This is a genomic window from Paenarthrobacter sp. TE3676 (genome assembly GCF_056279165.1).
Map to the genome: position 1 here is coordinate 57,672 of NZ_JBWBQU010000010.1, position 57,671 is coordinate 115,342.

At 62.1% G+C, this 57,671-nt stretch carries 51 protein-coding genes (2 of these 51 cut by a window edge); 16 read left to right on the forward strand and 35 right to left on the reverse strand.

What is annotated here, in order from left to right; translation table 11 throughout:
* A protein-coding gene (locus ACZ881_RS20610; RefSeq protein ID WP_476117804.1) for a DNA gyrase/topoisomerase IV subunit B crosses the window boundary here: on the reverse strand, positions 1 to 454 show its 5' portion. It extends 1,655 nt beyond the left edge of the window; the window shows 454 of its 2,109 coding nt (coding positions 1-454); the start codon lies at positions 452 to 454; its stop codon lies off the left edge, out of view.
* A gap of 255 nt (positions 455 to 709) precedes the next feature.
* On the opposite strand from ACZ881_RS20610, the gene ACZ881_RS20615 reads away from it, so the two are divergent.
* Entirely contained in the window at positions 710 to 931 is a 222-nt protein-coding gene (locus ACZ881_RS20615) for a DUF7455 domain-containing protein (protein ID WP_054809363.1), read from the forward strand.
* A gap of 198 nt (positions 932 to 1,129) precedes the next feature.
* Here the strand turns inward: ACZ881_RS20615 and ACZ881_RS20620 are convergent, their stop codons facing one another.
* The 4 genes from ACZ881_RS20620 to ACZ881_RS20635 all read right to left on the reverse strand — a co-directional run bounded on the left by ACZ881_RS20620 (position 1,130) and on the right by ACZ881_RS20635 (position 6,356).
* Positions 1,130 to 2,443, reverse strand: a complete 1,314-nt coding sequence (locus tag ACZ881_RS20620; RefSeq protein WP_091466703.1) for an RNA polymerase sigma factor — start codon at positions 2,441 to 2,443, stop codon at positions 1,130 to 1,132.
* Positions 2,444 to 2,689: 246 nt separating this feature from the next.
* Complete coding sequence (locus ACZ881_RS20625) at positions 2,690 to 3,943, reverse strand: DUF4192 domain-containing protein (RefSeq protein ID WP_476117805.1); 1,254 nt, start codon at positions 3,941 to 3,943, stop codon at positions 2,690 to 2,692.
* Between the two features lie 83 nt (positions 3,944 to 4,026).
* Entirely contained in the window at positions 4,027 to 5,382 is a 1,356-nt protein-coding gene (locus tag ACZ881_RS20630) for an MFS transporter (RefSeq protein ID WP_476117806.1), read from the reverse strand.
* Positions 5,383 to 5,417: 35 nt separating this feature from the next.
* Entirely contained in the window at positions 5,418 to 6,356 is a 939-nt protein-coding gene (locus tag ACZ881_RS20635; RefSeq protein ID WP_091466697.1) for a proteasome assembly chaperone family protein, read from the reverse strand.
* 362 nt (positions 6,357 to 6,718) lie between these two features.
* Here ACZ881_RS20635 and ACZ881_RS20640 point away from each other — a divergent pair, with 362 nt between their 5' ends.
* The 4 genes from ACZ881_RS20640 (at position 6,719) to ACZ881_RS20655 (ending at position 12,298) form a co-directional block, all read left to right on the forward strand.
* Complete coding sequence (locus ACZ881_RS20640; RefSeq protein WP_091466695.1) at positions 6,719 to 8,242, forward strand: leucyl aminopeptidase; 1,524 nt, start codon at positions 6,719 to 6,721, stop codon at positions 8,240 to 8,242.
* Between the two features lie 296 nt (positions 8,243 to 8,538).
* Positions 8,539 to 9,921: a dihydrolipoyl dehydrogenase gene (gene lpdA, locus ACZ881_RS20645; RefSeq protein WP_026005508.1), complete on the forward strand. Its 1,383-nt coding sequence runs from the start codon at positions 8,539 to 8,541 to the stop codon at positions 9,919 to 9,921.
* Between the two features lie 111 nt (positions 9,922 to 10,032).
* Complete coding sequence (sucB, locus tag ACZ881_RS20650; protein ID WP_476117807.1) at positions 10,033 to 11,784, forward strand: 2-oxoglutarate dehydrogenase, E2 component, dihydrolipoamide succinyltransferase; 1,752 nt, start codon at positions 10,033 to 10,035, stop codon at positions 11,782 to 11,784.
* Positions 11,785 to 11,944: 160 nt separating this feature from the next.
* Complete coding sequence (locus tag ACZ881_RS20655; protein ID WP_476117808.1) at positions 11,945 to 12,298, forward strand: hypothetical protein; 354 nt, start codon at positions 11,945 to 11,947, stop codon at positions 12,296 to 12,298.
* 13 nt (positions 12,299 to 12,311) lie between these two features.
* Here the strand turns inward: ACZ881_RS20655 and ACZ881_RS20660 are convergent, their stop codons facing one another.
* Positions 12,312 to 12,677, reverse strand: a complete 366-nt coding sequence (locus ACZ881_RS20660; protein WP_476117809.1) for a VOC family protein — start codon at positions 12,675 to 12,677, stop codon at positions 12,312 to 12,314.
* A gap of 150 nt (positions 12,678 to 12,827) precedes the next feature.
* Here ACZ881_RS20660 and ACZ881_RS20665 point away from each other — a divergent pair, with 150 nt between their 5' ends.
* Entirely contained in the window at positions 12,828 to 13,256 is a 429-nt protein-coding gene (locus ACZ881_RS20665; protein WP_026005506.1) for an OsmC family protein, read from the forward strand.
* A 78-nt stretch (positions 13,257 to 13,334) separates the two neighbouring features.
* On the opposite strand, the gene ACZ881_RS20670 is transcribed toward ACZ881_RS20665, so the two are convergent.
* Positions 13,335 to 16,856, reverse strand: a complete 3,522-nt coding sequence (locus tag ACZ881_RS20670; RefSeq protein ID WP_476117810.1) for a S41 family peptidase — start codon at positions 16,854 to 16,856, stop codon at positions 13,335 to 13,337.
* 85 nt (positions 16,857 to 16,941) lie between these two features.
* Between ACZ881_RS20670 and ACZ881_RS20675 the strand changes: the two genes are divergently transcribed.
* Positions 16,942 to 17,841 carry a TIGR01777 family oxidoreductase gene (locus ACZ881_RS20675; protein ID WP_476117811.1) on the forward strand — a complete coding sequence of 300 codons (900 nt, stop codon included), beginning with the start codon at positions 16,942 to 16,944 and terminating at the stop codon, positions 17,839 to 17,841.
* Positions 17,842 to 17,867: 26 nt separating this feature from the next.
* On the opposite strand, the gene ACZ881_RS20680 is transcribed toward ACZ881_RS20675, so the two are convergent.
* Positions 17,868 to 19,535 (reverse strand): serine/threonine protein kinase, encoded by a 1,668-nt coding sequence (locus ACZ881_RS20680; RefSeq protein WP_476117812.1) that lies wholly within the window; start codon positions 19,533 to 19,535, stop codon positions 17,868 to 17,870.
* A 148-nt stretch (positions 19,536 to 19,683) separates the two neighbouring features.
* On the opposite strand from ACZ881_RS20680, the gene lipB reads away from it, so the two are divergent.
* The 3 genes from lipB to ACZ881_RS20695 all read left to right on the forward strand — a co-directional run bounded on the left by lipB (position 19,684) and on the right by ACZ881_RS20695 (position 22,230).
* Positions 19,684 to 20,352 (forward strand): lipoyl(octanoyl) transferase LipB, encoded by a 669-nt coding sequence (gene lipB / locus ACZ881_RS20685; protein ID WP_178995561.1) that lies wholly within the window; start codon positions 19,684 to 19,686, stop codon positions 20,350 to 20,352.
* Positions 20,349 to 21,356, forward strand: a complete 1,008-nt coding sequence (lipA, locus tag ACZ881_RS20690; protein WP_476117813.1) for a lipoyl synthase — start codon at positions 20,349 to 20,351, stop codon at positions 21,354 to 21,356. Before lipB ends, lipA begins: the two co-directional genes overlap by 4 nt.
* Positions 21,357 to 21,468: 112 nt before the next feature.
* Positions 21,469 to 22,230, forward strand: coding sequence for a DUF4191 domain-containing protein (locus ACZ881_RS20695; RefSeq protein WP_017200871.1), 762 nt, complete (start codon positions 21,469 to 21,471; stop codon positions 22,228 to 22,230).
* Positions 22,231 to 22,327: 97 nt separating this feature from the next.
* Here ACZ881_RS20695 and ACZ881_RS20700 read toward each other — a convergent pair whose 3' ends face one another.
* Positions 22,328 to 22,765, reverse strand: coding sequence for an RDD family protein (locus tag ACZ881_RS20700; RefSeq protein ID WP_091466684.1), 438 nt, complete (start codon positions 22,763 to 22,765; stop codon positions 22,328 to 22,330).
* Positions 22,766 to 23,088: 323 nt separating this feature from the next.
* Between ACZ881_RS20700 and glnA (ACZ881_RS20705) the strand changes: the two genes are divergently transcribed.
* Positions 23,089 to 24,513, forward strand: a complete 1,425-nt coding sequence (gene glnA / locus ACZ881_RS20705) for a type I glutamate--ammonia ligase (RefSeq protein ID WP_091466683.1) — start codon at positions 23,089 to 23,091, stop codon at positions 24,511 to 24,513.
* 72 nt (positions 24,514 to 24,585) lie between these two features.
* Here the strand turns inward: glnA (ACZ881_RS20705) and ACZ881_RS20710 are convergent, their stop codons facing one another.
* The 5 genes from ACZ881_RS20710 to glnA (ACZ881_RS20730) form a co-directional block, all read right to left on the reverse strand.
* Positions 24,586 to 24,936, reverse strand: a complete 351-nt coding sequence (locus ACZ881_RS20710) for a hypothetical protein (protein WP_476117814.1) — start codon at positions 24,934 to 24,936, stop codon at positions 24,586 to 24,588.
* 104 nt (positions 24,937 to 25,040) lie between these two features.
* The gene (locus ACZ881_RS20715; protein ID WP_476117815.1) at positions 25,041 to 25,256 is read right to left on the reverse strand and encodes an AsnC family protein; all 216 of its coding nucleotides are present in this window, start codon (positions 25,254 to 25,256) and stop codon (positions 25,041 to 25,043) included.
* A 48-nt stretch (positions 25,257 to 25,304) separates the two neighbouring features.
* Complete coding sequence (locus ACZ881_RS20720) at positions 25,305 to 25,904, reverse strand: GNAT family N-acetyltransferase (protein WP_476117816.1); 600 nt, start codon at positions 25,902 to 25,904, stop codon at positions 25,305 to 25,307.
* Between the two features lie 19 nt (positions 25,905 to 25,923).
* Positions 25,924 to 28,935 carry a bifunctional [glutamine synthetase] adenylyltransferase/[glutamine synthetase]-adenylyl-L-tyrosine phosphorylase gene (locus ACZ881_RS20725; protein ID WP_476117817.1) on the reverse strand — a complete coding sequence of 1,004 codons (3,012 nt, stop codon included), beginning with the start codon at positions 28,933 to 28,935 and terminating at the stop codon, positions 25,924 to 25,926.
* Between the two features lie 9 nt (positions 28,936 to 28,944).
* Positions 28,945 to 30,285: a type I glutamate--ammonia ligase gene (gene glnA / locus ACZ881_RS20730; RefSeq protein ID WP_011774437.1), complete on the reverse strand. Its 1,341-nt coding sequence runs from the start codon at positions 30,283 to 30,285 to the stop codon at positions 28,945 to 28,947.
* Between the two features lie 190 nt (positions 30,286 to 30,475).
* Here glnA (ACZ881_RS20730) and panB point away from each other — a divergent pair, with 190 nt between their 5' ends.
* Positions 30,476 to 31,381 carry a 3-methyl-2-oxobutanoate hydroxymethyltransferase gene (gene panB / locus ACZ881_RS20735; RefSeq protein ID WP_476117818.1) on the forward strand — a complete coding sequence of 302 codons (906 nt, stop codon included), beginning with the start codon at positions 30,476 to 30,478 and terminating at the stop codon, positions 31,379 to 31,381.
* A 12-nt stretch (positions 31,382 to 31,393) separates the two neighbouring features.
* Here the strand turns inward: panB and ACZ881_RS20740 are convergent, their stop codons facing one another.
* Positions 31,394 to 31,558: an SPOR domain-containing protein gene (locus ACZ881_RS20740; protein WP_017200863.1), complete on the reverse strand. Its 165-nt coding sequence runs from the start codon at positions 31,556 to 31,558 to the stop codon at positions 31,394 to 31,396.
* A gap of 109 nt (positions 31,559 to 31,667) precedes the next feature.
* On the opposite strand from ACZ881_RS20740, the gene map reads away from it, so the two are divergent.
* From map to ACZ881_RS20755, 3 genes are all read left to right on the forward strand, one after another.
* Positions 31,668 to 32,546 carry a type I methionyl aminopeptidase gene (gene map, locus ACZ881_RS20745; RefSeq protein WP_476117819.1) on the forward strand — a complete coding sequence of 293 codons (879 nt, stop codon included), beginning with the start codon at positions 31,668 to 31,670 and terminating at the stop codon, positions 32,544 to 32,546.
* A 72-nt stretch (positions 32,547 to 32,618) separates the two neighbouring features.
* On the forward strand, positions 32,619 to 33,422 hold the full coding sequence (gene ppgK / locus ACZ881_RS20750) for a polyphosphate--glucose phosphotransferase (RefSeq protein ID WP_091466671.1): 804 nt from the start codon (positions 32,619 to 32,621) through the stop codon (positions 33,420 to 33,422).
* Positions 33,423 to 33,429: 7 nt separating this feature from the next.
* Positions 33,430 to 34,209: an SDR family oxidoreductase gene (locus ACZ881_RS20755; RefSeq protein WP_091466670.1), complete on the forward strand. Its 780-nt coding sequence runs from the start codon at positions 33,430 to 33,432 to the stop codon at positions 34,207 to 34,209.
* Positions 34,210 to 34,269: 60 nt separating this feature from the next.
* Here the strand turns inward: ACZ881_RS20755 and nrdR are convergent, their stop codons facing one another.
* The 3 genes from nrdR to ACZ881_RS20770 form a co-directional block, all read right to left on the reverse strand.
* Positions 34,270 to 34,770, reverse strand: coding sequence for a transcriptional regulator NrdR (gene nrdR / locus ACZ881_RS20760; RefSeq protein WP_091466668.1), 501 nt, complete (start codon positions 34,768 to 34,770; stop codon positions 34,270 to 34,272).
* Between the two features lie 173 nt (positions 34,771 to 34,943).
* Complete coding sequence (gene hisD / locus ACZ881_RS20765; RefSeq protein WP_476117820.1) at positions 34,944 to 36,308, reverse strand: histidinol dehydrogenase; 1,365 nt, start codon at positions 36,306 to 36,308, stop codon at positions 34,944 to 34,946.
* A 4-nt stretch (positions 36,309 to 36,312) separates the two neighbouring features.
* Positions 36,313 to 36,846, reverse strand: coding sequence for a hypothetical protein (locus tag ACZ881_RS20770; RefSeq protein ID WP_091466665.1), 534 nt, complete (start codon positions 36,844 to 36,846; stop codon positions 36,313 to 36,315).
* 114 nt (positions 36,847 to 36,960) lie between these two features.
* Here ACZ881_RS20770 and ACZ881_RS20775 point away from each other — a divergent pair, with 114 nt between their 5' ends.
* Positions 36,961 to 37,461, forward strand: coding sequence for a flavin reductase family protein (locus ACZ881_RS20775; protein ID WP_476117821.1), 501 nt, complete (start codon positions 36,961 to 36,963; stop codon positions 37,459 to 37,461).
* A gap of 19 nt (positions 37,462 to 37,480) precedes the next feature.
* On the opposite strand, the gene dnaE is transcribed toward ACZ881_RS20775, so the two are convergent.
* The 17 genes from dnaE to ACZ881_RS20860 all read right to left on the reverse strand — a co-directional run.
* Positions 37,481 to 41,038: a DNA polymerase III subunit alpha gene (dnaE, locus tag ACZ881_RS20780; RefSeq protein WP_476117822.1), complete on the reverse strand. Its 3,558-nt coding sequence runs from the start codon at positions 41,036 to 41,038 to the stop codon at positions 37,481 to 37,483.
* Between the two features lie 57 nt (positions 41,039 to 41,095).
* A complete protein-coding gene (locus ACZ881_RS20785) occupies positions 41,096 to 42,022 on the reverse strand; it encodes an RluA family pseudouridine synthase (protein ID WP_091466661.1) in 927 nt (308 codons plus the stop codon).
* Positions 42,015 to 42,623 (reverse strand): signal peptidase II, encoded by a 609-nt coding sequence (gene lspA, locus ACZ881_RS20790; RefSeq protein ID WP_178994916.1) that lies wholly within the window; start codon positions 42,621 to 42,623, stop codon positions 42,015 to 42,017. The genes ACZ881_RS20785 and lspA overlap by 8 nt, the downstream gene beginning before the upstream one ends.
* Positions 42,624 to 42,738: 115 nt before the next feature.
* Entirely contained in the window at positions 42,739 to 43,437 is a 699-nt protein-coding gene (locus tag ACZ881_RS20795; RefSeq protein ID WP_091466657.1) for a DivIVA domain-containing protein, read from the reverse strand.
* Positions 43,438 to 43,593: 156 nt separating this feature from the next.
* Entirely contained in the window at positions 43,594 to 43,881 is a 288-nt protein-coding gene (locus tag ACZ881_RS20800; protein WP_091466654.1) for a YggT family protein, read from the reverse strand.
* A gap of 106 nt (positions 43,882 to 43,987) precedes the next feature.
* On the reverse strand, positions 43,988 to 44,524 hold the full coding sequence (locus ACZ881_RS20805; RefSeq protein WP_011774422.1) for a cell division protein SepF: 537 nt from the start codon (positions 44,522 to 44,524) through the stop codon (positions 43,988 to 43,990).
* Positions 44,525 to 44,609: 85 nt separating this feature from the next.
* On the reverse strand, positions 44,610 to 45,368 hold the full coding sequence (locus tag ACZ881_RS20810; RefSeq protein ID WP_476117823.1) for a YggS family pyridoxal phosphate-dependent enzyme: 759 nt from the start codon (positions 45,366 to 45,368) through the stop codon (positions 44,610 to 44,612).
* Complete coding sequence (locus tag ACZ881_RS20815) at positions 45,361 to 46,116, reverse strand: purine nucleoside phosphorylase YfiH/LACC1 family protein (RefSeq protein WP_476117824.1); 756 nt, start codon at positions 46,114 to 46,116, stop codon at positions 45,361 to 45,363. Before ACZ881_RS20815 ends, ACZ881_RS20810 begins: the two co-directional genes overlap by 8 nt.
* A 25-nt stretch (positions 46,117 to 46,141) precedes the next feature.
* Positions 46,142 to 47,362, reverse strand: a complete 1,221-nt coding sequence (gene ftsZ / locus ACZ881_RS20820) for a cell division protein FtsZ (RefSeq protein ID WP_011774419.1) — start codon at positions 47,360 to 47,362, stop codon at positions 46,142 to 46,144.
* Between the two features lie 217 nt (positions 47,363 to 47,579).
* Positions 47,580 to 48,521, reverse strand: a complete 942-nt coding sequence (locus tag ACZ881_RS20825) for a cell division protein FtsQ/DivIB (protein WP_476117825.1) — start codon at positions 48,519 to 48,521, stop codon at positions 47,580 to 47,582.
* Positions 48,514 to 49,884, reverse strand: a complete 1,371-nt coding sequence (gene murC / locus ACZ881_RS20830; protein ID WP_476117826.1) for a UDP-N-acetylmuramate--L-alanine ligase — start codon at positions 49,882 to 49,884, stop codon at positions 48,514 to 48,516. Before murC ends, ACZ881_RS20825 begins: the two co-directional genes overlap by 8 nt.
* On the reverse strand, positions 49,881 to 50,999 hold the full coding sequence (murG, locus tag ACZ881_RS20835; RefSeq protein WP_476117827.1) for an undecaprenyldiphospho-muramoylpentapeptide beta-N-acetylglucosaminyltransferase: 1,119 nt from the start codon (positions 50,997 to 50,999) through the stop codon (positions 49,881 to 49,883). Before murG ends, murC begins: the two co-directional genes overlap by 4 nt.
* A gap of 6 nt (positions 51,000 to 51,005) precedes the next feature.
* On the reverse strand, positions 51,006 to 52,307 hold the full coding sequence (ftsW, locus tag ACZ881_RS20840) for a putative lipid II flippase FtsW (protein ID WP_091466639.1): 1,302 nt from the start codon (positions 52,305 to 52,307) through the stop codon (positions 51,006 to 51,008).
* A gap of 2 nt (positions 52,308 to 52,309) precedes the next feature.
* On the reverse strand, positions 52,310 to 53,899 hold the full coding sequence (gene murD / locus ACZ881_RS20845) for a UDP-N-acetylmuramoyl-L-alanine--D-glutamate ligase (RefSeq protein WP_476117828.1): 1,590 nt from the start codon (positions 53,897 to 53,899) through the stop codon (positions 52,310 to 52,312).
* A complete protein-coding gene (gene mraY / locus ACZ881_RS20850) occupies positions 53,881 to 54,990 on the reverse strand; it encodes a phospho-N-acetylmuramoyl-pentapeptide-transferase (RefSeq protein ID WP_011774413.1) in 1,110 nt (369 codons plus the stop codon). Before mraY ends, murD begins: the two co-directional genes overlap by 19 nt.
* Complete coding sequence (locus tag ACZ881_RS20855; protein WP_476117829.1) at positions 54,987 to 56,477, reverse strand: UDP-N-acetylmuramoyl-tripeptide--D-alanyl-D-alanine ligase; 1,491 nt, start codon at positions 56,475 to 56,477, stop codon at positions 54,987 to 54,989. The genes mraY and ACZ881_RS20855 overlap by 4 nt, the downstream gene beginning before the upstream one ends.
* Before the next feature lie 6 nt (positions 56,478 to 56,483).
* On the reverse strand, positions 56,484 to 57,671 hold the 3' portion of the coding sequence (locus ACZ881_RS20860) for a UDP-N-acetylmuramoyl-L-alanyl-D-glutamate--2,6-diaminopimelate ligase (RefSeq protein WP_476117830.1). The gene runs 459 nt beyond the window's last position; 1,188 of the gene's 1,647 nt are visible here — the last part of the coding sequence; its start codon lies off the right edge, out of view; its stop codon occupies positions 56,484 to 56,486.

Genomic DNA, 57,671 nt, shown 5'->3' on the forward strand with positions numbered 1-57,671 from the left:
CCGGCTCGCCGCGGCGGAACGACATCTGGTAGGTCTTGCTGCCCCGGTCCACCTGGACATCAAGGCGGCTGGACAAAGCGTTCACCACCGAAGCTCCGACGCCATGCAAACCGCCCGAGGCTGTGTAGGAACCGCCGCCGAACTTGCCGCCCGCGTGCAGTTTGGTGAACACGACTTCGACGCCGGAGAGGCCTGTCTTGGGCTCTACGTCCACAGGGATACCGCGGCCGTCGTCGTGGATTTCCACGGAGTTGTCGGCATGCAGGATGACTTTAATGTCATGTCCAAAGCCTGCAAGAGCCTCATCCACGGCGTTGTCGATGATTTCCCATAGGCAGTGCATGAGGCCGCGAGAGTCAGTGGAGCCGATGTACATGCCCGGGCGCTTGCGAACGGCTTCCAGGCCCTCAAGGACAGACAGATGCCGGGCGTTGTATTCAGAACTCGGTGCCACTCGCGGTGTGCTCCTTCGGGGTATATCTCCGGGTGCTTCCCAGCCGTGTGTTGACTGGTAATTCAAGGCAAACACTGCCCGTACAAGCGTAGCCGGGGAAGTCATCAGGCGCCGTTTGCCACTCCAGCGCGGGCGCTGCCTGCCTGGTTACGTTACGCACATGTGATACGCGGACAGCGAAAGTGACCCATCCTTGCCATGGATCTGCCTCGAACGCTGGTTATATGGATGTACAGAACTACTAAGGAGGCCGACATGACAACAGCAGTTGCAGACCGCACGCTGAACGCAGCTGACCGCTGTGACCGTTGCGGAGCCCAGGCGTACGTCCGCGTTGTACTCGAGTCCTCCGGTGGTGAGCTGCTCTTCTGCGGCCACCACGCACGTGCAGTTGAAGCTACGCTTCGGCCAATGACTTCCGGCTGGCACGATGAGACCGAGCGCCTCAACGAGAAGGCTCCCGTCCCCGTCGACTAGGCAGTCCGGTTATCCGGAAACCCTTTTTGATTACATGACAAGGCTCCTCCCACACGGGAGGGGCCTTGTTGCGTTGAACTTGTTGCGTTGAGCTTGTTGCGTTGAGCTTGTTGCGTCCAGCTTGTTGTGGCCAACAAGAAAAGGCGGCCCAGCCGGAATTCCGACTGGGCCGCTCTCAACACCGGTTCTGGGATGTTATTAGTCCAGGTAGTCCCGCAGGACCTGCGAGCGGGACGGGTGCCGCAGCTTGGACATGGTCTTGGATTCGATCTGGCGGATACGCTCGCGTGTGACGCCGTAGACCTTGCCGATTTCGTCTAAAGTCTTCGGCTGGCCGTCGGTCAGGCCGAAACGCATTGCCACAACTCCGGCTTCGCGCTCGGACAGGGTGTCCAAAACCGAGTGCAGCTGCTCCTGCAGGAGCGTGAAGCTCACGGCGTCGGCAGGGACCACAGCCTCGGAGTCCTCAATCAGGTCACCGAACTCCGAGTCACCGTCCTCACCCAGCGGGGTGTGGAGCGAAATCGGCTCGCGGCCGTACTTCTGGACCTCGACAACCTTCTCAGGCGTCATGTCCAGCTCGAGTGCCAGCTCTTCAGGCGTCGGTTCGCGGCCGAGGTCCTGAAGCATTTGGCGCTGTACGCGGGCCAGCTTGTTGATGACTTCCACCATGTGCACCGGAATGCGGATGGTGCGGGCCTGGTCTGCCATGGCGCGGGTAATCGCCTGACGGATCCACCAGGTTGCGTAGGTGGAGAACTTGAAGCCCTTGGTGTAGTCGAACTTCTCAACTGCACGGATAAGGCCCAGGTTGCCTTCCTGGATCAGGTCCAGGAAGAGCATGCCGCGGCCGGTGTAGCGCTTGGCCAAGGAAACGACCAGGCGAAGGTTGGCTTCGAGCAGGTGGTTCTTGGCACGCTTGCCATCGTGAATGACGAATTCAAGCTCACGCTTGAGCTTGGGATCCATGGATCCGTCGTCAGCGTTGATCTTTTCCTCGGCAAAGAGGCCGGCCTCGATCCGAAGGGCGAGGTCAACTTCCTGCTCTGCGTTCAGCAGTGCGACCTTGCCGATCTGCTTCAGGTAATCCTTGACGGGGTCGGCAGTAGCACCGGCCGACATGACCTGCTGGACAGGAGCGTCGTCGTCGTCGGCATCGGAGTAGACGAATCCCGTACCTGAGGGAGCAGCCTTGTCCTTGGTAGCCGTGGCGCCGTCCTCGACGTCATCTTCTCCGACTTCGACTTCCTCGGCAGCTGCGGGATCAAAGTCTTCATCCTCGCCGCTGGAATCCTCAGCGTCGGATCCTGAGGACTTGTTCGCGGCCTCAGCGGCGGCCTTCGCGCCGGGCTTGGGTCCACGCTTCTTGGGTGCCGGCTTGTCAGAGTCGCCCTCTGAGGCCTTGTTGGCAGCACGTGTCGCTGCGCGCTTTGCCGATGTTGCCGCCTTCTTTTCCTCAGCGGACAATTCGGCCTGGGCGGCGGGTTCCTTCTCGACGGAAGACGGGGTCACAGAAAACCTTTCTAGCGGCGGTCTGTGGAATCACCATACGGGCAACACCACTATGACCCTGTCAAGTCCGCGATCAATTTCAAATGCGATCGCCGCCTGCAGAGTCTCTATAGAGAACTCCCGACGACACTGTTTTGTTCCCGATGAAGGGGCCAATTCAGGCATTCGAACGCGGACCCAACCGGGTCTCGGAGTCCATTGTCTCACGGTTTTGCGAAACGCATGCCTAGGGAATTTTCAAGCCCCTTAGGCCACCGTGTCCTTGAACCCGCGCCATGCGGTCTCGGAGCTCCGCGCCCAGGTGCAGATGGTCCCCTGTCCCAGAAGGTCCATGAGCAGTTCGGCCAGTCGGTATCCCGGTTGCGCAGCCTCCGCCCGGCTAAGGCAGGCGTGCGCAACGGATCCACGCCCCTTGCACCAGGAAATCCAGCCCTGAAGGGTCAATGCCGCTGCAGGCACTACGCCGGATTCGTCGTCGATACATAGCCCGGCAAGAACCTGTTGCAATGCGTCAAGGGTGTTCCAACAAGGCATGTGCGGTTGCATGCCCAGTAGGACATCTCCGTAGGTGAAGACGTCCCCGGACGTATCGGGCTCATGATGAACTTTGGCAGCCGGAACGGGCGGGGCCGGTACGCCGAGTTCTTGTGGGTCGAAAGGCGTGCCTGCGTCGTCTTCGATGAAAAGTCCGAACGCCGCAGCACCCGACTTTGCGGGCTCCATGCCTGCTGCCGCCATGACAGCCACAGCGTCCCGCCACGCAGGCACTCTCAGGGTGGTTCTGAGGAAGCCCAGGATTTCCGCGTCAACCCCGGGCTGAAGTGGGTCATCCGCTTCACATCTCCTAAGCACGTGGTGCCACACGGCAAGGACGGCGTCCAGACACCGCTCGCTCCGCCACCCACCGAGAATCTGCTTTCCGTAGCGTGTCTCTGCTGCCAGCACCAGAGGGTCCAACGTCCCCGGACTTGAAAGCCGGGGCTGTCCGGGCCCTCTCCTCGGCGACGGCCCGATGGAGCTCCCCCGGTACACGAGTTCTGCACTAAGCCTGCTGTTCTTGATGCGATCAACAGGCAATCCCGGCACCGGGCAACATTGAAGATCTGTGCAGTAGGCGCTGCGCCAGTACTCGGAGCCAACCAGCCACGCGTCCCGGACCGATAAATCAACCTCGTCCAGACTCCGCTGGAGGGCTTCGAGCAGTGGAATTGCCTGCCGGACCACATCGCCGTCCTCCCATCCGGAGTCGGTGTAGACGGCAAGCACCACCCCGTTAGCGTCCTCATCGGCGATCAGGAAATTGCGGATCTGGTCCGCGAAACCCGAGCGGGCTCGTGGTGAATCAAGGTTCGGCAGGTCCACCCGCAGTGTGGCGCCAAGGACCTTCCCTTGCATGGTGATGGCCACAAGGCTGTCCTCGGGCCAGTAACCCAGCATGTGGGGAATGTAGCCAAGAATGTCTTCGGGTTGGTGGATGCTAAGCGTTCTGTTGGAAGTCATGGTTCCACCCTGCTCAAGTCCTGCCGGAGGAGACAGTAGCCATCACGCCTATGTGGAAAAGCTGCCGCAGCAGCGCGGACCGCCTAGTGCTCGTCCGGAGAAACGGTTCGTGCGGCACGTCGCCGCTCGATCCGTTCCCGACGCTGCCTGGCAAGGGCGGCCAGCAGCGGCTGCACGTGAATCCCCTGGGATGCCATCTGGCGTCGCACCTTCCGCCGTGTTACCAGGATGAGCACCGTACCAAGGCCAAGAAGAACGAACTGAACACTGAGGGCAATACGGAACGGCGCAAGCCCGTACAAATCACCGCCGGAGAAGCCACTGGCGTACAGGAGGTCGAGTACCAGACCGATGAGGTAAATGGCGACGAGCGCCGCTATAAAACCGCCAACGTTGACGATGCCGGTTGCCGTGCCTATTCGATGCGAAGGATTGAATGTCCTGGCGAAGTCGAATCCGATCATGGAGCCGGGCCCACCCACAGCCAGTACCACCACCAAGACGGCCAGGAGCCACAGCGGGGCGCGCTCAGGAAGAACCAGCACGGCGGCCCAAGCCAAGGCTGTAGCCAACGCAATCAGCAGGACCATGGCGGATCTTCGCATGGGATGTTTAGAGACGAACCGGCCAAAACCAGGGCCGGCAACGATCGCCGTCGCAACAAATAGTGCCATGAGCCCGGAGACGGTCCCGGCATCGAGTCCCTGCGCCGATAACAGGAAGGGATATCCCCATGTCATGGCAAACAGGTTCCCGCTGAACTGCACTGTGAAGTGGCTCCAGAGGCCCAGCCGGGTGCCGGGCTGTTTCCACGCGCGGGACAGCGAGATACCGGTGGCACGGAGGCCCTGGCCGGTGTCCCGGGCCGGGTGCCCGGGTGGTGCGTCCCGAAGCACTGCGAGCACGAGGACTACTGCCAGTACGGACATGGCTGCCAGGGTGAGGAACGCGGGCGTCCATCCGGCCGAGTGAAGAAGCAGCGCGAACGGAACCACACTGAAGAGTTGGCCGAGCTGGCCGCACATGCCAGTCAGTTGAGTGACCAGCGGGACCTTGGCAGGAGCGAACCACAACGGGACCAGGCGGATCACCGAAATGAAGGTCATCGCATCGCCGGCTCCCACCAGGACGCGGCCCAGGACGCCACCGGGAACACTGTCCGCAAAGGCCAACTGCAACTGCCCCAGTCCCATGAGCACGGCACCACCTGCCACCATGGCCCGCGAACCGAACCTGTCCACCAGAACACCGACGGGGATCTGCAGCCCTGCATAAACCAGGAGTTGAAGCACCGTGAAGAAGGAGATGGCAGCGGCGCTGGCATGGAACCGCTCAGTAGCTTCCAGCCCTGCGACGCCAAACGAGGTTCTCTGCGCCACCGCCACCAGGTAGGCGAACACGCCGATCGTCCAGATGAGCCAGGCGCGGGGAGCATTCACCCAACAATTATGCCTGCCGGCAACTCAAAGCTGATTTATTGAGGCGAGTCTTTACGCGCCAAATAGGCCTCTACGGCAGCTCCAATATCCTCGGCGTTAGGCAGCTCATCATTCTCATCTGCCAGCAGCGAGCGGCGGACGATGCCCTCGGATTTCTCGTCGTAGCGCGTCTCGAGATTTGTGACTACTGCCTGGACTTCTTCAGAAGCCTCGATCTGCTCCGCGATCTGGCGGCCCACTTCACGCCCCGCTTCCCGGAGCCTGTCCGTTGGCAGCATGAGGGAGGTTGCCGCCCCCAGGTATTCCAATCCGGCGACGGCGGCCGGCGGGTACTCCGCTTCAGACAGGTAATGCGGGACATGGATGACGTAGCCGGCCACATTGCGTTCCGCTTCGGTGAGCCGGAGTTCCAGGATGTGTCCAATGGCAGCAGGAACATCTACCGTGGGTTTCCAACTTGAAATTCCCTCAATGAGTTCAGGCATGTTGCCATGAACCGTCACTCCAACGGGCCGCGTGTGCGGGACGGGCATAGGGATGGAATGGATCCAGGTCACCAGGTTGACGTCCAGCTCTTCAACGATTCCGACGACGGCCCTCGAGAAGCGCTCCCACTGCAGGTCTGGTTCGAAGCCGGCAAGCAGCAGGAACGGCTGGCCAAGGCCGTCATTCAGCTTGTAAAGGCCGAGCTTTGGCGCTTGGTAGTCCTGCAGGTGGTCTTCCACGAAGCTGATGTGGGGCCGCCTCGAACGGTAGTCGATGAGTTGGTCGGCATCGAACATGGCCACCACCTCCGCACCCAGTTCGTCCAACAGTTCCGCGTTGATCTGCCGGACCACGTGACCGGCATCGGCAAAGCCCGTGAACCCCATGACCATGTTCAGGCCGCGAAGCTCGGGGCTGTGGAAGGTCTCAATGTTTCGCGCGTACAGCGATTCGGGGTCCAGGAGGGAGCCGGATATCCGTTCAAACACGGCGTGTTCCTTTCGCAATGACAAAGTTAGGGGAAGTCCCGGGCGCCAACCACATGGCACCTGGCCCATGACACCCAGCGATATGGGCACGCCGGGCACCATTGTTAGGCTGCGGGACTCTATTAATCCATACAACGCTCCACGCCATGACGGCATTCCTGCCCCCGATGTGCCGCAGCTCTCATTTAATTGCCGTCCGCAGCGTTCAAGAGACTACGATCGAAGCGGGCCGACGTCCTTTTGCGACGCTGGACCTGAAGACCAAGGCCGCCGTAGCAGAAAGACGTCGGGCGCGTACCGGGGCAGGCCGCCAAACATGCGGGCCCGCCATGCAATGCAGAGAGAAGTGAGGACACATCCTCGTGGTCAAGACTACTGACATCATCCTGGGCATCATCGCCAAGGACCTGAAAAAGTCCCCCAGCGACGCACTTGTGATTGGCGTTGCCCAAGGCGCGGACGGGCCGGTACTGCTGTCCAACCCGTTGAGTGCGAAAGCCGCCGAATCCGTTGCGGGCTCCCTGCAGCTTCTGGGGATCACCGGGGCCGCCGACCAGGTTCACCGGCTTCCGGGCCTGCCGGAAACAGGCTCGGGGATTCTTGTCCTTGCAGGCGTAGGAAAGCTGTCCGATGCGGGCAGCCTCAGCGAAGAAGCGCTCCGGCGTGCTGCAGGATCCGCTGTTCGCCAGCTTGCCGGAGCCTCTTCAGTCACTTTGGCCTTCCCGACGGCGACCCTCACCGACGTCGCCGCGGTCGCCGAAGGAGCCGCCCTGGGCGCTTACTCCTACACGGAGCACCGATCCAGCAAGGATGGGCTGAAGGCCCCAGTGGCCAAGGCCTTCATTTTCTCGGATGTCGATGCCAAGTCCGCCCAGCCCGCACTGGACCGGGCAATTGTGCTCGCCCGCGCGGTCAACGCGACCCGCACCTTGGTCAACCAGCCCCCGAGCCACCTGTACCCCGAGTCGTTCGCCGAGTCCGCCAAGGAACTCGCCAAGGGCCTTCCGGTCAAGATCACGGTCTGGGATGAAAAGCGTCTGGAAAAGGAAGGCTTCGGAGGCATCCTCGGCGTCGGCAAGGGCTCTACCCGCCAGCCCCGCCTCGTCAAGGTGGAATACGCTCCCGCGAAAGCCACGCAGAAGATCGCCCTCGTCGGCAAAGGCATTACGTTCGACACCGGAGGCATCTCCATTAAGCCGGCCCTCGGCATGGGTGACATGAAGAGCGACATGGCGGGCGCCGCCGTCGTGCTTAATACCGTCCTGGCCATCGCCTCACTCGGCCTGCCGCTCAAGGCCACCGCCTGGCTCTGCATCGCGGAGAACATGCCCTCGGGCGCCGCAGCGCGGCCCGCGGACGTCTTCACTATCTACGGGGGCAAGACTGTTGAGGTTCTGAACACGGACGCTGAAGGGCGTTTGGTGATGGCCGATGGCATCGTCGCTGCGAGCATGGAGAAGCCCGACGCCATCATTGACGTGGCAACACTGACCGGCGCACAGCTGATCGCCCTGGGCCTGCGTACTGCCGGCGTCATGGGATCGGATTCAGTCACGGCAGCGCTGAAATCCGCGGCCGACAGGGCCGGCGAGCTGGTCTGGCCGATGCCGCTGCCGGAGGAACTCCGGCCGAGCCTGGACTCGCAGGTGGCAGACCTCGCCAACATCGGTGAACGCAACGGTGGCATGATGACCGCAGCAGTCTTCCTTCGTGAGTTCGTGGGCAAGAACGGCGACGGCCAGCAGATCCCGTGGGCACACGTGGACATCGCCGGTCCCTCGTTCAACAACGGCGCCCCGTATGGTTACACGCCCAAGCAGGGAACCGGATGCACCGTCCGCACCCTGGTTGCCTACGCCGAGGATCTCTTGGCGGTCTCCGCCTAGCACCACTCCCCCACGCCCTTCCGGGTTGCGCAGGTCCCTGACGAACGTCGTCCAGGGCCTGCGCAACCCCGGAATTATGCGGGGTGTAGCGCTGTGTCACAAGTGAACGTGAGTCTCGACACAAGCGCTCCACAAACGCCCGCAGAGGGTGGAGCATGGGTAGGTGGTTCGCTAAGGTGAACTCGATAGTCACAAATGCAAGAGAACTTAGGTGCTGGCATAATCACGGCAGAACAAGTTCCAAAGACCAGATGGCACGCAGTCCCGTGTCATCATTCACGCGAGGGAGCGTTTTAGTGGCCGATCAGGCAACTGCGCAAGAATTCGACATCCTGGTACTCGGTGGCGGCAGCGGCGGCTACGCCACTGCCCTGCGGGCGGTACAGCTTGGGTTCACCGTTGGCCTTGTGGAAAAGGCAAAGCTCGGCGGAACCTGCCTGCACAACGGCTGTATCCCCACCAAGGCACTCCTGCACTCCGCCGAACTGGCCGACCATGCACGCGATTCCGCCAAGTATGGCGTGAACGTCACGCTCGACAGCATCGACATGTCTGCCGTGAACGCGTACAAGGACGGCATCATCGCCGGTAAGTTCAAGGGCCTCCAGGGACTCATCAAGTCCAAGGGCATCACCGTCATCGAGGGTGAAGGCAAGCTCCAGGGCAACAACACCGTCGTCGTGAACGGCACCTCTTACACGGGCAAGAACATTGTCCTGGCCACGGGTTCCTACTCCCGTTCACTCCCCGGCCTGGAAATCGGCGGCAAGGTCATCACCTCGGACCAGGCCCTCACCATGGACTACATCCCCAAGAGCGCCATCGTCTTGGGCGGGGGCGTCATCGGTGTCGAGTTTGCGTCCGTCTGGAAGTCCTTCGGCGTGGATGTCACCATCATCGAAGGCCTCCCCTCCCTGGTTCCGAACGAGGACGCCTCGATCGTCAAGAACCTTGAGCGCGCCTTCAAGAAGCGCGGCATCAAGTTCACCACCGGCATCTTCTTCCAGGGCGTTGAGCAGAACGACGACGGCGTCAAGGTCACCTTGGTTGATGGCCAGACGTTCGAAGCCGACCTCCTGCTCGTAGCCGTTGGCCGCGGTCCGGTGACCGCCAACCTTGGCTACGAAGAAGCAGGCATCACCATCGACCGTGGCTTCGTCATCACCAACGAACGCCTCCACACCGGCGTTGGCAACATCTACGCCGTCGGCGACATCGTCCCCGGCGTCCAGCTCGCGCACCGCGGCTACCAGCAGGGCATCTTCGTCGCCGAGGAAATCGCCGGCCTGAACCCGGCAATCGTCGAGGACATCAACATCCCCAAGGTCACCTACTGCGAACCTGAAATCGCCACGGTGGGCTACACAGAAAAAGCCGCCAAGGAAAAGTTCGGCGACGACCAGGTGCAGACCCAGGAATACAACCTTGCCGGCAACGGCAAGAGCTCAATCCTCGGCACCGGTGGCATCGTCAAGCTTGTTCGCCAAAAGGATGGCCCCGTGGTGGGCATCCACATGATCGGCTCCCGCATGGGCGAGCAGATCGGTGAGGCCCAGCTGATCGTGAACTGGGAAGCCTACCCTGAGGACGTGGCCCAGCTGGTCCATGCCCACCCCACCCAGAACGAAAGCCTGGGCGAAGCCCACCTTGCCCTCGCGGGCAAGGCCCTCCACGGCTAAGTCTTACCAAGACCCACGGATCGGGTGCATGCAGCGGAATATGCCGTGTGCACCCGATCCGAACCAGCAGAATTCATCCGCACAAAGATCAATAAGGAGAACGGGGACGACATGTCTGAATCCGTTAACTTGCCCGCCCTCGGTGAGAGTGTCACCGAAGGAACCGTCACCCGCTGGCTCAAGCAGGTTGGTGACCGGGTGGAGATCGACGAGCCGTTGCTCGAGGTTTCAACCGACAAAGTAGACACCGAAATCCCTTCTCCGATCTCAGGCGTCATCGAAGAAATCCTCGTCGCTGAAGACGAGACGGCCGAAGTAGGCGCCCCCTTGGTCCGAATCGGCGACGGTTCCGGCTCCGCCGCTCCGGCGGCTGAGTCCGCACCGGCTGAGGAAGCTCCTGCCGCGCCCGCAGAGCAGGCAGCACCGGCCGAAGAGGCTCCTGCCGCACCCGCCGCTGAAGAAGCACCGGCGGCTGAAGCACCCGCTGCTTCAGGCGAGGGCCATGAAGTAACCCTCCCCGCATTGGGCGAGAGCGTCACCGAGGGTACTGTCACCCGCTGGCTCAAGGCTGTTGGCGATACCGTTGAGGTGGACGAACCCCTCCTCGAGGTTTCCACCGACAAAGTAGACACCGAAATTCCTTCCCCGGTTGCCGGCACCCTGCAGGAAATCCGCGTCAGCGAGGACGAAACAGCAGAGGTAGGCTCCGTGCTTGCCATCATCGGTTCCGGCGCAGCTGCTCCTGCATCGGCTCCCGCTCCGGCTGCAGCGCCTGCCGCCGAGGCTCCGGCTGCTCCCGCTGCTGCACCGGCACCCGCCGCCGCACCCGCGGCTCCTGCAGCTGCACCCGCCGCCGCACCCGCGGCTCCGGCAGCTGCACCCGCACCCGCCGAGGCTCCAGCTGCGCCTGCGGCTGAAGGGTCCTCGGAGTCCGGATACGTCACTCCCCTGGTCCGTAAGCTTGCCAACCAGCACGGTGTAGACATCTCATCGGTCTCCGGCACCGGTGTCGGTGGCCGCATCCGCAAGCAGGATGTTCTGGCTGCTGCGGAAGCAAAGCAGGCAGCCGCAGCCCCCGCTGCAGCTGCTCCGGCCGCAGCTCCCGCAGCCAAGGCCGCCGCCCCCGTGGTCGCATCCTCCCTGCGGGGAACCACCGAGAAGGCCCCTCGCATCCGGCAGGTCATTGCACGCCGCATGCGCGAGTCCCTGGAGGTCTCCACTCAGCTGACCCAGGTGCACGAGGTCGACATGACCAAGATCGCCAAGCTCCGCCTCAAGGCCAAGAACTCGTTCCAGGCCCAGAACGGCGTCAAGCTGACCTTCCTCCCGTTCATCGCCAAGGCTGTAGCCGAAGCCTTGAAGCAGCACCCCAAGCTGAATGCTGCTTACGACGAAGCCAAGCAGGAAATCACGTACCACAACGCCGAGCACCTGGCGATCGCAGTGGATACTGACAAGGGCCTTCTGGTACCTGTCATTTCCGACGCCGGCAACCTGAACCTCGCCGGCTTGGCCAGCAAAATCGCCGATGTCGCAGGCCGTACCCGCGACGGCAAGATCGGCCCGGACGAGCTTTCCGGCGGCACGTTCAGCATCACCAACATCGGTTCCGTTGGTGCACTGTTTGATACCCCGATCATCAACCAGCCCCAGGTGGGCATCCTCGGAACCGGTGCCATCGTCAAGCGCGCCGTCGTGGTTGCCGACGAAAACGGCGACGACTCGATCGCTATCCGCTCCATGATGTACCTGTCCCTCACGTACGACCACCGCCTGGTGGACGGCGCGGATGCCGGCCGCTTCCTGCAGACCCTCAAGGCTCGCCTTGAAGAAGGCGCTTTCGAAGCAGACCTCGGTCTCTAAGAGCCTGCGTCTCTAAGCACGCCTTCAAAAGCAGAAGGGCAGGTTACCGGGAAACCGGTAACCTGCCCTTCTGCTTTGCCTGCCCGCTGGCATCCACGCACGTCATGGTGTCAGCGTGGCTTTGCTACGAGACGTAGAACCAACTGGATAAGCTTGGGCCATGAGTATCCTCTTCAACATTTTGGTGTTGTTGCACATCGTCGGCGCAGCCATGATCGCGGGCTACTGGATCGCCACCCTCAAGGAGCCAACCGTCCACCCGCGCCAGCGTGACGGCGCCTTCCTCCAGCTCCTCACGGGCATTGCCATGATGGGTGTGTTCCCCTTGCTGCCCAACGCCGATCCCAACTATTTCAAGCTCGGCGTGAAGTTCGCCATCGGTATGGCAGTAGCCGTTCTGGCAGTTATCGGCACACGTAAGGTGAAGAAAGGCGAGCCGGTCTCTACCGGCCTGGCCCACGGCGTTGGTGGCCTGGCTTTGATCAACATCGCCATCGCGACCCTCTGGAACTAATCCGGGCAGGCGATCACTCCTGGGCTATGCAAAACTCGTTCCCCTCGGGATCCTGCATGACGTCCCAATGGAAGTCGCCGACATCTTGCCCCTCGACGAAAGTAGCCCCCAGCGTCTCAGCCTTGCGCCGCAGCGCTGAGGGGTCGGCGTCGTGAAGGTCCAAATGCAGGCGGCGCCTCCCTTCAGTGGGTCCGGCGACCTGTTGAAAGGCCAACTGGGGAAGGCCCGCCTCAGCTGGCCGAAGCCAGATGAAACCTTCATGTTCCGCTGCAACGGGCATGTCCAGCAGCTCGGACCAGAAAGCTGACAGGCGGGCGGCGTCAGTGGCGTTTACCATGATGGACGCGATTCTGGGTCCCTGGTTGCGCTTGGCAGGCACAAGTTCTTCAGTATCAATTTCGCCAGTCTAGGGTCACAATCCACTGTCAGCGGAATGGCCGTGCGGTCCGGCAGGCAAATCCATAGGATTGATCCCGATGGCACCTGCCGACGGCTGGTTGCCGACTCACAACGACCCCAAGGAGTGGACATGGCAGCAACACGCACCGCACACACGGTTTGGAACGGCAACCTGATTGAAGGCGCCGGCAACACTACGCTGGACAGTTCGGGACTGGGCACGTTCGATGTCACCTGGAAGGCCCGCACGGAGCAGTCCGGCGGCAAAACCAGCCCCGAAGAGCTGATTGCCGCTGCCCACTCCGCTTGCTTCTCCATGGCTTTCAGCCACGCTCTTGCCGGCGAAGGATTCACGGCTGAAGAAGTTCAGACCAAAGCTGACGTTACCTTCGTTCCCGGCACAGGCATCACTGGCAGCCACCTGACCATGACCGCGAAGGTTCCGGGCCTGTCCGAAGAGGACTTCCGCCGTATCTCGGAAGATGCAAAAACGGGCTGCCCCGTTTCCGGCGCTCTGGCCAGCATCGAGATCACCCTGGATGCCACCCTCGCGCAGTAATACCAGCTTCAAAGCGCAGAAGAGCCCCGCCACTCCTCCTAAGGAAGTGGCGGGGCTCTTCTGTACTTTCCTGCGTATTTAGCCTTTTTGGGGACGCGAGGGTAATGGGGCCGGCCGGACCTTGCGGTAGCCCTCGCGCATTGGAGGCCGATCGGTGGGCAGCTCCTGGATCATTTCCTTGAGCGCACCAATTCCGTACTCCAGCTGCGGGTCAGTCCCGGCTGCGTAGGCGTGCGGCGGGAACAGCACCTCGATGTCCGGCTCCACGCCACGGTTTTCCACGTCCCAGCCGATCCCGCCACTGAACCATGTGGCGTATCGCGGCTGGGTGACCCCGGTGCCGTCAGCAAGCGAAAAGCGATTGTCGATGCCCACCACACCACCCCAGGTGCGCGTCCCGATGACGGGGCCAATGCCCCTCAGCTTGGACACTTGGGTAATGATGTCGCCATCGGATCCCGCGAATTCATCCGCGAGGATGATCACGGGTCCACGTGGTGCGTGGTGCGGGTATGTCCTCGGCTTTTCACCGCGCGGCATGCTCCAACCTGTGACCTTGCGCCCGATCAGTTCGGCAACCAACTGGGATGTGTGTCCGCCGCGGTTGCGCCGCACATCCACAATAAGGCCGTCCAAAGCAGTCTCTGTATCCAAGTCGCGGTGAAGCTGCGCCCAGCCGTTGGCCATCATGTCCGGGACGTGCAGGTAACCGAATTTGCCGTCCGAGGCCTCACGGACTGTACGCCGGTTGGCCCGGACCCAGTCTTGGTACCGCAGCCGCTCCTCATCGCGGACAGGAACCACGGCAACGCGCCGCTGGACACCCGCAGCGTCGCCATGACCGTCACCGTTCAAGAGGGTGAGCTCCACGGTCCTGCCTGCAGAACCCACCAGGTGCATTGCCGGCGTCAAGACCGCGGAAAGCTCGACGCCGTCGATCGCCAGGAGCACGTCACCCACCTTGGCGTCCGCGCCTGGGCGGGTCAAGGGTGAAGTTGCCAGCGGATCGGAAGACTCACCTGCAAGGATCCGGGTAATTTCCCAACCGTTGGTGCGGAGCTGGAACTCAGCTCCAAGCCTGCCCTGGCCGTTTCGTCCGGGCTCCGTTACAGCGGCCGGCTTGACGTAGGCATGCGACGTTCCCAGCTCGCCGTGGATTTCCCACAGCAGGTCAACCAGGTCATCGTGGGAACCAAGCCGGTCCACGATGGGACGGTAGCGCTTGTAGACGGAGTCCCAATCCTGGCCTGCCATGTCGGCGGTCCAGAAGAAGTCCCGCTGCAGCCTCCAGGCCTCGTCGAATGCCTGGCCCCAAGCGGCCACGGGGTCCAAGATGACCCGGACCCTGTTGAGCTCCACCTTCACGAGGTCCGCGGAGTCCTCCTCCACCTTGTTGTCAGCGGGAACGGACGTGATTTGCTTGTCGTGCACGTAGATGATGCGGCTAAGGTCACCCGACAAGCGGTAGCTGTCCACTGCCTTGACGAGCGTGGCCTGCTTGCGCTTGGCAAGGTCATACCGGACCAAGGACGGCGCCGTTTTCTTGTCCTGAAGGGTGCCTCGCCCATCGCCCATGACACCGGAAAGCTCAGTATCGAGCCACAACAGTGCACCGTCACCAACAACCAGGTCTGAGTAGTTCCCCTGAGGTACGGGGACAGCGATAACCCTGTGGGCAAGCCCCTCCGGGTCAACGCGCACGGCTGGCGCTTCGCCGTCGTCGGACTTTGTCGCGGCGGGTGACGCGTCCTCCAGCGCGTCTACGGAAGGGCCAAACGGCGAGGGCGTGTCCGCTGCCAAAGCAACCAGGTACGGCTTGATGGGGCTCGGGAAGGACAGGTCGAACGAGTGACCGTCGTAGACGGGGTCGAAGCTCCTGTTGGACAGGAACGCCAGAAATTTTCCGTCAGGGGTAAACTTCGGGGACTCGTCGCAGAAGCGGCCGTCGGTCACATCGATGATTCCTGACTCAGGCTCTGCCGGGCGGGCGATCCTCAGCTTGCTACGCGAACCGAAGGACGTTACCGGCTCGGACCAGACGAGCCACTGGGAGTCGCTGGACCACGCCAGTTCGTCGATGCTGCCTTCACCGACGCTGACAAGCCGCGTCAGCTTGCCGGCCGTGGTGTCCGCAACGAAGACATCGCCGAAAGACGTGCCGACGGCAAGCCAGCGGCCATCCGGGCTGGCTTCCAAAGCACTCGTCCGGGTAGGGGCGGGAAATTCAAGGCGGAGATCCGCTGATTCTTCCGCCGATGCGGAAACCGCGGTTGTCTTTGTGCCTCCCGCGGTGTCTGCGGATGGCTCACCGTTGACCGGCTCCACCGATGTTGTCCGGGTTTGGTCTTCGGACGCCCGTGTGACACTGGTGCCCGCCTGCGCGGAAGCGGTTCCCTGTCCCAGCACGTTCGACGCCGAGACCGGCTTGGGAAGCGGAGCTGATTCTTCGGTAGCTGCGGCGGGTTGTTCAACAGCGATTTTGGGAATCTCCACCACGGCCGAAAGGCGGGCGGCGATGCGCTTGATATACAGCGCTTCCACTCCCCCATGATCGGCGACGTAAGCTATGCGGCCGTCAGTAAGTGGCCGGGGCAGGCGGGCGCGGACGCCCGGTGTTGCCTCAACCACACGGGAAGGTCCGTCCTTGTGCCGGAGCCAGTGGATGGTGCCATGCGATTCCACTGCACTGGCCGTGCCGGTGACGTTGGGGAAGACATCCCCCAAGTGGGCGGAAGCCTTGAGCGGTGCGGGGCGACGGCCCGGTGATGCCGACCCAAGCGTGATGTTCAATTTGACGGGCTCAGCATCCGCGTCCAGTGACGGGAGCATCCAGATCTCGCCTGCCGATTCAAAGACCACCCGGGTGCCGTCCGTGCTTGCGTGCCGGACGTAGAAGTCCTCGTGGTCCGTATGCCGGCGCAGTCCGGAACCATCAGGAAGCACGGAATAAAGGTTTCCGTAGCCCTCGTGGTCCGACAGGAAGGCAATTCGTCCTTGAATCCACAATGGGTCGGTGAGGTTTCCGTCGATCTCCGCCACCAGCCGCTCGAACTCCCCGTTGCCGTCGGCATCGATCCAGAGCTTCCCGGCGGTGCCTCCGCGGTAGCGCTTCCACCAGGCGGGCTCACGTGAGAGGACGCTTGCCAGGACTACCGGCTTCTCGTCACCGATTTCTGGACCAAAAGCAACAGCCTCAACCGGGCCGAACGGAAGTTCGACGGCGGCGCCGCCGTCCAGCGGGAGGCTGTAAGCGTGCGTGTGACGGCTTTCGGCTTGTTGGAACGCGCTCGTTACCACCACGTTCCCTGATGGCGTGAAGCCTTTGACCTTAGTGGTGCTGTGCCCGAAGTAACTCAGCTGCCTGTACCCGCCGCCGTCGACGTTGGCTGTGACCACCTCCGGTGACGTGCCCACCACAGTAGTCCACACCAGCGCCTTGCCGTCCGGAGTGAACCGTGGGTTCCTTGCCGGCAGTTGCTGGGAGGATACCCGCCAGGCGCGGCCTCCTGAAAGGGGGGCGATCCAGATGTCGTCTTCGGCCACAAAGGTGACCAGATCGCCGTGCACATGCGGGAAACGGAGGTAGCTGGAGGAGGTCATTGTTCGATCATAGTCAAGAGGCACCCTTCAGTTGCGGCATCCGCTGTCGTTTCCACCACAAGCGTTGGCCATGGTGAGATGGGTCATGAGAATCGTGATGTCCGGAGCTTCGGGAATGATCGGGACGGCCCTGTCCGAGCAGCTGGTTGCTGACGGTAATGAGGTCATCCGGCTGGTGCGGCGCCCAGCCGCGTCAGCGCTTGAATGGACGTGGGACCCAGCCAAGGGTGAGCTGGATGAGGCTGTCCTGGACGGTGCAGACGCCGTGGTTAACCTCTCGGGTGCAGGCATAGGCGATCGTCCATGGACAAAACGCCGGATCCAGGTCCTCACGGAATCCCGTCTCCGGACCACTCAAACCCTGACCGCCGCCATGCGACGACTTGGCAAACCGCCCGCAACATTCATCAGCCAATCCGCTTCCGGCTACTACGGCGCCTCACGCGATGGGGCGCTGAGGGAGGATTCCGGGCCCGGCGACGGCGTGTTAGGCCGCCTGTCCATTGAGTGGGAGCGCATGGCACGGACTGCTCCGGCCGGCGTTCGGGTGGTGACGCCCCGGACAGGCGTCGTGCTCAGCACCTCCGGTGGTGCGCTCGGGCCGCTGTTCCCCTTGTTGAAGCTCGGTCTGGGTGGACCTTTTGGGAACGGCCGCCAGTATTGGCCGTGGATCACTTTGGCCGACGAAGCCAGGGCCCTCGCGTACCTCCTTAAAGCACAAATTGACGGTCCGGTGAATGTCTGCGCCCCGGAGAGTGCGGATGTGAACACGATAGTCGCAGGCCTCGCCAAAGCATTCAACCGGCCGGCCTTCTTCCGTGTACCCCGACCCGCCCTGCGACTGGTTCTCGGCGGCCTTGCCGATGAACTCGTGATGGCCAACCAGCGAATGGTGCCCGCGCGGTTACAGGACGCCGGCTTCCATTGGCTGCACCCGTCCCTCCCCGATGCCATGGCATGGCTGCGCCAGGAAAAGGCCCGCTGAAGATGTGCTTGGCTTCAGCGGCCCCCTCACCCGGCCGGACCGGCGTCGAGAATTCCGGAAATCCGCCAGCGCCCGTCCGAACGAACCAGGTCCAGCCGAAGCTGCTGCGGTGTCCCGACGGCCCCGGTCCTGACAACTGCCCCTGACACCAGGCGTTCCTCATAGCCGGAAGTGGTGGCAGTAACCTCCACCAGCACATGATCGGACTGCGCGGGTCCTTCCACGGTCAGGGCTGTCAACGCGGTATGGAGTCCAACAAACGCTGTTCCAGCGTCCCGCAGGTAATCGCTCACCTGTTTGTCGGTCGCTTCGGCCTGCGAACCAGGCGCGTTGACCAAATCCAAAAGGTCAAGGCGCCGATCTCCCAAGGCGATGTCACGCACGGCGGACAGTGCGGACACGGCTACTAAGGGATCCTCTGATTGGAGCCCGGTGGCGAGTGCAGCCGGCAGATCCCGCGCGTCCGTTTGATCCAAACCGTGTGGGGCTTTCGCCGCCTCACCGGGGTCGGCAACGCCGCTTTCCATCGCCGCTTGCTGCACCATCGCCGTCGTCGTGCTGTTCTGCTGCCAAAGAATCCATGATGCAGCGCCAATCAGTACGCCCATCACAGCCAAAGGAACTAACCGGCGGCCAAGCCCACCGCCGGGCCTGCGGCTCCGGCGATGCCCAGGCTCTGCTGTTGGCAGCGCCCGCCCGCGCGTGAACGGCAGCAATCTCCACCAGATCTTCAACCAACGGGTAGACCTGCTTAAGGAACGGGTTGCGCGCCGCGGTGAACGTCCCAATATCTCGCGCCGGGTCAGCAATTCAGGAATAACGGAGGAATGCACGGCACCTGATAAATCCACGGCTTCGGGAGCAGCACTCCTGAAGATCGCAGTGCCTAGCTCCTTGGCCGACGGACGCTTCCGAGGATCTGCGCTGAGAGCAGCTTCCAAGGCTGCGGCCAAGGCTTTGGGAACCTCGGGGACCAGCAGTGACAGGGGCGGACGATCCTGTTCCTGCTCCGGCGTGGTCCCGGTCAGGCAGTACCAGCCGACCGCGCCGAGGGCATAGACGTCCCGCTGCGGTTGGATGGTGTCCCGGGAAATCTCGCCGTTCACTGGCGATTCAGATCCTGGCTCCATGAATCCGGGCGTTCCGACGCCCAGGTCGTGTGGTTTGTCGCCTACCTTGGCGGCGACGCCAAAGTCCGCCAGCAATGGCATCCCGACGGCTGTAAACAAGACGTTTCCGGGTGACACATCTCCGTGTTCCGTGCCGTTGGCGTGCAGATAGTCCAATGCCTGGGCAATGGGAGTCAGGATCGTCACGGCTTCCCCGACCGTGAGCTTCCCCCTCGCGGACATCAGGTTGGCCAGCGAACCTCCCGCTGCATAATCCATGACGATCCCCAGTGTTCCCTTAGCCGCGCCTTCCATGTGGAGGATTTCGTGAACACGTATGAGGTGCTTGTGCTTGAGTTGGGAGAGGATCCTCATCTCACGGTTTGCGTCCGCAAGAACTTCGGCTCGTGACGTTGCCAGGCCGCCAGCGGCACCGGCTTTGGCACATTTGACCGCGAACCGGGCACCGTCCTTATCCCTCGTGGCAAGCCAAACGGTAGAACTACTGCCCTGGCCCAGTGGGCGGGATATTACGTAGCCCGGAAGGTGGGGAGCCACGGCTGCGGGAGTGTCCAGAGTTTCCATAAACAAGGTGTACCCGACTGCCGGATTTTCCGCAGAAGTTATCCACAGGCAGTGTCATGACCATTCCCCGCTTCAACGGGTCGGGATGCGACTGAGAGCTTCACCACAAAACCATGGCCAGTCTCCTGCTGGGTCTAAGCTTGAACCCATGACTCTTGAGTTTTCACAACTGGGTCTTGCCCCGGATTTCGTAGATTACATGCAGGGCTGGGACCTGCAGCGCGAAATCCACAACAAAGTTGTTGCGGGCGAGAAGAACAGCACCGTCTTGGTCCTTGAGCACGCCGCCGTCTACACGGCCGGCAAACTCACGGAGGACCACGAGCGACCCTTTGACGGCACTCCCGTTGTTCCCGTGGACCGCGGCGGGAAACTGACGTGGCATGGCCCAGGGCAGCTCATCGCCTATCCGATCCTCAAACTCAAGAACCGTGCCGGTATCCGCGACTACGTGGAACGGCTTGAGGCCATCATGATCGCCGTCATGCAGGACTACGGCATCAAGGCCGTCACCGTGAAGGGCCGGGCCGGAGTCTGGATCCTTGCCGATGACAAAGGACCCGACCGTAAGATTGCCGCGATCGGCATTCGTGTCCTGGACGGCGTAACCATGCACGGCGTGGCCATCAACTGCAGCAACGACCTCGCGCCCTATGCGCAGATCATCGCCTGTGGCATCACCGACGCCAGCGTCACCACCATGTCGCTGGAAACCGGCCGGACCATCAACCCCGCCGACATCGTTGACCGCTTCGTTGAAGAATTCAGCAAGCACGAAGAAGCACTCGTTTCCACACCCGAAGGAGCACTCCAGTGACCTTGGCACCTGAAGGCCGTAAGTTGCTGCGCGTTGAGCAGCGTAACTCGGCGGTCCCGGTTGAACGTAAGCCTGAGTGGATCAAGGCCAAGGTCCAGATGGGGCCGGAGTTCGTCCAGCTCAAGAACCTGGTGAAGAAGGAAGGGCTGCACACGGTGTGTGAAGAGGCCGGCTGCCCGAACATTTTTGAGTGCTGGGAAGACAAGGAAGCGACGTTCCTGATCGGCGGGTCCGAGTGCACCCGGCGCTGTGATTTCTGCCAGATCGATACCGGCAAACCCTCCCCGGTGGACATGTTCGAACCCACCAAGGTGGCCCGGAGCGTGCAGGCGATGCAGCTGCGCTACGCGACCGTGACCGGGGTGGCCCGTGATGACCTCGCCGATGAGGGTGTGTGGTTGTACGCCGAAACGGTCCGCAAGATCCATGAACTGAACCCGGGCACCGGGGTGGAGTTGCTGATCCCTGATTTCTCCGGCAAGCCCGAGCACATCGCGGCGATCTGTGATTCCAAGCCCGAGGTGTTCGCGCACAACGTCGAGACCGTGCCGAGGATTTTCAAGCGGATCCGTCCGGCGTTCCGGTATGAGCGGTCCCTCGATGTCATCACCCAGGGCCGGGATTTGGGCATGGTGACCAAGTCCAACCTGATTCTGGGCATGGGTGAGACCCGCGAGGAAATTTCCGAAGCGCTGCGTGACCTGCACGAGGCCGGGTGTGACCTGATCACGATTACCCAGTACCTGCGCCCGTCCGAGCGGCACTTGCCGGTGGACCGGTGGGTCAAGCCGCAGGAGTTCGTGGACCTCCAGCACGAGGCCGAAGAGATCGGGTTCCTCGGCGTCATGTCGGGTCCCTTGGTGCGCTCCTCGTACCGGGCAGGGCGTTTGTGGGCCACCGCGATGCGGAAGAAGGGCTGGGAAATCCCGGCCGCCCTGGCCCACATCGAGTCCTCCGGCACCACCCGCCAGGAAGCCTCCACCATCCTCGCCGCCCACGGCTAAGCACCACGCACAGCATCACCAAGAAGCACTACCCATCAGTACTGAAGGACCGGATGCCACCTGCGTAACGGCGTCCGGTCCTTCTGCGTACATCACGTAGAATTAAGGCACTATGGCGAACTCCTCTGATTCCAGCAATTCGACCCCCTCGGCCGACGCACCCAAGCGTGGGCTGTTCCAGCGCAAGCCCAAGGAAGCCAAGGCCAAGAAGCCGAGCCAGCTGAAGCAGATCGCTGAAGTCTTCAAGATGACCCGGCGAAATGATCCACAGGTTGTCTGGATCATGGTGCTGGCATTCCTTGCAGTGGTTGCTGTGGCCTTCCTCATCGGCTTCTTGCTGGAGAACTGGGTTACCGGCCTGATCATTGGTATTCCGCTTGGCCTGCTAGCCGCCGTCTTTATTCTTTCCCGCAGAGCTGAGAAAGCCGCCTTCGCGCAAATCGAGAACCAGCCCGGCGCTTCCGGCGCAGCGCTTGGTACGCTCCGCCGCGGTTGGGTGACCCAGGATCAGCCTGTTGCCGTCAACCCCCGCACCCAGGACGCTGTGTTCATGGCCATTGGCCGCCCCGGCGTCGTTCTGGTCAGTGAAGGTCCCACTCACCGCGTCAAGCCTTTGGTGGACGCCGAGCGCAAGCGCCTCGCGCGCATCCTGCCCAACGTAACCATCCACGTTCTGGAATCCGGTCGCGGCGAGGGTCAGGTGCCCCTGAATAAATTGGCCAAGACCATGGGCAAGCTGAAGAATGAACTCACCAAGGTGGAGGTCAATGCGGTTTCCAAGCGCATCAACTCCCTTGGAAACCGTCTGCCGATCCCCAAGGGCATCGATCCCTACAAGGCCCGCCCGGACCGCAAGGCCGCACGCGGACGCTGATCCCGATAGAGAAAACCGCCCCTGTCGCTTGTTGGAGACAGGGGCGGTTTTTCGTTTGATGGCGCGAAGGCAGAGAAAGTTCTCAGTGTGAAGGCAACTACATCCTGATGAGGATGGTGTTCATCGCCTTGTCGTGCAGGCCTCGCTGGTCGGGATCGAAGACGACCGCAGGGATGACAAGGCACAGTAGGAGGGTCCGCACTACGGCGGCCAACGGACCAGCGGGTCCGCCACCCAGCCGAACCACGTGGATTCCGGCAATCCTGTGACCGATGCTGTAACCCAACGTGCCGATCAGCAGAATCTGTTCCACGGCAAAAATGGCCAACGTTGCCCAAGGGTTGCCACCGAAGGCAAAATTGCTGATCACGAGGGCGATGGTCCAGTCCACCATGATGCCCAGGATGCGCCTTCCGGCGCGTGCCATGGAACCTGGCCCGGATTCGGGCAACCCGAGCCGTTCACCAGGATATTTGGAGATTCCGGATGTGTCCGGCCCGCTCAGCCAAGAGCCAATGTCTTTACGATCTACCACCCTCCAAGCCTAACGGCTGGCATGCCTGGCGACCGACCGCAGGCGGATCGATCTTGCCGCTTAGCGCCCGGATCTTCGCTCCGGTGTTCGCCCACCGGACCGACATGGACCGGACACCGGGAAGCCGACTACCGTTTACACAACAGATGATTCTGTAACTTGCCGGAAACAATACCGACACCCCCGGGAAATCCCATCTCCCTATGGTGGTATGAGTTGCCAGCCACCATGGCACGGGGAACTTTTTGTGTCTCCGGACCCTTGGAATGGGCTGCACCACGCGGCCTTCCGGGCCTGTTACTTGATATGCATAAGGAGCATAGATGTTCAAGACTGCGGACGAAGTCCTCAAGTTCATCAAAGACGAAGACGTCAAATTCGTCGATATCCGCTTCACCGACCTCCCTGGTGTCCAGCAGCACTTCAACGTGCCGGCCAAGAGTGTCGACCTCGATTTCTTCGTCCACGGCCAGCTCTTCGACGGATCTTCCATCCGCGGCTTCCAGGGCATCGCCGAGTCCGACATGCAGCTCATCCCGGATGTGACCTCGGCCTTCATCGACACGTTCCGCATCGAGAAGACGCTTGCGCTGAACTTCTCCATCGTGAACCCCCGCACGGGTGACCCCTACCACCGCGACCCCCGCGGCGTGGCAGAGAAGGCTGAAGCGTACCTGGCATCCACCGGCATCGCAGACACCGCATTCTTCGCTCCCGAAGCCGAGTTCTTCGTCTTCGACAACGTCCAGTACGAGTCCTCCCCGCAGGGCAGCTTCTACAAGATCGACTCCGAGGAAGCACACTGGAACACCGGCCGCAAGGAAGAGGGCGGAAACCTCGGTTACAAGACCCCCGTCAAGGGCGGTTACTTCCCGGTCTCCCCCACCGACAAGCAGGCCGACCTGCGCGATGCCATGTGCATCGAACTGGACAAGGCCGGCCTTGAGGTCGAGCGCTCCCACCACGAAGTTGGGTCCGCCGGCCAGGCTGAGATCAACTACAAGTTCACCACGCTGACCGCGGCTGCTGATGACCTGCAGAAGTTCAAGTACATCATCAAGAACACCGCAGACGCCTGGGGCAAGTCCGTTACCTTCATGCCGAAGCCTGTCTTCGGTGACAACGGCTCGGGCATGCACTGCCACCAGTCGCTGTGGAGCAACGGCGACCCCCTGTTCTATGACGAGAAGGGCTATGCAGGCCTCTCCGATACCGCTCGCTGGTACATCGGCGGCCTGCTGAAGCACTCTTCAGCAGTCCTGGCCTTCACCAACCCGACGGTCAACTCCTACCGCCGCCTGGTCAAGGGCTTCGAAGCTCCCGTGAACATGGTCTACTCGCAGGGCAACCGCTCCGCCGGTATCCGTATCCCGATCACGGGCACCAACCCGAAGGCCAAGCGCATCGAGTTCCGCGCTCCGGACCCCTCGTCCAACCCGTACCTGGCGTTCGCCGCCCAGCTGATGGCCGGCATCGACGGCATCCGTAACCGCATTGAACCCCCGGCTCCCATCGACAAGGACCTCTACGAGCTCCCGGCCGAGGAAGCCAAGGACATCCCCAAGGCTCCGGGCTCCCTGGAAGAAGCTCTTGAGGCCCTGCGCGAGGACAACGAGTTCCTGCAGGCCGGCGGCGTCTTCACCCAGGACCTCATCGACACTTGGATCGACTACAAGTACGAGAATGAGATCCGTCCGCTGTCGCTGCGCCCGAACCCGTACGAGTTCGAGCTCTACTACGGCGTCTAATACCGACACGTAACAAAGAGGCCAGCCTCAGTCCGTTCAGACTGAGGCTGGCCTCTTTCGTGCGGGTGCGAACTACTCAGACTTGCTTTGGTCGCGGTCCCGGAGATTCTTGGTAATCTCATCCAGCTTGTCCTTGACGAAGCTGGCGGCCTCCGAAATACCCTTTTCCGCGCTGCCCAACGGGTCCAGCTGAAGGTACACGTCCTTATCGATGGGCATGTCGTATTCGTCCTTCAGATGAGTGCCACCGGCAACCCCGTCGAGGGACAGGTATACAAGTGCCTCGGTCCTTGCTATGCCCGCGATTGTACCGAAGACGACCGTGAAGTCATTGGGCTGAAAGCTCACAGAATGGCCCACGTGACGCCGGTCCAGTTCTCCGGCAGGAATGGCCTTCTCGGACGGATTTCCGTTGTATTCCATGTACTTCCCCTATGCGTTGAGATCAGATACATAAGAAGTCTATAAGGATACTTAGAGTATTGGGTTGGCAGATGCCGCCAAGGCCTCACCGAACGGGCGGCCCGCTACTGCTTTCCGTATTTTTTGTGCACTGCCTGCTTGCTCACGCCCAGGCACAGCGCAATCGCTTCCCACGACAAGCCGGATTGCCGGGCAGCCCGTACCAGAGATGCCTCCGTTCGGCCTACTTCCTTCTGCAACTCCGCAACTGCGTAAAGCGCCTCGGCCGGGCCCATGCCGTCCATAGATCCCACCAGTGTTTTCATCCGATCCACCTCCATTGCGTCAACAATAGTTGACGCAATGGAGGCCGTCAACCTTAATTGACGTCAGGGTCCTGATGGGCGCTGGTGCGGCGGTCGATCGAACGCCTTGTACATGGTCCGCTGCGGACCCGCATTCCCGCCCAGATAGCGCCCCGAGTCTACGAATCCCGCTTTCGAGTAGGCCGCAAGCCCTGCCGGATTGCGTTCGTTAACGGAAAGCACGACGCCGGCCTGCCCGCCACCCAGCCTGGCCGTCAACTTGCGCGCTTCCTCCACTGCGGCCCGCGCCGCCAAGGTACCGAGGCCGCGCCCTTGGCTTCCCGAGTCGATAAGGAACCCTCTCAATAACCACACCGACTCGTCATCCGGCCAGCCCGCGAGCTTGGCAGCGCCGGACTGAAGGGTCAACACACCAACAGCAACTCCCCCTGACTCAATGACGTAAGGGAGCCGTGATTCTTCTTCCAAGGAAATCAGCATCATGCGTAAGGGATCCCCAACGAAATCCCGCTGTTTGGCTTCAACGGCCAACTCCGCTACCGCGCCAAGCTGAATGGCGCGGGCGTCGTCGTCGAGCATTTTGAGGGGGATGAGCCAGATATCACCTCGCTCATGACGATCACGGTCGATCAATAGCTCTTCTTCTGATTCATATTCAAGCATTTTCGGAATCTCCCACGCCTCAGTTGCCGTAGAACTCTTTCTCAAAAACGCCCCTGGCACGACGACTAAGCCGCAGGTAGTCCTCTTCGAAGTGCCCCGCGTTCCCGGGTTCATATCCACACCAGCGGGCCACAGCCTCAAGGTCTTTCCTCGATGACGGAAGAAGATCCGAGGCACGTCCGGTAACGATGACGTTTGCGGAGCGGATGCGGCTGGCGAGTCGCCAGGCCTCCCTCAGGAGGCCAGCGTCGTCTTCGGCGATTAATTCCAACTTCTCCGCAGCGGCCAGGGCATCCAGAGTTGACGTGGTCCGCAGCTCGGGATGCTCTCCGGCATGCTGGAGTTGAATGAGCTGAACCAACCATTCAACGTCACTCAAGCCGCCCCGGCCAAGCTTGACGTGCCGGGCCGGGTCCGCACCACGAGGCAGGCGCTCCGACTCCACCCGGGCCTTAACACGGCGAATCTCCCGGACATCCTGCTCCGCAAGTTGCTCCGGGTAGCGGATGGGATCAATGAGACGTACAAAATCTGCGGCAAGCTCGTCTGAGCCGGCCATCGGGCGGGCTCGCAGAAGCGCCTGCGCCTCCCAAATCAGCGACCATCGTCGGTAGTACTCCGCATACGATTCCAGGGACCGCACCATGGCACCGTTTTTGCCCTCCGGCCGGAGGTCGGCGTCCACCATTAGCACTCGTTCGGCCATGATCGCAGGCTTGAGCGGCTGGGTGAGGAAGCTGGACACCTTGGCGACTATCGCCGTCGCCTGCTCTTGCGCCTCAGCATCGGTGAACCCGGGGCGGGCGCGGTGCACATAGATGACGTCCGCGTCCGAGCCGTAGCCGATCTCGCGACCACCCTGCCGTCCCATTGCCACCACCAGCACATCAGTTTTCAATGGGCCCGCCGAGGCCACCACGGACTCCGCTACGTGCAGCGCCCCGAGAACCGCGGCCCGGTCCGTCTCGGCCAGAGCCAGTCCGACGGCATCCTGGTCCAGCAATCCAGCGCTATCCGCGATCGCGGTGCGCAGGATCTCACGACGCCGGATCAGCCGGATCAGCCTCATGGCACTCTCGGGATCCGCGTGGCGGGAAAGCTTGGACCGGATTTCCTGCCACTGGGCTTCGAAGGGAACCGGCGCCAGTTCCTTGTCGCTGCCCAACCAGGCAACGGACTCCGGAGACACTTCCAACAAGTCCGAAATCAGCCGCGAATTAGCCAGGACCTGGCAGAGTCGCTCCGCTGCCGCTTGGGAGTCCCGGAGCAGCCCCAAATACCAGTGGGTGGTTCCCAGGGCTTCGCTGACCCTACGGAAGGCCAGCAGTCCGGCGTCGGGATCCACGCCCTCGGCGAGCCACCCCAAGAGGATCGGCAGGAGCTGCCTCTGCAGTGCGGCTCGCCGGCTGACACCCGCGGTGAGCGCTTCGATATGCCGCATGGCGCCTTGGGGATCAAGATAGCCAAGTGCGGCGAGGCGACCCTGGGCGGCCTCCGGGCTGAGCTTCGCGTCTTCGCTGCTCAGCTTCGCTGCGGTATTGAGCAGCGGCCGGTAGAAGATCCGCTCGTGCAGCTCACGGACGGATTTCTTGGTCTTTTGCCAGGTGGCCATCAGTTGGTCAGGGTGTGGCCGCTCCAGTGCGAACGGACCGAGGACGGCCTTGGCGAGAAAGCGCTGGGCATCCTCAGTGACAGGCATAAGGTGGGTCCTACGCAACTGGAAAAGCTGAATTCTGTGTTCCAACAGGCGCAGGTAGCGGTAGGCGTTGTCGAAGGCCGCTGCGTCCGTGCGACCGATATAGCCGCCGGCAGACAATGCCGCAATGGCAGAAGTGGTGTCCCGGCACCTGAGTGACTCGTCAGACTTTCCATGCACCAGTTGCAACAACTGGACCGTGAATTCAACGTCACGGAGCCCGCCGCGACCCAGCTTGATTTGGCGCTGTTCCTCGGCGGCCGGGATGTAGTCGGTCACCCTGCGGCGCATGGCTTGGACCGACTCCACGAAACCCTCGCGTCCCGCGGATGCCCAGACAAGTGGTTCCACGGCCTTCTCGTAGCGTTGGCCCAGTTCCCGGTCGCCGGCAATGGTCCTTGCCTTCAGCAGCGCCTGGAATTCCCAGCTTTCGGCCCATCGGGCGTAGTAGCTCAAATGTGAGGGAAGGGTACGAACCAGGGGCCCGGATTTACCCTCCGGACGGAGATTGGCATCAACTTCCCACAACCCGGGTTCGGGCGCCGAGGAAGAGATCGCCCTGGAAATGCCGGAGGCGAGGGCCGTGCCGATGGTGGACGCGCGGGCGTCGTCCAACTCCCCTGCTTCGATGACATAGATGACGTCGACATCGGAAATGTAGTTCAGCTCCCGGGCGCCACACTTACCCATGCCAATGACGGCAAGCCCAACATCGGAAATTTCCGCAGCGTCGAACTGGGCTGCCGCTTCGGCCCGGGAGACCGCCAGGGCGGCCTCAATGGCAGCACCGGCGAGATCGGCCAGCTCGGCACCGACCGCGGGCATGAAGTCTGTTGGTGATGCCGCGCAGATGTCCTTGATGGCGAGCTCGGTTAAACCTCGGCGGTAGGCGCTCCGCAAGGCCGCGTAGGCCGGCAGGCCGGTGATTCCGGCCACCGGGCGTTGAGCGCCCGGTTCGGCTTTCACGGAGCGAAGCAGCAATGCCCGCAGCTCTTCGTTGGAAGCTTGGACCGGCTCCGGGCTGACCCGGATATTGAAGACATCCAGATGCTCCGGTCGTCGCACGAGAAACTCCCCCAAGGCCTCCGATGCACCCAGAAGCCGGTACATGGGCTCGCTGGTGTCCGGGTCAGCCGCGGCCAGCTTCTTCAGCCCCGGGTTCTTCTCAATGAGCCGGACCAGTGACTGGAGAGCCGTGTCCGGGCTCGCCGACAAGGACAGCCCGGCGAACAGTGCGTCCTCGTCGATCCCCTCAAGTTCCCGAGCAGCAAGAAACCGTTCGCCCTTTTCGAGGTCACTGAATCCGGCTGAGATGAGCCGACGCGCAAGGCTCATTGGCCCGGCCTAGAGAATGCCGAGATTGCGCTGCAACTCATACGGGGTGACCTGGAGGCGGTAGTCCTGCCACTCTGCACGCTTGTTGCGCAGGAAGTGCTCGAACACCTGCTCCCCCAGGATCTGGGCCACCAGCTCGGATTCCTCCATGGCCCGGATGGCATCGTGGAGGCTTGCCGGCAACGGCGCATGTCCCATTGCCCTGCGCTCCGCAGTGGTCAATGACCACACGTCGTCTTCGGCGGCGGCCGGAAGTTCGTAGCCTTCCTCGATGCCCTTCAAGCCGGCACCGAGCAGCACGGCGTAGGCCAGGTAGGGATTGGTTGCGCTGTCGATGCCGCGGTACTCGATGCGTGCCGACTGGCCCTTACCGGGCTTGTACAGCGGGACTCGTACCAATGCTGAGCGGTTGTTGTGGCCCCAGCTCAAGTAGCTCGGGGCCTCTCCGCCGCCCCAGAGGCGCTTGTATGAGTTGACAAACTGGTTGGTGACGGCCGTGAACTCAGGAGCGTGCTTGAGGATTCCGGCAATGAACTGCCGCGCCGTCTTGGACAGCTGGAACTCCGCTCCGGCTTCGAAGAACGCGTTAGTGTCGCCTTCGAAGAGCGAGAAGTGGGTATGCATGCCCGAACCGGGGTGGTCCGTGAACGGCTTGGGCATGAACGTGGCGTAGGTGCCCTGCTGGAGGGCGACTTCCTTGATGACCGTGCGGAACGTCATGATGTTATCCGCGGTCTGGAGGGCATCGGCGTAACGGAGGTCAATCTCGTTTTGGCCCGGACCGCCCTCGTGATGGCTGAACTCCACCGAGATACCGACCGATTCGAGCATGGTCACGGCGGTGCGGCGGAAGTCCTGCGCTACTCCGCCCGGTACGTGGTCAAAGTAGCCACCTTCGTCCACAGGAACCGGAGCCCCGTCCGGGCCAAGTTCCTTCGACTTCAACAGGTAGAACTCGATCTCGGGATGGGTGTAGCAGGTGAAGCCCATGTCCGCGGCCTTCGCGAGGGTCCTCTTGAGGACGTTGCGGGGGTCCGCGGCAGACGGTTCACCATCCGGAGTGAGGACGTCACAGAACATGCGGGACGTCTGCTCGGTCTCGCCACGCCACGGCAGGATCTGGAACGTGGAGGGGTCCGGTTGCGCGAGCATGTCCGACTCGAACACACGGGCAAGGCCCTCGATGGCCGAACCGTCAAAGCCAAGGCCCTCTTCAAAGGCGCCCTCAACTTCGGCCGGCGCCAGCGCCACCGATTTCAGGGAACCCACGACGTCGGTGAACCACAAGCGTACGAAGCGCACGTCACGCTCTTCGATCGTCCGCAGAACGAACTCTTGCTGGCGGTCCATAGGGCCTCTTTTCCGATTCAGTGTCCATGCCGCTGGTTTCAATGGATAGAAGCCACGACAGCTCAGCCTTCACTCTACTAAGAGTTCCGTGCTAATGCCGCAGCAGTAGCTGCGTGTAACGCAGCGTTTACATAAGGTGACGCCGGGCACACTGGTGGCAGCCGCCGTCGGCACCGCTTAGGCTCTATCCATGGCCCCGAGCAACCTTCCTGAGTCCACCACGCCCGCCGAAGTTCCCGCACCTTACGGCAGCGGCCCCACACCAGCGGCGCAAGCGCAAGCGACGGCTGGCAGGAAGCCCATCAGCCGGGTCCGCATACATCACCTGCAGCAGGCCAAGGACAACGGCGAGCACTTCGCCATGCTGACGGCATACGAGCAGTACACCGCCGAAATCTTTGACCAGGCGGGAATCGAAGTCCTCCTGGTGGGTGACTCCGCTTCCAACAACGTGTTCGGCAACGAGACGAGCCTCCCTGTCACAGTGGATGAGCTCCTTCCCCTCACACGGGCAGTCAGCAGGGCGGCCAAGCGGGCGCTGATCGTAGCGGACCTGCCTTTCGGGAGCTATGAAGTTTCTCCCGGTCAGGCGGTGGCCACCGGCGTCCGGTTCCTCAAGGAGGGACTGGCGCACGCCGTCAAGATCGAAGGAACGGCATATTACGCGGACACCGTCAAAGCCATGGTCCAGGCAGGCATCCCCGTCATGGCCCACATCGGATTCACGCCGCAAAGCGAACATTCCCTCGGCGGCTACCGCGTGCAAGGCCGGGGAGACGACGCCCAGCGCCTCGTGGACGACGCCGTAGCCCTGCAGGATGCGGGCGCCTTCAGTGTCCTCATGGAAATGGTGCCTGCAGGGACCGCGGCCGTCATCGATGCCGCATTGCGGGTCCCGACCGTCGGTATCGGCGCCGGCAAGAGCACCACTGGGCAGGTCCTTGTGTGGCAGGACATGGCTGGATTGCGTGGCGGCAAAATGGCCAAGTTCGTCAAGCAATATGCGGATCTTCGCACCACGCTGAGTGATGCCGCCGCCGCTTACGGGGAGGACGTCCGGTCCGGTCAGTTCCCCGGACCGGAGCACTCCTTCTAAGCAACGTCCCGGCTAATCGTCGTCCTGGGCATCCCAGGCGTCATTGCGTGCTTTGACCTTTTCCAAGGCGTGCTCGGCTTCTTCCCTGGTCTTATAGGGGCCAATGAGCTGGGTCCAATCGGACAAGGCGTCCTCTTCGATCTCGTGCGTCTTGACGTTGTACCAGTACTCCGTCACGTCTCCTCCTCAGTCTTCGCGGCCCTTCGACGCGTAACCTTGGCGGGGTCACAGGAACCCGGCCACACTTTGTTACTTACGTCTCTTGTGTGCCTTATATGATCAATCTATGCCTTCTCTTGCTTCGACCGCACCCATTGGCGCCCTCACCCCGGGAACCATCAGCCCTGAACGACCCGTCCCGGCGTCAATTCCCAGGCCGGAGTATGTCGGCAAGAAGGCACCCGCCAAGTTCACGGGCTCCGAGGTGAAGTCAGCGGAGACCATCGAGAAGATCCGGATTGCCGGAAAGATCGCTGCGCAAGCGATCGTCGAGGTCGGCAAGCATACCCAGCCGGGCGTCACCACCGACCATCTGGACAAGGTGGGGCACGAGTTCCTCCTGGACCACAACGCGTACCCGTCCACCCTCGGCTACCGGGGCTTTCCCAAGTCCCTGTGTTCCTCGCTCAATGAGGTCATTTGCCACGGGATCCCGGACTCAACCGTGGTGCAGGATGGCGACATCCTGAACATTGACATCACTGCCTTCATCAACGGCGTGCATGGGGATACCAACTACACTTTCCTGGTTGGCGACGTGGACGAAGAATCCCGTCTGCTGGTTGAGCGTACGCAGGAGTCGCTCAACCGGGCCATCAAGGCCGTGGCCCCTGGCCGCGAAATCAACGTAATCGGCCGTGCCATCCAGTCCTACGCAAAACGCTTCGGCTATGGCGTAGTTCGGGATTTCACCGGCCACGGCGTGGGCGAGGCCTTTCACACCGGCCTCATCATTCCGCATTACGACGCAGCCCCGGCGTACAACACCGTGATCGAGGCAGGCATGGTCTTCACCATCGAACCCATGCTGACCCTTGGCACCATCGAATGGGATATGTGGGCCGACGACTGGACGGTCGTCACCAAGGACCACAAACGCACTGCCCAATTCGAACACACCCTGCTGGTCACCGAGACCGGCGCGGAAATCCTTACCCTTCCCTGAGCTCTCCGGAAGGTCCACGCAGCCCGGGCGGCTGCGCCATGCCCATCCCCTCCTGCCATGATCGGAAATGCATTGTCCAAGAAGGATGAGAAGACCCACAAGAACGCCCCGTTGATCGGTATCGACATCGGTGGCACCGGCATCAAGGGCGGCATCGTCGACCTGAAGAAGGGCAAGTTGATTGGCGACCGCTTCCGCGTTCCCACTCCGCAGCCCGCCACTCCGGAGGCTGTAGCTGAGGTTGTCGCCCAAATCGTCGAGGAACTCTCCAGCCGTCCCGACGCGCCGGCAGCGGATTCCCCCGTGGGTGTGACATTCCCCGGCATCATCCAGCACGGCGTGGTCAACTCGGCGGCCAACGTGGACAAAACCTGGCTTGGCACCAACATCGACGCCACCTTCACCAAACGCCTCGGCCGTCCCGTAGAGGTCATCAATGATGCCGACGCCGCTGGCCTCGCCGAAGCCCGTTACGGTGCTGGCGAGGGCGTGGACGGCACCGTCCTGGTGATCACCCTGGGAACCGGCATCGGATCGGCATTCATCTTCAATGGACAGCTGGTCCCCAACGCCGAGCTCGGGCATCTTGAGGTGGACGGGCACGACGCCGAGACCAAAGCCTCCGCGGTGGCTCGCGAACGCGATGGCCTGAGCTGGGACGAGTACGGTGTCCTGCTCAACCGCTACCTCCAGCACGTGGAGTTCCTGTTCTCCCCCGAGCTGTTCATTGTGGGTGGCGGCATTTCCAAACGCTCCGACGAGTACTTCCCGCACCTTGAGCTGCGGACCAAAATCGTCACGGCAAAGTTGAAGAACGACGCCGGCATTGTGGGCGCGGCACTCGAGGTCGCTTTGCACCACAAGCTCGCGAAGTAGCCGCGGCATGACAGAGGCCGAAACCGCCGACCAGCATGGTGAACGCGGAGTCGCGATCGTCACCGGCGCCAGCCGGGGAATCGGAGCCGCCGTAGCACTCGCCGCGGCGGCTGCCCGGTATCACGTGGTGGTCAATTACTCCGCAGACGCTGAAGGTGCACGGACCGTGGTCAACGACATCCTGGCCCAAGGCGGCAAGGCACGCGCCGTGCAGGCGGATGTCAGCCAACCGGCCGACGTCGGACGCCTGTTCGACGAAGCCGCCGGTTGGGGTCCCGTGACCGCCGTGATCAACAACGCCGCCATCACGGGAAACCTGATCGGCGCCCTCATGGAAGTACCGGCGGAAACGGTCCAACGGGTTGTTGATGTCAACGTGGCCGGAATGATTTTCATGTGCCAGGAAGCAGTTCGGCGACTTTCGACGGACAACGGCGGCAGCGGCGGCTCCATCGTCAACGTCTCCTCCACAGCCACCAAGGCGGGCTCGCCCGGAACCTGGGTCCACTACGCGGCCACCAAGGGGGCAGTGGATGTTTTGACTGTGGGCCTTGCCGCCGAAGTGGCCAAGCAGGGCATCCGTGTCAACGCCGTTGCCCCGGGCAGCACCAATACCGGCCTCCACGCAGCGGCTGGAATGCCGGACCGCGTGGAGAGGCTGAACCCAACCATCCCGATGGGCCGCGGCGCGGAGCCGGAGGAGGTGGCTGCGGCGGTGATGTGGCTGATGTCGGACGAGGCCGGGTACATTACCGGAGCCGTGCTCCCTGTGTCCGGCGGGCGCTGATCCCGGTCAGGATTGATGCCGGTGGCGGCTGCGGCTTCCCCTCCGCTGCCGCCACCGGAGCTATAGCTGGCTCTTTTCCGAACCCTTGACTTGCTTGGCGCCTGCCTTGGCCGCTTCTGCCTCATGGCGTAGCAGCGAGATGGCTGATTCGAAGTCCTCCAGGGACTCAAACGCCTGATACACGCTGGCAAAACGAAGGTATGCCACTTCATCAAGCTTCCGGAGCGGGCCCAGAATAGCCAGGCCCACCTCATGGGCATCGATCTCCGCTGCGCCCGAGGAACGAATATTCTCCTCGACTTCCTGGGCGAGCATTGCAAGATCGTCCTCCGTGACCGGACGTCCCTGGCATGCCTTGCGGACCCCACTGATGACCTTGATGCGGCTGAATGGTTCGCCGACGCCGGACCTCTTGATCACGGACAGGCTGGTGGTTTCCACTGTGGTGAAGCGACGTCCGCATTCCGGGCACTGGCGTCGGCGGCGGATGGATGAACCGTCGTCAGCCATTCGGCTGTCGACGACGCGGGAGTCGGGATTCCGGCAGAACGGACAATACACGCTGGGCCTCCCCTGACGGCTCCGGCACGGAATCGCATGCGGCAGGACGCCGGATACGCAAAGGTGCCGGAAGATTCACTTCCGGCACCAGTTTACGGTCCGCCATGCACTAATGACAAGCGTGTAATTACTACATGTAGTGGTAGCCACCCACATATGTAGTGGTTGAGGCCCTACGCGAAGCGAATTCGAACAGCATCTCCGTGGCCCGGAAGGTCCTCTGCACCCGACAGGCTCACGATGTGCCCGCTGACTTGCTCCAAGGCGGCGCGGTCATAGTTGATGACCTGGACCGCGCGGAGGAACGTGGTGACGTTGAGACCGGACGAGAAAGCGGCCGTTCCGCTGGTGGGCAGCACGTGGTTGGAACCTGCGCAGTAGTCCCCCAGGCTGACCGGGCTGAAGTCGCCCACGAAGATCGCTCCCGCGTTACGAATCCGCGCTGCAACCGTGGCCGCGTTGGCCGTCATGATTTCCAGGTGTTCAGCGGCGTATGCGTTGCAGACCGCGATCCCCTGCTCAAGATCATCCACCAGCACCACACCGGACTGCGGTCCGGACAGCGCCTCAAGAACGCGGGCACGGTGCTTTGTTCCAGCGGCCTGCTGCGCCAGTTCATGCACGACGGCGTCAGCCAGTTCCGCGGAGTCAGTCACCAGGACGGAGGCTGCTTTGGGATCATGCTCCGCCTGGCTGATGAGGTCGGCGGCCACCAACGGGGCCTGCGCGGTGGCGTCGGCAAGGATGGCGATCTCCGTGGTTCCGGCCTCGGAATCGATGCCCACCACACCCTTGACGAGGCGCTTGGCTGTGGCCACAAAAATGTTGCCCGGGCCCGTGACAACGTCAACGGGCTCAATAGACAGTTCATCACCTGTGCCAGGGATGCCGTAAGCAAACGAAACAATGGCCTGTGCGCCGCCGATGGCGTACACCTCGTCAATGCCCAGGAGCTTCGCCGCGGCCAGGATGGTGGGGTGCGGGAGGCCGCCAAAGTCTTTCTGCGGCGGGGAGGCAAGCGCAATGGACTCCACGCCAGCGGCAACCGCGGGGACCACGTTCATGATGACTGAAGATGCCAGCGGAGCGAGTCCACCGGGAACGTAGAGCCCAACGCGTCCCACAGGAATCCAGTTTTGGCTGACAACGGCACCGTCGCCAAGTTGTACATCCACATTGGCAGGGCGCTGCTGGTCAGCAAATTGCCGGGCGCGGTTGATGGACTCCTCCAAGGCAGCGCGGACCTTTGGGTCAAGTTCCGTCAGCGCCTGGGTAAGTGCCTCCGCCGGGACCCTGGGGTGTGACTGCTCCACGCCGTCGAATTTCCTGGCCAGTTCGGCCAAGGCGGCAAAGCCGCGGCTACGGACGTCGGAAATGATGTCCAGGACCTTCTGTTCGGCCTCTGCCATCGTCTGATGCTGCGCCCTTGGCACAGCTGCGCGCAGCTCCGCCAAGGTAAGGCGGCGGCCACGGAAATCGATGCTCCGGAAATTTAGGGCGTCAGTGGAGAGGGCGGAAGTATCCGAGGAAGTGGTCACCCGGCTATTTTACGGGTTTCTTCGACAGAACCCCGAACAGCGCCAGGACAAACGTGATAAAAGCGATGGCAGCAGGCCACAGAACCAGTACAGCGTAGGAGCGCAGCGTGAAGCCAAACCCGGGGCCAAGGGCAGGATCCGGGGCGGGCCCCAGCAACTGGGCGGCAAGCAGCCCAACCAGCCATGCGAAGACCGCACCCAAAGCACCCCCAAGGAGAGCAAAGGCTAAGCGCCGCGCGGCACCATCTCCGTTTAACTTTCCGTCCAGCATCACGCCGGTGAGGCACCCTGCCAGCAGCATCAGGGCTGCGAGGACCAAGTCCCGCGGAAGCCAGGAATCAGGGTTGGCCGCATTCGCCAGATCCGGATTGCCCGAAACCAGGTTCAGTCCACCCGGAGCGAGAAGCCACCAGATGAATCCGGCAACCACACCCAAAGCCGCCGGAAGGACCAACCAAAGGACGTCCTTCGAGCGCCGGGGTTTGGAGGCAGAGATCTGTTCTGCGACGGCAGGGACGTGCACGGTGGAATCGGTCATGCACCTCACATTAACAAAGGTTCACGCCGACCCGACAAAATGTGGGGCTCGCACTCCCGGAGGAATACCCTGAAGAAGAAGACATGCAAGGCCCCAATTCAGGAGAAAACCGACGTGCCCAGCGAACCATCCGGCTTCGAGCAGACTTTCAGGGAGATGTTCCGTCGGCATGCCGCTGGAGTAGCCATCATCACGGCGAACCTCAACGGAAGCCCCTTCGGCTTCACCGCCACGTCTGTGGCCTCGCTATCTGCCGAGCCGCCCCGCTTCACCTTCAACATGGCCAGGAGTTCCAGTTCCTGGCCTGCCGTGGCCAACGCGGAGTACATCGGAGTCCACATGCTGGGGCTGGAAAACCAAGCCCTCGCCAATCGCTTCGCACGGACACGCGACCGGTTCGACGGCGATCATTGGGAGCCGGGCCCCCATGACGTGCCTATTCTCAAGGATGTCAGCGGTTGGCTCGTGGGCAGAATCCAGATGCGCCTGTCTTTCGAGAACAACGCTGTGGTGGTAGTCGAGGTCATAGACGGCCAGGTGGGCGAGGACGGCACTCCCCTGCTGTACCACAGCGGCGGTTACAGCAAGCCCGAGCCGCTCGACTACGAAATCTGACCGAGCGGCCGCGAGCCTGCTAGTTATCCAGGCAGGCAGGACCCAGCAGGACCTTCAAGTCACCAAAAAGTGAAGGACTGGGGTTGACCCGCATATGGACGGGCAAGCCCATGACCTCCACCTTCGTGTCCCCCATCAGCTTGAGCCGGACTTCCGAATTTCCGCGGTGGGTTCGCAGCACGTCACGCAGGTCAGTCACAACTGCCTCGGTGGCCTTGAACGTAGGAATGGTGATCACCACGGGACCGTTCACGCTTTCACTGAGGTCCGGGACGGATAGCTCCATGCAGTTCAAAGTGACCGCTCCGTCATCGCGGCGCTGCAGGCGGCCCTTGACCACAACGATCAAGTCCTCAGCCAGGACCGAGGCGATAGGACCGTAAACCTGGCCGAAAAACATGACCTCCATGGAAGCGCCCAGGTCTTCGATTTCTGCTCGGGCATAGGCGTTTCCGCTGGCCTTGGCAATCCTGCGGCTCAGCGAGGTGATCATGCCCGCAATGGTGACTATCGCGCCGTCGTGCGGTCCGTCCTCGGCGATGATCGACGTAATGGACTGTTCAGCGTGCTGGCTGAGGACGCCCTCCAGCCCCTGCAAGGGATGGTCTGAAACGTAAAGGCCCAACATGTCCCGTTCGAAGGACAGCTTGTCCTTCTTCTCCCACTCGGGCAGATCCGGGATTTCGGTGGTCAGCGACGCCTCGGGCTCTTGGTCTTCAAAGCCCGCGAAGAGATCGAACTGGCCAATTGCCTCGTTGCGCTTGAGCGTGATCACAGAGTCGATGGCTTCTTCGTGGATCATCGCCAAAGCACGCCGATGGTGACCGAGTGAATCGAACGCTCCGGCTTTGATCAGTGATTCGATGGTGCGCTTGTTGCACACAACGGCGGGGACCTTGAGGAGAAAATCCTTGAAGGACGTGTACTTGCCCTCGGAAGTGCGCGCAGCCACCATTGCATCCACCACATTGACGCCGACATTGCGGATGGCGCCCATGCCGAAGCGGATGTCCGTTCCCACCGGGGTGAAGTTCAGCGAGGATTCGTTGACGTCCGGCGGGAGGACAGTAATGCCCATTCGACGGCACTCGTTGAGGTAGATGGCGGATTTGTCCTTGTCATCACCCACGGACGTCAGCAAGGCAGCCATGTACTCCGGCGCGTAGTGCGCCTTCAAGTAGGCCGTCCAGTACGAGATAACGCCATATGCTGCCGAGTGGGCCTTGTTGAAGGCGTAGTCGGAGAACGGGAGCAGAATGTCCCACAGCGTCTTGACGGCGGCCATGGAGTAGCCGTTGTCCTGCATGCCTTGGGAGAAGCCGGCGAACTGCTTGTCCAGCTCGGACTTCTTCTTCTTACCCATGGCGCGGCGAAGGATGTCGGCCTGTCCAAGCGAGTAGCCGGCCAGCTTCTGGGCCACGGCCATGACCTGCTCCTGATACACGATCAGGCCAAAGGTGCCGCCCAGGATTTCCTTCAGCGGTTCTTCCAGCTCCGGGTGGATGGGAATGACTTCCTGGATCCCGTTTTTGCGCAGGGCATAGTCGGTGTGGGCGTTGGCGCCCATGGGTCCAGGCCGGTACAGGGCAAGAACAGCGGAGATGTCTTCGAAGTTGTCAGGCTTCATGAGCTTGAGCAGGGACCGCATGGGCCCGCCGTCGAGCTGGAACACGCCCAAGGTGTCACCGCGCGCCAGGAGCTCGTAGGACGCAGCGTCGTCGAGTTCCAGGTTTTCCAGATCCAGGTCGACGCCGCGGTTCATCTTGATGTTTTCCAGGGCATCCGAAATGATCGTCAGGTTTCGGAGACCCAGGAAGTCCATCTTGATCAGGCCGAGGCCTTCGGACGTCGGGTAATCGAACTGGGTGATGACCTGGCCGTCCTGGAAACGGCGCATGATGGGAATGACATCGATGATGGGGTCCGAGGACATGATCACACCGGCGGCGTGCACACCCCACTGGCGCTTCAGTCCCTCGATGCCCAGGGCCGTCTCGAAGACCTTGGCGGCCTCCGGATCCGTGGCGATCAGCTGGCGGAAATCCCCGGCTTCGCTGTAACGCTTGGATTCCGGGTTCTGAATGTCCGCCAAGGGAATGTCCTTGGCCATAACGGCAGGAGGAAGTGCCTTGGTCAGCGTCTCACCCATGCTGAACGGGTAGCCCAGCACGCGCGAGGAGTCCTTGAGCGCCTGCTTGGTCTTGATGGTGCCGTACGTGACGATCATGGCCACACGCTCGTCGCCGTACTTCTTGGTGACGTAGTCAATCACCTCGGAGCGGCGGCGATCATCGAAGTCGACGTCGAAGTCGGGCATGGAAACGCGGTCCGGGTTAAGGAAGCGCTCAAAGATCAGGCCGTGCTGCAGGGGGTCGAGGTCGGTGATGCGCATGGCGTACGCCACCATGGAGCCTGCACCGGATCCGCGGCCGGGACCTACACGGATGCCATTGTTCTTGGCCCAGTTGATGAAGTCGGCAACCACCAGGAAGTACCCCGGGAATCCCATGGACGTGATGACGCCCAGCTCGTAGTCCGCCTGCTTCCGGACGTTGTCAGGAATGCCTTGGGGGTAGCGGTACTTCAGGCCGGTATCCACTTCCTTGACCAGCCAGGAGGTCTCGTCTTCCCCGGGAGGGCAAGGGAAGCGCGGCATGTAGTTGGCGCCGGTGTTGAAAGAAACTTCGCAGCGCTCGGCGATGAGCAGCGTGTTGTCGCAGGCTTCAGGGTGATCCCGGAACAGCTCCCGCATCTCCTGCGGCGACTTCAGGTAGTAGCCGCTGCCGGAGAACGCGAAGCGCGAACCGCCGTTGTCATACGTGGGCTCCAGGAGCGTGGAACCGGATTGGATGGCCAACAAGGCCTCGTGGGCCTTGGCATCATGTTCATGCGTGTAATGGAGGTCATTGGTGGCCACCAGCGGGAGGTTGAGCTCCTTGGCAAGGCGCAGGAGATCGCCCGTGACGCGCCGTTCAATGTCCAGCCCGTGATCCATCAGTTCACAGAAGTAGTTCTCCGCGCCAAAAATATCGCGGAATTCAGCTGCGGCTTCCACAGCCTCACGGTAAAGACCGAGCCGCAACTTGGTCTGGACTTCCCCGGAAGGGCAACCTGTGGTGGCGATCAAGCCTTCGGAGTAGGTGTTGAGTAGTTCCCGGTCCAACCGCGGCCATTTACCAAAGACGGAGTCCAAGGAGGCGATGGATGAAGCCCTGAACAGGTTCCTCATGCCCACGTTGTTGTAACTCAGGAGGGTCATATGGGTATACGAGCCACCACCCGAGACGTCGTCCTTGCGCTGGCTTTCATCGCCCCAGCGCACGCGCTCCTTGTCCCCGCGGGCGGTACCAGGGGTTACGTAGGCTTCGACACCGATGATCGGTTTGATGCCCTTGTCCGTGGCCTTGCGCCAAAAGTCGAAAGCTCCGAACAAATATCCATGGTCCGTGGTGGCCAGGGCGGGCATCCCCAGGCGTTCGGTTTCATCGAACAACTCACCGAGCCGGGCAGCTCCATCCAGCATGGAGTATTCGGTGTGGGTGTGCAGATGGACGAACGAATCATTGCTGGAAGTCACCACGACAGTCTACCGTCCCGGGTCCGACAGAAGTCGGACCCGGGCAGTGAATCCTGTCTATGCGGAGCCTGTCGCGAGCAAATCCAGGGCGTACTGAAGGTCCGCCGGGTAGTCGCTGCTGACTTCAACCCAATCGCCCGTGCGGGGGTGGGTGAAGCCAAGCTGGCGGGCGTGCAACCATTGCCGGGTGAGGCCGAGGTTCGCAGCGAGACGAGGGTCTGCCCCATAGGTGAGATCTCCGGCACACGGATGCCGAAGCGCCGAGAAGTGGACTCGGATCTGATGCGTCCGGCCGGTCTCCAAATGGACTTCCACCAAGGTCGCCTTGCCAAAAGCTTCCAGGACCTCGTAATGGGTCACTGACGGCCGGCCGTCCTCGATGACGGCGAATCGCCAGTCATGGCCGGGGTGACGACCGATCGGCGCGTCAATAGTGCCCTCCAGCGGATCAGGCAGTCCCTGAACGACTGCGTGATAAACCTTCTCCACGGTACGTTCCTTGAACGCCCGCTTCAGGACCGTGTAGGCGTGCTCGGTCTTGGCCACGACCATCACGCCGGAAGTACCGACGTCGAGCCTGTGAACGATTCCCGCCCGCTCAGGCGCTCCTGAGGTTGAAATCCGGTATCCGGCACCGGCGAGACCCCCCACTACAGTAGGGCCCACCCAGCCGGGCGAGGGATGGGCAGCAACCCCCACAGGCTTGTCGATGACAACGAATTCCTCGTCGTCCAGCAGGATCTTCAGGCCTTCCACAACTTCCTCCACGACTTCCAAGGGATCCGGACGCTCGGGAACCGTGACATCAATCAACGCGCCGGCAACGAGCTTTGCCGACTTACCCATTGCCACTCCGCCGCTTGTGACGTTTCCCTCGGAAATCAGGAGCGCAGCCGCGGAGCGCGAAATGTCCAGAAGCTGCGCCAGGCCTGCGTCAACGCGAACGCCGGCCAGCTCTTCTGGGACCACCACAGATTCACTCACCAGCAGGCTCCCCGCTAGTGCCGCCCGCAGGCTTCGCATCTTTGGCGGGCTTGGGTACTGCGACATGCCGCGTTCCATCCATGCCGATGCCTCGCAGCGTCAGGAGGCAAATAATAACGACGCCCGACACCACCGCCGAGTCGGCGATGTTGAAGATGGCGAAGTTCGGCAATTGGATAAAGTCCACCACATGCCCCATGGCGAAGGATGGCTCACGGAACAAACGGTCGGTTAAGTTGCCGAGAGCCCCTCCCAGCAACAGCCCCAGGGAAAGCGCCCACCAAGCTGAACCCAACTTTCGCAATTGGAAGAGGATCGCCACGGAAACAGCTGCCATGACGATCGTGAAGATCCATGTCACGTTCTCGCCGATGGAAAACGCCGCCCCGGAATTACGGATGTAGTACCAGTGCAGCAACGGAGGCAGCACAGGAATGCGCTCACCCTCTGTCATGGTGCTGGTCACCCAGAGCTTGGTGAGCTGATCAAAAACGTAGGCGAACACGGCGAAGCCGGCAAAGAGCCATAGCATGGCAGGACGCCACTTACGGCGCTCAGCAGGCGCCGGTTGTGCGGCGTCAGCGGTGAAGTCGTCGGTCATAGTGCTTTCATTCGGGAAGCGTGGCGGGCTGCTGTCAGCTTTTGGCCGCTGTCAGTCTTTAACAGCGAAAGCCGGCGACCGAGGAGTCCTCAGCCACCGGCTTTCAGAATACTTGCTAAACGTCTGCGGTTGCTTCGCCAACCTCAGGGGCAGCAACGGAACCACGGGCGTCGAGGTCGCGGAGCTGACCCTCGATGTAAGCCTTCAGGCGTGAACGGTAGTCGCGCTCGAAGCCGCGGAGCTGCTCAACCTTGCGCTCAAGAACGGAGCGCTGCTGCTCGAGGGCACCAAGGATCTTGCGGGACTTCTCCTGGGCGTCGTTGACGAGGCTGGAAGCCTCGATCTGAGCCTCGGCAATGATCTTTTCCTTCTGCTGCGCACCGTCTGAAACGTGCTTGTCGTGCATCTGCTGTGCCATGGCAAGCAGGCCTGCAGCAGACTCAGCGGAAGAGGTGACGCCGTTGCCGGCAGCGGGTGCCTTCGGAGCTGCGGCAGCGGCTGCAGCTTGCTCGGCTTCCTTCTTCTTGGCAGCTTCGGCAGCCTTGGCTTCGGCTTCCGCCTTCGCCTCTGCTTCCTTGTCGACCTTGACCGGGGCCGGAACCTTCTCGACGACCGGGGCTGCAGCAGTTGCAGCGGGAACAGCCGATCCGGCCTCGCCGAGCTTCTTGCGAAGTTCGTCGTTCTCCTGGTTCAAGCGGCGAAGTTCCACCACGATCTCGTCGAGGAAGTCATCGACCTCATCCTGGTCGTAGCCTTCGCGGAACTTGGTCGGCTGAAAGCGCTTGTTGACAACGTCTTCTGGCGTCAAAGCCATCTGGTCACCTCGTTGGTCTAGTTAGTCAGTAGGCCTTCCGGCCGTTCAAAACTACGGTACCTAAATATCATCTTGTTCCTCTAATTCAACACCATCGTGTTGATTTGGAGAATTTGCGGCCTATGGACCATCGGTGGCCCGGGTTCCGCGGAGCAGCTACGCCAGGCTGCTGGTCACTGCCATGGCAATGCTGACGGCAATAATCAGGATCAGGAAGCCCAAATCCAGCGATATTCCGCCCAGTTGAAGGGGTGGTATGAGTTTTCGGAGCCTGCCTAACGGAGGATCCGTTACGGAGTACACCACATGGGCTGTAACCAACGCCACACCCCTTGGCCGCCACTGGCGGGCGAACATCTGGACCCATTCGAAGATGAGTCGGATGATCAGGGCAATGAAGAACAGCAACAACACAATATAGATAAGGCCGAAAACAATGCCCACGAGTTAGCTCAGATCTCCCACTTGTTCCGGAATGCGGATCGGTCCCTACTATTGCAACACAGATGCCAGGCGGGTTGACCCGCCTGGCATCCGCAAAAAACTGTTGTCAGCTCTGGTTGAAGAAACTGGCCTGCGTTTCGCTGGCCTTCTTGTCATCTCCGATGACCTCAACGTATGACGGCGACAACAGGAAGACTTTGTTGGTCACCCTCTCGATGCTGCCGTGCAGGCCAAAAACAAGGCCGGCAGAGAAGTCCACGAGTCGCTTGGCGTCTGCTTCGCCCATGTCAGTGACATTCATGATCACAGGAATGCCATCCCTGAAACTCTCACCGATGACCTTGGCATCGTTGTATGAACGCGGGTGAACGGTGGTGATCTGCCTCAGGCCCGAGGCATCTTCGCGGCTGGACGCCGCACGCTTGATGGGTGTCACGGGTGCGCGGTATTCCTCTTCGGCATCAACAGTGGGCATTTCACGGACAACTTCCCGGACGGGAGCAGGCGCACGGCGCTCTTCCCGTTCCTGTGCCTGGGGGCGTTCTTCATCGTGGTGCGTGGCGACGGACTGCTCAGATTCGTAGTGTTCATCGCCGTCGGCGAGCCCAAGATAGATCATTGTCTTGCGCAGAGCGCCAGCCATGGTGCACTCCTATCATTTCTGCAGTAGGCGGGCCGCCATGACTTGACATATTGGAACCCCGGCCCGTCATTCCAATACTTTGACGCTACCCCACGGCCGGACGGGAACCGAGAATATCGGAGCCAATTCTCAGGTGTGTCGCCCCGAACTTCACCGCTGCTTCCAGGTCCTGGCTCATCCCCGCAGAAATACCTGTTGCGGCGGGATGAACGGCGCAGAGCGTCTGGGAAATCCCGGCGAGCTTCTCAAACGCGGCATTCGGATCAGCCCCCAGCGGCGCCACTGCCATCAGCCCGGCCAGCCGCAGCCCTTCAGCTGATTCTATTTTCCCTGCGAGGACCTCGACGTCGGAGGGGTTGGCACCGCCGCGGTGAGCGCCGGCGTCGTCGTCCAAGCTGACCTGGATGAAGCAATCGAGGTCGCTCCGCCCCGTGGCATCCTTTTCACGGGCGATGGCCTTGGCCAAAGCGTCAACAACCGCCACGCGGTCGATGGACTGGACCGACGAGGCATACTTGGCCACGGACTTCGCCTTATTGCTCTGAAGCTGGCCAATGAAGTGCCACTTGACGTCAACATGTGTGAGCTCAGCACTCTTGGCGGCAGCTTCTTGGTCGCGGTTTTCACCGACGTCCGTAACGCCGAGGGCGACCAAGCGACGGACGTCGGCCGCGGGATGGAACTTGGTGACCACAATCAGCCGCGGTGAATCAGTCCGCCCGGCAACGTGGACGGCAGATTCCATCCGTTGGCGGACGAGGCCGAGCCGATGAGCAAGCTCAGCGGTCCGGGCGTCGCCGCCCGAATCCTGCCCTTGTTCATTGTCATATCCAACGCTAGTCATGAGTCCACACCAAACCTGCGAATCGACCGGTTCGGGAGTCCCGCCGGTAGGAAAATAGGGAGTCGTTTTCGAGGGTGCATGCTCCGGAATACTCCACGGTGACGTGGAGGGCAGCCAACTGGGCCCGGACACCCGCCGGCAGGTCCAAGGCCGGCGTTCCCCACGAGGTGGAAGACCATGTTTCGGGAACTTTTGCTGCGACGTCGGCCCGCAGCTGTTCCGGGACCTCATAACAGGATCCGCAGATGGACGGACCGAGCCATGCGCTGATGTTAGCGGCTCCCCGGCGGCGCATTTCTTCGACGGTGGCAGGTACAACGGCAGAAGCGACACCGGGACGCCCGGCGTGGGCGGCAGCTATGACGGGGTTGTCGTCGGCGTCACTCCCAACGAGCAGGACCGGGACGCAATCAGCCACCATGACAGCCAGAGGCTGTGGTGGACGCGGGAATGTTGTGGGCGCTTGCGGGCTGGACGATCCCCCGGCGGCGGAGACCATAGCGTCAGCAGTGGGTCCCGGACCGTGTGCTGCAATGAACTCAACGTGGTTGCCGTGGACCTGATCCATATATTGGAACTGCCCTGCAACCGGACCATTGGCGCTCAGGCCAATAGCCTGTTCCAACCGGACACGACGGGCCATCACGTCCGAGGGATCGTCCCCCACATGGAGAGCCAGGTTCCCGGCGTCTGCATCCGTGAAGGCTACAGAAACGCCGGGCCGTACTTCATCTCGCCACCAAAACACCTGATACTGACTCTCCGAACGTGGCTTACTTCAGGAAGTCGGGAACGTCGAGGTCATCGGAGCGGCTGCCCGAAAGATCGGGTTCGACCACTGCCGGAAGGTCGACGTCGAAGCCGGAGTCCGCGGGCAGGGCGGAGGGACGCTGCTGGCCCCAGTTGCTCAACCCTGCTGCGCCGATACCAGCCGTAGCGTGCTGCGGTGCGGCAGCGCTGGAAGGCGCGCTGCTCGGAGCAGCCGGGCGGTCCGAGGGCACAGGGTTCTGGGCCGGACGTGACTGGTCCATGGAGGGCGAAGTTGCCTTGACGTCGTCGAAGCCTGCAGCAATGACAGTCACGCGTGCTTCGTCACCCAGGGCGTCGTCAATGACGGCGCCGAAGATGATGTTCGCCTCGGGGTGGGCCACTTCCTGCACAAGGCGGGCAGCCTCGTTGATCTCGAACAGCCCGAGATCGGAGCCGCCCTGGATGGAAAGAAGGACTCCGTGGGCACCGTCGATGGATGCTTCCAGGAGCGGGGAGGCGATGGCCAGTTCGGCAGCCTTGACAGCGCGGTCTTCGCCACGGGCGGAACCGATGCCCATGAGGGCCGAGCCTGCGCCCTGCATGACGGATTTGACGTCAGCGAAGTCAAGGTTGATCAGGCCCGGGGTGGTAATGAGGTCCGTGATGCCCTGGACACCGGAAAGGAGCACCTGGTCCGCGGAGCGGAAGGCGTCCAGGACGGAGACGTTGCGATCACTGATGGACAGGAGGCGATCGTTGGGGATGACGATCAGGGTGTCGACTTCGTCGCGGAGGGCGTCAATGCCGGCCTCGGCAGAGCCTGCGCGGCGTCGGCCTTCGAAGGTGAACGGACGGGTTACGACGCCAATGGTCAGCGCACCGAGGGAGCGGGCGATGCGCGCGACCACGGGGGCGCCACCGGTTCCGGTGCCACCACCCTCGCCTGCAGTAACGAAGACCATGTCAGCACCACGGAGAACTTCTTCGATCTCGTCGGCGTGGTCTTCTGCTGCCTGCTTGCCGACCTCCGGGTTTGCCCCGGCACCGAGGCCGCGGGTGAGTTCACGTCCGACGTCGAGCTTGACGTCGGCGTCGCTCATGAGCAGCGCCTGCGCGTCGGTGTTGATGGCGATGAACTCCACGCCCCGAAGGCCGACCTCGATCATGCGGTTGACTGCGTTCACGCCACCGCCGCCGATGCCGACGACCTTGATGACGGCCAAGTAATTCTGCGGTGCTGCCACGTTTCGTGCCCCTTGCTTGTGTCCTATAGCGAAACTGATCGAGTCCAACTTGAATCCTTGGACCTTAACCCTCTAGTTGAAGGTTATAGTTATGTCAAGTAACTCTACTGCGACGGTATTTCCTCTGGTTGCCACATGCAATCTCCGCTTGCGCGTGTCGTGTGATTGTCGCGAAATAAGGCCACCGCCGGCCGCAGGTTACGTTCTCATTTGCTGCTTATTTTGTGAATGGATGCCGGGGAACACTGACGTCGTAGATACTGACGGGAACCTTGGGGTCCGCCGGCATCCGCAGGAGCGCTTCAAGTGCCTTCGACTTCAGTTCCCTGTCCTCGGCATTGCCCCACACTACCGTCTTTCCGTCCACCAGTTTCAGCTCAACAGCATCGGCTGATGCTGCAGAGGCCGTGGACATCCTGGCCAGGATATCGGCGGGCAAGGTGTCCAGCACGGCAGCAATAGCCTTGAACAACTCCGTGTTGGTTGTGCCAACTCCAGCGTCGATCAACGGAAGTGCAACCGCCGACAAGTCCTTCGTTGCACCGAGCTGCACCCCGTCCACGTCCACCATGACGTAGGAGTCCCCCTGCTTCAGCAGTGCCACCGGGACGCGTTCGTCCACGTGCACCAGCAACTCCGACGGCGGCCGCGCTTCCATGGTGGCCGAACGGACCTGGACCAACGGTTTCAGGAGCTCGTTGATTTCCCGCTCGCTGAGCTGCGGGAGGGGCTTTCCTTCGAGGCCGGACAGTGCTTTCTGCACCGCGTCCGGCGTCAGCAACGTCGTGCCATCCACGGTGATGGTCCGGACTGCGAGCACGGGCGAAAATATTGCCCCTGCAATCAAAGCACCGACCACAACGGCCACAATCGAAAGCGTCCAGAGCACGAGTCGCCGCTGGCGGCGCTTCTTCGGCTCAGGAAAGGCAATGACGTTGTCCGCCGGCAAGGTCTTGCCGTCTTTGGCGGGGCCGCCAGCGGCCTTGGAGCCACCGCCTGCGGATTTTGCAGTGGTTGCCGGCTTCTCCGGGGCCTTCACTTCCGGTTCAACGGAACGCTGTGCACTGATGACCTCCGCGGAGTCACCCCGGGGTCGGCCAGTCTTGCTTTGGCGAGGGGGCGTAGCCGGTTTGAAGGTCGGCTTGCGGGTGCTAGCCACCCAACGCCTCCACAATCAACGGCCCGTAGGCAGTGACGTCTCCCGCGCCCACCGTTAGGACCACATCGCCTTCGCTTGCAACGGCTGCCACCGCGTCAACGGCTTCATCGGCGGAAACCAGCCGTCCGCTCACCAGATGCTCGGTGATCAGCGTGCTTGTCACACCAGGAATGGGGTCCTCGCGGGCTGGATAGATGTCCAGGACCATGGCGGTGTCTGCCAGGTCCAGGGCGGCCGCGAACTCCTGGGAGAACTCACGGGTGCGGGAAAACAGATGCGGCTGGAAGAGGACGTGCACTTTGTTTCCGGCGGCCACGGAACGGGCTGCAGACAAAGCTGCGCGGACCTCAGTGGGGTGGTGGGCGTAGTCGTCATACACGCGCACTCCCCTGCCAATGCCCTTGAGCTCAAAGCGCCGGGACGCGCCCGTGAAGTGGCCCAGTGCCGCCGCTGCAGCACCCGGTTCCACACCGAGTTCGACGGCGACGGCGAACGCAGCTGCCGCGTTCAGGGCATTGTGCCGCCCCGGTACCTGAAGTTCGAGTTTGTTGACGTCACCGTTATAGGCCACCGACACGTTGCCCGGGCCGTCATCGTGAAGCCGGACGTTAGCGTCGTCGGATGTGCCGTACGTCAGCACCCGTGTGGTCCCCTGGGCCGCTGTGCGCTCCGCCAGGGCACGGGCGCCGGGGTCGTCGGCACATGCCAGTAGGACGCCATCGGCAGGGAGCAGGGCCGCAAAGGCATCGAAGGAAGCGAAGACGGCTTCCGGCGTCCCATAGTGGTCCAAATGGTCGGCCTCGACGTTGGTGACCACGGCAATCAAGGGCCGGTAGTTGAGGAATGAACCATCCGATTCGTCGGCCTCTGCCACAAAAATGTCGGATGCCCCATGTGCCGCATTAACGCCTAGTGCCGGCACGTTCGCGCCGATGGCGAAGGAGGGATCCAAACCGGCTTCCTTGAGCAGGACGGCAACCATGGAGGTGGTAGTGGATTTGCCGTGGGTACCCGCCACGGTTACCACCCGGTGGCCGGCCATGGTGGCGGCCAGCGCTTCGGAACGGTGCAACACGGGCAGCCCGGCATCACGCGCCGCCACCAGCTCCGGATTATCCGCACGGATGGCTGAGCCGGCCACGATTGTCTGGGCGTCACCCAGGTTTCCGGCGTCATAGCCCACGGCGATGCGCGCACCAGCCAGGGAAAGGTCCCGCATGACCGGCAAATCCTTGACATCCGTACCGCTGACCGGGACACCCCGTGACACCATGATGCGTGCGACGGCGGACATCCCCACTCCCCCGATGCCGATGAAGTGAACGCGTCCGAGGGACTCTAGGCGGGCGATAGTGGTGGTCATTCGGATACCGCTTCCAAGACAAGATCAGCCATGCGCTGATCGGCGTTTCTGATACCGAGGGCCTCGGATTTACGGGCCATGTCGTTGAGTCTGCTGCTATCTGTCAGAAGCGGAATCAATTCGCTTCGCAGCCATTCCGGACTGAGGTCCTTGTCATCCACCATCATGGCGCCGCCGGCGGAAACCAAGGGAGCAGCATTGAGTGCCTGCTCTCCGTTGCCGATGGGCAAGGGCACGAATACTGCGGGAACTCCCACCGCCGCTACTTCGCTGACTGTTCCGGCGCCGGCACGGGCCAGAAGGACATCCGCAGCGGCATAAACGTTCTCCATGCCGTCCACGTACTCAACCTGCCGATAGCCGTCGGCGGCGAGAAGTCCGCCGTCGTCATTCTTGACGGCTTTGCCGACGCCTGTGATGTGGAGTGTCTGCACACCGGCAGCCGCCAGCGCCGGGAGGGCGGCCGTGATGGCACGGTTGATGCTTAACGCCCCTGACGAGCCGCCGGTGACGATCAGCGCAGGGCGGTGGGCATCCAATCCAAGCGCCGCCCTTGCGGCAGGAGCAGCAACAGTCCTGTGAAGTTGCGAGATGGCCCGGCGCATCGGCATGCCTACGTGGCGTGCACCCCTCAGCCGGGTACCGGCAAATGCCACGGCAACATGGTTGCTGAACCGGGCGCCGACCCGGTTGGCCCAGCCGGCCTTCATATTGGCCTCATGGATGACGATGGGAATCCCTAGCTTCCTGGCAGCAAGGTACATCGGTGTGCAGACGTACCCGCCCACACCCACCAGAACGTCCGCGCGGGATTCCTCCAGGATGCGCCGGGCCTGCCGAACCGCCCCGCTCAAACGGGCGGGCAGCTTCACGAGGTCCGCTGAGGGCCTGCGCGGAAACGGGACCCGGTCGATGGTGGCAAGTTCGTACCCGGCGGCGGGGACGAGGCGGGTTTCCATGCCCGACGGCGTGCCAACAGCAAGGATGGCGGCCTCCGGACGCTTGTCCCTGATGGCATCGGCAATGGCCAGCAACGGGCTGACGTGACCGGCAGTTCCGCCGCCGGCCAGGACGACGGACAAGGGCTTGGATGCGTTGGCGGAATCAAAAGTCATGAAGTGCTAGGTACGCTTTCGTGCGGTCTTGGACATGAGTCGCGGCAGGAATCCTGAACGCTGCTGCGCTGGCAGTTGGCCGCGGGCCAAAGACAACACTACGCCCACGCCACAGAGGGACATGATCAGCGCGGAGCCGCCGTATGAGATGAAAGGAAGCGGCACACCCACCACGGGAAGGAGTTGGGTCACTACGGCCATGTTCATGCTTGCCTGGCCGAGCAGCCACACCATGATTCCACCCGCAAGGGTGCGCTGGAACGGATCGGTCTGCCTGACCACCACACGGAAGATGGCAATACCCAGAATCGCAAACAGGACCAGGACCACAATGGTCCCCACGAGGCCGAGTTCCTCGCCGATAATGGCGAAAATGAAGTCGTTGTGGGCTTCCGGCAACCAGTTGTATTTCTGACGGCTTTGTCCAAGGCCCAACCCGGTCCAGCTCCCCTGCGCAAGGCCGTACATGCCGTTGGTGGATTGGAAATCGAAGTCGAACTGCTCGGTGCACTGTTGGGACGCCGTTCCCAACCACGACGTGATGCGGCAGATCCTGTTGGAGCTGCTGATGGTGCCCAGGACGGCGCCGACTGCACCCACTGCGCCGGCGATGGCCAGCATGCGGCCCGGTACCCCGGCGAAGTAGAGCCCGGCAGCGGTGATCGCCGCAATGACGATGACAGTTCCGAGGTCGTTCCCCAACATCACCAACGCAATCACCAAGCCTGCGCCCGGAACGACTGGAATGATGACGTGCATCCAGCGGTGGAGGAGCTTCTGCTTGCGTGCGAGAACAGCTGCGATCCAGACGCAGAGGATCAGCTTGGCCATCTCGGAAGGCTGGAGGGTGACTCCGCCGATGTCGATCCAGTTCTTGTTGCCGTTAACGGTGTTGCCCATGACCTGCACCAAGGCCAGCAGAACAATGACTGCCCCCAGCGCCCACCACGACAATTTCTTCATCCAGTTCACGTTGGTCCGTGAGATGACATACATCGCAATGAGTCCAACGACGCCGAAGACCGCCTGCTTGAGGGCATCGGCGTAAGGCGACTTGCCCTCGGAAATGGCTTCGACGCTGGACGCGGACAGCACCATCATGATGCCTATCGCCGTCAACGCCAGAGCACAGCCGAGGATCAGGTAATACGTGGAGCTGTTGGGGGCTTTGCCCTTGCCTTCAAGGCTCTCCCAGAAGCTGCGCATGTGTCCGCGGAGCCCCTTGGGCCGGCTGTCGTCAACAGACGCGGCCTTGGACTTCCCGTCCCGGGGTTCGTTGCCGCGGGTGCGGGTGGGCGTGCTGACCATTGTTACTCCTCGGTGGTCGGTGCCTGCCCTTCCACAAGCTCGCGAACTGCCAGGACGAAAGCGTCGCCACGGTGAGCGTAGGAAGAGAACTGATCCATGGATGCAGCCGCCGGTGCCATCAGGACGGTATCGCCGGGCGTTGCCACTCCGGCCGCCGATGCCACGGCCTGGGCCATGATGGTCTCACCGTAGATTGGCGAAGCGGCGTCTGAGGCTGCGGTCTGCACTCCTTCAGTGTCGCCCTTGGGGGGCGCTATCACGGGGACATCCGGCGCGTGTCGTTGGAGGGCCCCCTCCAACGCCTCCGTGTCGGTTCCGATGAGTACAACGGCTTTCAACCGGGGTGCGTGCTCTTTGACGAGGTCGTCATAGTTGACGCCCTTGGAGAGGCCGCCGGCAATCCAGACAACCTGCTGGAAAGCCGAGAGGGCTGCGGATGCTGCGTGCGGATTGGTTGCCTTGGAGTCGTTGATCCACAGGACGTCGTTGTGGTTGGCCACCAGCTGGATGCGGTGGGCACCCGGAAGATAGTTGACCAGGCCCTGTTTCACCGCTGCCGGATCAATTCCGTAGGCCCGGACGAGGGCAGCCGCTGCGAGGGCGTTGGCCACCATGTGGCGGGGCGCCACCGGACCAAGATCGGACATCGCAGCAAGTTCCGCCGCGGAGTCCTTGCGCTCAGCTATGAAGGCCCGGTCAACAAGCAGGCCGTCCACCACACCCAGCATGCTCACAGCCGGTGTATTGGTGGTGAAGCCGATGGCGCGGCATCCTTCCACGACGTCGGCGTTCTCTACCATTCGTTCGGTTTCGATTTGATCCGCGTTGTAGATGGCGGCCTTCTGCGTGTTCTCGTACACCTTTGCTTTGTCCGCGAGGTACGAGGCGTACGAGCCGTGCCAATCGACGTGGTCCTCGGCAACGTTCAGGCAAACACTGGCCACTGGAGACAACGAGTGGCTCCAGTGCAGCTGGAAGCTGGAGAGCTCAACGGCGAAAGCGTCGTAGTCCACGGGATCCCGGAGCGCGTCAAGAATAGGAGTGCCGACGTTTCCCACTGCAATCGCCTTAAGTCCGGCTGCCTGCAGCATGGATTCAGCCATGCCCACCGTGGTGGTCTTGCCGTTGGTGCCGGTGATCGTCAGCCAGTCCGCCGTCTTGCGTCCTGCCCGCTCCCTAAGACGCCACGCGAGCTCCACGTCGCCCCAGACAGCGATGTGCTTCCGCTTCGCCGCGGCAAGCAGGGCTTGGTCCGGGCGCCACCCCGGCGAGGTCACCACAAGATCGGGCAATCGTCCGTCGATCAGTGGGAGCGCCGTAACGGCTTCCTCCCCCAACAGCACATCAACGGCCCCAACAATTTTCAGGGTGTCGGCTTGGGCTTCGGCCTTTGCACTGGTGGCGGCGTCAACCACCACTACTTCTGCGCCAAGTTCGATCAGGGTGTCGGCAGCTGAGAAGCCGGAGACGCCAATGCCTGTCACCACGACGCGCAGACCGGCCCAGTCAGCATCCCAACTAGTGAGTTCGTTGAGCCTGTCGGCGTTCGACGGCGTCGTATCCGGGTTATCGTTCACAGCAGCACCACCCATTCAGCATAGAAAATTCCAAGGCCGGCAGCCACGAAGAGCCCTGCGAGGATCCAGAACCGGACCACGACGGTAACTTCATCCCAGCCCTTCAATTCAAAGTGGTGCTGTAGCGGTGCCATCTTGAAAACGCGCTTTCCGCCGCTGAGCTTGAAGAAGCCCACTTGGATGATGACGGAGAGCGTGATCAGCACAAAGAGGCCACCGATGAAGGCGAGCAGGAGTTCAGTGCGTGACAGGATGGCGAACGCCGCAACGGCACCACCAATGGCCAGGGAACCTGTGTCACCCATGAAGATCTTGGCGGGTGAAGTATTCCACCACAGGAATCCCACCAGGGCAGCACTGAGAATTGCCGCCAGCAGGGCAAGGTCCATGGGGTCGCGTACCTGGTAGCAACCGCTGCCGGCTTCCCGTGGTGAGCCGCAGGCCTGGTTGTTCTGCCAGATCCCCATGATGGTGTAGGCGCCAAAGACCATGATGGATGCTCCGGCAGCCAATCCGTCCAGGCCATCAGTCAGGTTCACGCCGTTGGTAGCCGCGGTGATGATCAAGTTGGACCAGAGCACGAACAGGATGGCACCTACCACCGTGCCGCCGAAGGCAAGGTCCAACCAGGGGATATCCCGCACCAGGGAAATCTGGGTAGATGCAGGACGCAGGCCGTCCTCGTTGGGGAACTGGAGAACCAGGACCGCGAAGATGATGCCAACGGCAGCTTGGAGGATCAGCTTGGCGCGTGCATTGAGGCCTAGGCTGCGCTTGTTGGAGATCTTGATGAAGTCATCGAGGAAGCCTACAAAGCCCATGCCCACCATGAGGAACAGCAGAAGCAGCCCGGATGCGGATGGCCCCGCAGAGTCCGGATTCATCATCCACATGATCAGGTGTGTCACGAAGTAGCTGATGAGCACCGCGGCCACCACCACGGTTCCGCCCATGGTGGGGGTGCCGCGCTTCGTGTGGTGGGAAGTGGGTCCGTCGTCACGGATGAATTGTCCGTAGCTCTTGGCCACCAGGAACCTGATGAAAAGGGGCGTCCCTATCAGGGCCACCAGAAGGGCGACGCCGGCGCCGATCAAAAGTGCAATCACAGCAGCTCGTTCCCTTCGCTTGCGGCAGCTTCGGCCGCGTTGTCTCCGGTGGGCTCGGCCCGTGGAGGTAATGCTATCCGATCACCCAAATGCCGTAGTCCCACGCCGTTGGAGGACTTGAAGAGCACCAGGTCTCCGGGTTTCAGCTCATTTTGAAGCAGCTCATAGGCTTCTTCCACAGTCTCCGTGAACGAACACTCGTCACCCCAGGAACCTTCCTGGATGGCGGAGATGTAGAGGGCACGGGCTTCGCGTCCCACTACCACCAGCCTGGAAATGTTCAGCCGCACCACTTGGGTACCTACGGCGGTGTGCTCGCGGATGGAGTCTTCCCCCAGCTCGAGCATCGCGCCAAGAACGGCCCAGGTCCTTCTGCCTTGTCCAAGGTCCGCCAGCGTTCGCAGGGCAGCCCGCATCGATTCCGGGTTGGCGTTGTAAGCGTCGTTGATGATGGTGACGCCGTCTTCACGTTCAGTTCGCTCCATCCGCCAGCGGCTGGCCGCCGATTGGGAGCTGAGCGAGGAGGCAATGTCAGTGGCCGGGATGCCAGCGGCGAACGCGGTTGCTGCCGCTGCCAACAGATTGGTGACGTGGTGGCCACCGATCAGGCGGCTTCGCACCTCAACGGACGGGCCGCCGTCGGGCAGCACCAGATTAAACTCAGGAAAGCCTTGCTCGTTGACCACAACATTGCGGGCTTCCACCTCTTCGGTGGTAGCGGGCGAAGCCGTGAAGCCCAGAACCTTTGCTTGGGTCCGGGTGCGCATGGCAGCAACCCGGCCATCATCGAGGTTGATCACGGCTGTACCATTCTCGCCAAGGGCTTCCACGAGTTCGCCTTTGGTCCTGGCGATGTTCTCCACACCACCGAACTCGCCGGCGTGAGCCGTACCGACCACCAGGACCACGCCGATGTCCGGTTTGACCATCTCTGCGAGGTATTTGATGTGGCCCAGACCGGTAGCACCCATCTCGATCACCAGGAAACGGGTGTTGGCGTCAGCGGCAAATACCGTCAGCGGGACGCCCACCTCGCCGTTGTAGGAACCCTGGGGAGCCACAGTGGCTCCGGCGGTGGACAGCACACCGGCAAGGAGATCTTTGGTGGTGGTTTTGCCAGCTGATCCTGTGATGCCAATGACCGTAAAGTCCTCGCCGCGGCTCTGCCGCTCAGCACGGATGCGGCGGACGGCTTCCGCGGCCAACACGCCCATGGCCAGGACAGCATCCTCAACTACGACGGCGGGATAGGGGCGGCCGTCGGCATCGGTCACTTCGCGTTCGCCGAGAACCAGAACGGCGCCTCGTTCGAAAGCGGCGTCAACGAAGTCGTGACCATCGGCGTGTTCGCCGGGCTTGGCCACGTACAGCGATCCGGGCGTCGCTTCCCGTGAATCAGTGACGACGGAAGTGGGCACGATGTCCGGAGCTCCGGTCAATCGGCCATGGGTGAGGTCGGCGATCTCCGCCGCAGTAAGTGCAATCATCTCGGTTTAGGACTCTATCCGCTGGTCCGCTGAAACGCTGAATCCCTTGGATGTCAAGGCGGCCCGCAACTCCACCCTGTCGTCCAGGGCAAGATTCACTCCCTTGACCTCTTGCCACACCTCGTGGCCGCGCCCGGCGATGAGAATAGTGTCCTTGCTGGTTGCCATGTCCACGGCCAGTTTGATGGCTGCATCCCTCGGGTAGGACTCGATGATTTCGCTGTTCAGGTTTTCCGAGTCCCGGGCGGCGTGGGCACCCTGCAGGACCTCGGCCCGGATCGCTGCTGCGTCCTCGTCGTGGGGATCGTCATCGCTGATGATCACGATGTCGGCAAGGCGGGCAGCGATGGCCCCCATTGTGGGCCGCTTACCCTGGTCGCGCTGACCCGTTGCCCCGAAGACCACGATCACACGGGATCCCTCGAGGGGTGAACGGACGGCTTCCAGGGCACGGGACAAAGCGTCCGGATTGTGGGCAAAATCAACAACGGAGGCCGGCTCTGCAGAGACCAGCTGCATGCGTCCGGGCACTGCCACAGTGAACGGATCGTGCGAATCCAAGGCAGCCTGGAGGGCGTTTTCATCCACACCGGATGTCAGGACCATGATCGTGGCCAGGGCTGCATTTGCCACGTTGAAACCTCCCGGCAGGCCGGTGTGGACGCGCAGGGTTCGTCCGTCGACGTGCCTGAGTTCGAATTCCGAGCCCAGGCCGCGCGCCGTGATGGACGCAACGTTCCAGTCGGCGTTGCCGCTGCCGCCGTCCAGGGGCTTGGTCGCGAGGGTGGTGACCGGAATGTCGGCCATATCCGCCAGCTTGCGCCCCCAGTCGTCGTCCACCGTGACCACAGCGTGCCTGGCCCTGCCTGCAGTGAAAAGTTCAGCCTTGGTACGGAAGTACTCGTCCATGCTGCCGTGCAGGTCCAGGTGGTCCTGGGTGAGATTGGTAAAACCTGCGACGTCGAACATCACCCCGTCCACGCGGTGGTAGGAGATTGCGTGGGACGAAACCTCCATGGATGCCGCGTCCAGGCCCCGTTCCCGCATCAGGGCCAGCAGTGCGTGGACATCGGTGGATTCGGGCGTCGTCAGGAGGCTGGGGATCGGCTCCCCGCCTGCAACGATTTCAATGGTTCCAATGAGGCCGGGCTTCTTACCCAAGGCGCGCAACAAAGAGTTGATGAAGTAGGTGGT

What these genes read in the sequence shown, in the direction of transcription:
- ACZ881_RS20810 (WP_476117823.1), bottom strand. Translation starts at nt 45,368, where the DNA reads ATGACTAGCGTTGGATATGACAATGAACAAGGGCAGGATTCGGGCGGC.
- ACZ881_RS20855 (WP_476117829.1), bottom strand. Translation starts at nt 56,477, where the DNA reads ATGATTGCACTTACTGCGGCGGAGATCGCCGACCTCACCCATGGCCGA.
- map (WP_476117819.1), top strand. Translation starts at nt 31,668, where the DNA reads ATGCCTTCTCTTGCTTCGACCGCACCCATTGGCGCCCTCACCCCGGGA.
- ACZ881_RS20655 (WP_476117808.1), top strand. Translation starts at nt 11,945, where the DNA reads ATGAGTATCCTCTTCAACATTTTGGTGTTGTTGCACATCGTCGGCGCA.
- ACZ881_RS20755 (WP_091466670.1), top strand. Translation starts at nt 33,430, where the DNA reads ATGACAGAGGCCGAAACCGCCGACCAGCATGGTGAACGCGGAGTCGCG.
- murG (WP_476117827.1), bottom strand. Translation starts at nt 50,999, where the DNA reads ATGACTTTTGATTCCGCCAACGCATCCAAGCCCTTGTCCGTCGTCCTG.
- ACZ881_RS20725 (WP_476117817.1), bottom strand. Translation starts at nt 28,935, where the DNA reads ATGAGCCTTGCGCGTCGGCTCATCTCAGCCGGATTCAGTGACCTCGAA.
- lspA (WP_178994916.1), bottom strand. Translation starts at nt 42,623, where the DNA reads ATGACCGACGACTTCACCGCTGACGCCGCACAACCGGCGCCTGCTGAG.
- glnA (WP_091466683.1), top strand. Translation starts at nt 23,089, where the DNA reads ATGTTCAAGACTGCGGACGAAGTCCTCAAGTTCATCAAAGACGAAGAC.
- ftsW (WP_091466639.1), bottom strand. Translation starts at nt 52,307, where the DNA reads ATGGTCAGCACGCCCACCCGCACCCGCGGCAACGAACCCCGGGACGGG.
- ACZ881_RS20710 (WP_476117814.1), bottom strand. Translation starts at nt 24,936, where the DNA reads ATGGAATACAACGGAAATCCGTCCGAGAAGGCCATTCCTGCCGGAGAA.
- ACZ881_RS20675 (WP_476117811.1), top strand. Translation starts at nt 16,942, where the DNA reads ATGAGAATCGTGATGTCCGGAGCTTCGGGAATGATCGGGACGGCCCTG.
- ACZ881_RS20715 (WP_476117815.1), bottom strand. Translation starts at nt 25,256, where the DNA reads ATGGAGGTGGATCGGATGAAAACACTGGTGGGATCTATGGACGGCATG.
- ACZ881_RS20615 (WP_054809363.1), top strand. Translation starts at nt 710, where the DNA reads ATGACAACAGCAGTTGCAGACCGCACGCTGAACGCAGCTGACCGCTGT.
- lipB (WP_178995561.1), top strand. Translation starts at nt 19,684, where the DNA reads ATGACTCTTGAGTTTTCACAACTGGGTCTTGCCCCGGATTTCGTAGAT.
- glnA (WP_011774437.1), bottom strand. Translation starts at nt 30,285, where the DNA reads ATGGACCGCCAGCAAGAGTTCGTTCTGCGGACGATCGAAGAGCGTGAC.
- ACZ881_RS20680 (WP_476117812.1), bottom strand. Translation starts at nt 19,535, where the DNA reads ATGGAAACTCTGGACACTCCCGCAGCCGTGGCTCCCCACCTTCCGGGC.
- ACZ881_RS20665 (WP_026005506.1), top strand. Translation starts at nt 12,828, where the DNA reads ATGGCAGCAACACGCACCGCACACACGGTTTGGAACGGCAACCTGATT.
- murD (WP_476117828.1), bottom strand. Translation starts at nt 53,899, where the DNA reads ATGGGTGGTGCTGCTGTGAACGATAACCCGGATACGACGCCGTCGAAC.
- ACZ881_RS20670 (WP_476117810.1), bottom strand. Translation starts at nt 16,856, where the DNA reads ATGACCTCCTCCAGCTACCTCCGTTTCCCGCATGTGCACGGCGATCTG.
- ACZ881_RS20805 (WP_011774422.1), bottom strand. Translation starts at nt 44,524, where the DNA reads ATGGCTGGCGCTCTGCGCAAGACAATGATCTATCTTGGGCTCGCCGAC.
- murC (WP_476117826.1), bottom strand. Translation starts at nt 49,884, where the DNA reads ATGACCACCACTATCGCCCGCCTAGAGTCCCTCGGACGCGTTCACTTC.
- ACZ881_RS20795 (WP_091466657.1), bottom strand. Translation starts at nt 43,437, where the DNA reads ATGGCTTTGACGCCAGAAGACGTTGTCAACAAGCGCTTTCAGCCGACC.
- sucB (WP_476117807.1), top strand. Translation starts at nt 10,033, where the DNA reads ATGTCTGAATCCGTTAACTTGCCCGCCCTCGGTGAGAGTGTCACCGAA.
- ACZ881_RS20770 (WP_091466665.1), bottom strand. Translation starts at nt 36,846, where the DNA reads ATGACCGATTCCACCGTGCACGTCCCTGCCGTCGCAGAACAGATCTCT.
- ACZ881_RS20695 (WP_017200871.1), top strand. Translation starts at nt 21,469, where the DNA reads ATGGCGAACTCCTCTGATTCCAGCAATTCGACCCCCTCGGCCGACGCA.
- ACZ881_RS20720 (WP_476117816.1), bottom strand. Translation starts at nt 25,904, where the DNA reads ATGCTTGAATATGAATCAGAAGAAGAGCTATTGATCGACCGTGATCGT.
- ACZ881_RS20625 (WP_476117805.1), bottom strand. Translation starts at nt 3,943, where the DNA reads ATGACTTCCAACAGAACGCTTAGCATCCACCAACCCGAAGACATTCTT.
- panB (WP_476117818.1), top strand. Translation starts at nt 30,476, where the DNA reads ATGGCCCCGAGCAACCTTCCTGAGTCCACCACGCCCGCCGAAGTTCCC.